General features: G+C 70.7%; 50 protein-coding genes, 1 tRNA gene and 2 pseudogenes (1 of these 53 running past the window's edge). 19 read left to right on the forward strand and 34 right to left on the reverse strand.

Annotation, left to right across the window (positions count from 1 at the left end; translation table 11 throughout):
• Window positions 1-289: 289 nt before the first annotated feature.
• Window positions 290-1,600: a right-handed parallel beta-helix repeat-containing protein gene (locus H0524_RS04835; protein ID WP_180197532.1), complete on the reverse strand. Its 1,311-nt coding sequence runs from the start codon at window positions 1,598-1,600 to the stop codon at window positions 290-292.
• 134 nt (window positions 1,601-1,734) lie between these two features.
• Window positions 1,735-2,853, reverse strand: a complete 1,119-nt coding sequence (locus tag H0524_RS04840; protein ID WP_180197533.1) for a glycosyltransferase 87 family protein — start codon at window positions 2,851-2,853, stop codon at window positions 1,735-1,737.
• Window positions 2,854-3,068: 215 nt separating this feature from the next.
• Between H0524_RS04840 and H0524_RS24455 the strand changes: the two genes are divergently transcribed.
• Window positions 3,069-3,329 (forward strand): hypothetical protein, encoded by a 261-nt coding sequence (locus H0524_RS24455; protein WP_255435768.1) that lies wholly within the window; start codon window positions 3,069-3,071, stop codon window positions 3,327-3,329.
• Here H0524_RS24455 and H0524_RS24460 read toward each other — a convergent pair.
• On the reverse strand, window positions 3,326-3,505 hold the full coding sequence (locus tag H0524_RS24460) for a hypothetical protein (RefSeq protein WP_255435769.1): 180 nt from the start codon (window positions 3,503-3,505) through the stop codon (window positions 3,326-3,328). The genes H0524_RS24455 and H0524_RS24460 overlap by 4 nt on opposite strands.
• 105 nt (window positions 3,506-3,610) lie before the next feature.
• On the opposite strand from H0524_RS24460, the gene H0524_RS24465 reads away from it, so the two are divergent.
• On the forward strand, window positions 3,611-4,375 hold the full coding sequence (locus H0524_RS24465; RefSeq protein ID WP_309225007.1) for a histidine kinase: 765 nt from the start codon (window positions 3,611-3,613) through the stop codon (window positions 4,373-4,375).
• Window positions 4,376-4,414: 39 nt separating this feature from the next.
• Here H0524_RS24465 and H0524_RS04850 read toward each other — a convergent pair.
• A pseudogene (locus tag H0524_RS04850) lies at window positions 4,415-4,966 on the reverse strand (phosphatase PAP2 family protein); the annotation flags it as partial.
• Window positions 4,967-5,093: 127 nt separating this feature from the next.
• Window positions 5,094-6,176, reverse strand: coding sequence for a helix-turn-helix domain-containing protein (locus H0524_RS04855; RefSeq protein ID WP_180197534.1), 1,083 nt, complete (start codon window positions 6,174-6,176; stop codon window positions 5,094-5,096).
• 125 nt (window positions 6,177-6,301) lie between these two features.
• On the opposite strand from H0524_RS04855, the gene H0524_RS04860 reads away from it, so the two are divergent.
• The 6 genes and pseudogenes from H0524_RS04860 to H0524_RS04880 all read left to right on the forward strand — a co-directional run bounded on the left by H0524_RS04860 (window position 6,302) and on the right by H0524_RS04880 (window position 9,046).
• Window positions 6,302-6,484, forward strand: a complete 183-nt coding sequence (locus H0524_RS04860; protein ID WP_180197535.1) for a hypothetical protein — start codon at window positions 6,302-6,304, stop codon at window positions 6,482-6,484.
• Entirely contained in the window at window positions 6,484-6,705 is a 222-nt protein-coding gene (locus H0524_RS04865) for a hypothetical protein (protein ID WP_180197536.1), read from the forward strand. Before H0524_RS04860 ends, H0524_RS04865 begins: the two co-directional genes overlap by 1 nt.
• Window positions 6,702-6,881 (forward strand): hypothetical protein, encoded by a 180-nt coding sequence (locus H0524_RS25345; protein WP_309225008.1) that lies wholly within the window; start codon window positions 6,702-6,704, stop codon window positions 6,879-6,881. The genes H0524_RS04865 and H0524_RS25345 overlap by 4 nt, the downstream gene beginning before the upstream one ends.
• An 89-nt stretch (window positions 6,882-6,970) precedes the next feature.
• Entirely contained in the window at window positions 6,971-7,486 is a 516-nt protein-coding gene (locus H0524_RS04870; RefSeq protein ID WP_180197537.1) for a hypothetical protein, read from the forward strand.
• 156 nt (window positions 7,487-7,642) lie between these two features.
• Window positions 7,643-7,861: pseudogene (locus H0524_RS04875) on the forward strand (hypothetical protein); the annotation flags it as partial.
• 171 nt (window positions 7,862-8,032) lie between these two features.
• Window positions 8,033-9,046, forward strand: a complete 1,014-nt coding sequence (locus H0524_RS04880; RefSeq protein ID WP_218941333.1) for a serine protease — start codon at window positions 8,033-8,035, stop codon at window positions 9,044-9,046.
• Between the two features lie 345 nt (window positions 9,047-9,391).
• Here the strand turns inward: H0524_RS04880 and H0524_RS04885 are convergent.
• Window positions 9,392-9,465: transfer RNA gene (locus tag H0524_RS04885), tRNA-Thr, on the reverse strand.
• A 152-nt stretch (window positions 9,466-9,617) separates the two neighbouring features.
• Here H0524_RS04885 and H0524_RS04890 point away from each other — a divergent pair.
• Window positions 9,618-11,471 (forward strand): metallophosphoesterase, encoded by a 1,854-nt coding sequence (locus H0524_RS04890; protein ID WP_180197539.1) that lies wholly within the window; start codon window positions 9,618-9,620, stop codon window positions 11,469-11,471.
• 106 nt (window positions 11,472-11,577) lie between these two features.
• On the opposite strand, the gene H0524_RS04895 is transcribed toward H0524_RS04890, so the two are convergent.
• The 6 genes from H0524_RS04895 to tmk form a co-directional block, all read right to left on the reverse strand.
• Window positions 11,578-12,411, reverse strand: coding sequence for a regulatory iron-sulfur-containing complex subunit RicT (locus tag H0524_RS04895; RefSeq protein WP_180197540.1), 834 nt, complete (start codon window positions 12,409-12,411; stop codon window positions 11,578-11,580).
• 64 nt (window positions 12,412-12,475) lie between these two features.
• A complete protein-coding gene (locus H0524_RS04900; protein WP_180197541.1) occupies window positions 12,476-13,171 on the reverse strand; it encodes a hypothetical protein in 696 nt (231 codons plus the stop codon).
• Window positions 13,171-13,476, reverse strand: a complete 306-nt coding sequence (locus H0524_RS04905; protein WP_180197542.1) for a hypothetical protein — start codon at window positions 13,474-13,476, stop codon at window positions 13,171-13,173. The genes H0524_RS04900 and H0524_RS04905 overlap by 1 nt, the downstream gene beginning before the upstream one ends.
• A complete protein-coding gene (locus tag H0524_RS04910; RefSeq protein WP_018727563.1) occupies window positions 13,477-13,806 on the reverse strand; it encodes a YbaB/EbfC family nucleoid-associated protein in 330 nt (109 codons plus the stop codon).
• Window positions 13,807-13,936: 130 nt separating this feature from the next.
• A complete protein-coding gene (locus H0524_RS04915) occupies window positions 13,937-15,145 on the reverse strand; it encodes a DNA polymerase III subunit delta' (RefSeq protein ID WP_180197543.1) in 1,209 nt (402 codons plus the stop codon).
• The gene (gene tmk / locus H0524_RS04920; RefSeq protein WP_180197620.1) at window positions 15,145-17,313 is read right to left on the reverse strand and encodes a dTMP kinase; all 2,169 of its coding nucleotides are present in this window, start codon (window positions 17,311-17,313) and stop codon (window positions 15,145-15,147) included. Before tmk ends, H0524_RS04915 begins: the two co-directional genes overlap by 1 nt.
• Window positions 17,314-17,622: 309 nt before the next feature.
• Here tmk and H0524_RS04925 point away from each other — a divergent pair, with 309 nt between their 5' ends.
• Window positions 17,623-18,840 carry an amino acid deaminase/aldolase gene (locus H0524_RS04925; RefSeq protein ID WP_375371991.1) on the forward strand — a complete coding sequence of 406 codons (1,218 nt, stop codon included), beginning with the start codon at window positions 17,623-17,625 and terminating at the stop codon, window positions 18,838-18,840.
• A 74-nt stretch (window positions 18,841-18,914) separates the two neighbouring features.
• On the opposite strand, the gene H0524_RS04930 is transcribed toward H0524_RS04925, so the two are convergent.
• Window positions 18,915-19,508 (reverse strand): TetR family transcriptional regulator, encoded by a 594-nt coding sequence (locus H0524_RS04930; RefSeq protein WP_018727567.1) that lies wholly within the window; start codon window positions 19,506-19,508, stop codon window positions 18,915-18,917.
• A gap of 222 nt (window positions 19,509-19,730) precedes the next feature.
• Between H0524_RS04930 and H0524_RS04935 the strand changes: the two genes are divergently transcribed.
• A complete protein-coding gene (locus H0524_RS04935; RefSeq protein WP_180197545.1) occupies window positions 19,731-21,044 on the forward strand; it encodes a D-arabinono-1,4-lactone oxidase in 1,314 nt (437 codons plus the stop codon).
• A 19-nt stretch (window positions 21,045-21,063) separates the two neighbouring features.
• Here the strand turns inward: H0524_RS04935 and topA are convergent, their stop codons facing one another.
• From topA to H0524_RS04965, 6 genes are all read right to left on the reverse strand, one after another.
• Window positions 21,064-23,892: a type I DNA topoisomerase gene (gene topA, locus H0524_RS04940; RefSeq protein WP_180197621.1), complete on the reverse strand. Its 2,829-nt coding sequence runs from the start codon at window positions 23,890-23,892 to the stop codon at window positions 21,064-21,066.
• A gap of 298 nt (window positions 23,893-24,190) precedes the next feature.
• Window positions 24,191-24,922, reverse strand: coding sequence for a hypothetical protein (locus tag H0524_RS04945; protein WP_180197546.1), 732 nt, complete (start codon window positions 24,920-24,922; stop codon window positions 24,191-24,193).
• Complete coding sequence (locus H0524_RS04950) at window positions 24,913-25,449, reverse strand: hypothetical protein (protein ID WP_180197547.1); 537 nt, start codon at window positions 25,447-25,449, stop codon at window positions 24,913-24,915. The genes H0524_RS04945 and H0524_RS04950 overlap by 10 nt, the downstream gene beginning before the upstream one ends.
• Window positions 25,450-25,561: 112 nt before the next feature.
• A complete protein-coding gene (locus H0524_RS04955; protein WP_180197548.1) occupies window positions 25,562-27,910 on the reverse strand; it encodes a sodium-translocating pyrophosphatase in 2,349 nt (782 codons plus the stop codon).
• A gap of 329 nt (window positions 27,911-28,239) precedes the next feature.
• Complete coding sequence (locus H0524_RS04960) at window positions 28,240-28,674, reverse strand: ATP-binding protein (protein WP_180197549.1); 435 nt, start codon at window positions 28,672-28,674, stop codon at window positions 28,240-28,242.
• A complete protein-coding gene (locus H0524_RS04965; protein WP_180197550.1) occupies window positions 28,674-29,009 on the reverse strand; it encodes an STAS domain-containing protein in 336 nt (111 codons plus the stop codon). The genes H0524_RS04960 and H0524_RS04965 overlap by 1 nt, the downstream gene beginning before the upstream one ends.
• 151 nt (window positions 29,010-29,160) lie before the next feature.
• Between H0524_RS04965 and H0524_RS04970 the strand changes: the two genes are divergently transcribed.
• Together H0524_RS04970 and H0524_RS04975 are read left to right on the forward strand one after the other, a co-directional pair.
• Window positions 29,161-31,569 carry a DEAD/DEAH box helicase gene (locus H0524_RS04970; RefSeq protein ID WP_180197551.1) on the forward strand — a complete coding sequence of 803 codons (2,409 nt, stop codon included), beginning with the start codon at window positions 29,161-29,163 and terminating at the stop codon, window positions 31,567-31,569.
• Window positions 31,570-31,663: 94 nt separating this feature from the next.
• Window positions 31,664-32,242 carry a hypothetical protein gene (locus H0524_RS04975; RefSeq protein ID WP_180197552.1) on the forward strand — a complete coding sequence of 193 codons (579 nt, stop codon included), beginning with the start codon at window positions 31,664-31,666 and terminating at the stop codon, window positions 32,240-32,242.
• A gap of 127 nt (window positions 32,243-32,369) precedes the next feature.
• Here H0524_RS04975 and H0524_RS04980 read toward each other — a convergent pair whose 3' ends face one another.
• Genes H0524_RS04980 through ssd form a run of 7 tightly spaced genes read right to left on the reverse strand, consistent with a single transcriptional unit; the run spans window position 32,370 to window position 37,405 of the window.
• The gene (locus tag H0524_RS04980; RefSeq protein ID WP_180197553.1) at window positions 32,370-32,816 is read right to left on the reverse strand and encodes an Rv3654c family TadE-like protein; all 447 of its coding nucleotides are present in this window, start codon (window positions 32,814-32,816) and stop codon (window positions 32,370-32,372) included.
• Window positions 32,813-33,211, reverse strand: a complete 399-nt coding sequence (locus H0524_RS04985) for a TadE family type IV pilus minor pilin (RefSeq protein ID WP_180197554.1) — start codon at window positions 33,209-33,211, stop codon at window positions 32,813-32,815. Before H0524_RS04985 ends, H0524_RS04980 begins: the two co-directional genes overlap by 4 nt.
• Complete coding sequence (locus tag H0524_RS04990) at window positions 33,208-33,375, reverse strand: DUF4244 domain-containing protein (protein ID WP_180197555.1); 168 nt, start codon at window positions 33,373-33,375, stop codon at window positions 33,208-33,210. The genes H0524_RS04985 and H0524_RS04990 overlap by 4 nt, the downstream gene beginning before the upstream one ends.
• Window positions 33,376-33,400: 25 nt before the next feature.
• Entirely contained in the window at window positions 33,401-34,162 is a 762-nt protein-coding gene (locus tag H0524_RS04995) for a type II secretion system F family protein (protein ID WP_180197556.1), read from the reverse strand.
• The gene (locus tag H0524_RS05000; RefSeq protein WP_180197557.1) at window positions 34,159-35,154 is read right to left on the reverse strand and encodes a hypothetical protein; all 996 of its coding nucleotides are present in this window, start codon (window positions 35,152-35,154) and stop codon (window positions 34,159-34,161) included. Before H0524_RS05000 ends, H0524_RS04995 begins: the two co-directional genes overlap by 4 nt.
• The gene (locus tag H0524_RS05005) at window positions 35,151-36,356 is read right to left on the reverse strand and encodes a TadA family conjugal transfer-associated ATPase (protein ID WP_180197558.1); all 1,206 of its coding nucleotides are present in this window, start codon (window positions 36,354-36,356) and stop codon (window positions 35,151-35,153) included. The genes H0524_RS05000 and H0524_RS05005 overlap by 4 nt, the downstream gene beginning before the upstream one ends.
• Entirely contained in the window at window positions 36,353-37,405 is a 1,053-nt protein-coding gene (gene ssd, locus H0524_RS05010; RefSeq protein WP_180197622.1) for a septum site-determining protein Ssd, read from the reverse strand. Before ssd ends, H0524_RS05005 begins: the two co-directional genes overlap by 4 nt.
• A 629-nt stretch (window positions 37,406-38,034) precedes the next feature.
• Between ssd and H0524_RS05015 the strand changes: the two genes are divergently transcribed.
• Window positions 38,035-38,838: an HAD family phosphatase gene (locus tag H0524_RS05015; protein ID WP_180197559.1), complete on the forward strand. Its 804-nt coding sequence runs from the start codon at window positions 38,035-38,037 to the stop codon at window positions 38,836-38,838.
• Window positions 38,839-38,891: 53 nt separating this feature from the next.
• Here H0524_RS05015 and H0524_RS05020 read toward each other — a convergent pair whose 3' ends face one another.
• The gene (locus tag H0524_RS05020; RefSeq protein ID WP_180197560.1) at window positions 38,892-39,641 is read right to left on the reverse strand and encodes an oxidoreductase; all 750 of its coding nucleotides are present in this window, start codon (window positions 39,639-39,641) and stop codon (window positions 38,892-38,894) included.
• Window positions 39,642-39,840: 199 nt separating this feature from the next.
• Between H0524_RS05020 and acs the strand changes: the two genes are divergently transcribed.
• The 3 genes from acs to H0524_RS05035 all read left to right on the forward strand — a co-directional run bounded on the left by acs (window position 39,841) and on the right by H0524_RS05035 (window position 45,615).
• The gene (gene acs / locus H0524_RS05025) at window positions 39,841-41,826 is read left to right on the forward strand and encodes an acetate--CoA ligase (protein ID WP_180197561.1); all 1,986 of its coding nucleotides are present in this window, start codon (window positions 39,841-39,843) and stop codon (window positions 41,824-41,826) included.
• 238 nt (window positions 41,827-42,064) lie between these two features.
• The gene (locus tag H0524_RS05030) at window positions 42,065-44,473 is read left to right on the forward strand and encodes an immune inhibitor A domain-containing protein (RefSeq protein WP_180197623.1); all 2,409 of its coding nucleotides are present in this window, start codon (window positions 42,065-42,067) and stop codon (window positions 44,471-44,473) included.
• A 209-nt stretch (window positions 44,474-44,682) separates the two neighbouring features.
• Entirely contained in the window at window positions 44,683-45,615 is a 933-nt protein-coding gene (locus H0524_RS05035) for an alpha/beta fold hydrolase (protein WP_180197562.1), read from the forward strand.
• A gap of 10 nt (window positions 45,616-45,625) precedes the next feature.
• Here the strand turns inward: H0524_RS05035 and H0524_RS05040 are convergent, their stop codons facing one another.
• On the reverse strand, window positions 45,626-45,991 hold the full coding sequence (locus H0524_RS05040) for a hypothetical protein (protein WP_180197563.1): 366 nt from the start codon (window positions 45,989-45,991) through the stop codon (window positions 45,626-45,628).
• Entirely contained in the window at window positions 45,988-48,453 is a 2,466-nt protein-coding gene (locus H0524_RS05045) for an SseB family protein (protein ID WP_180197564.1), read from the reverse strand. Before H0524_RS05045 ends, H0524_RS05040 begins: the two co-directional genes overlap by 4 nt.
• Window positions 48,454-48,762: 309 nt before the next feature.
• Here H0524_RS05045 and H0524_RS05050 point away from each other — a divergent pair, with 309 nt between their 5' ends.
• Together H0524_RS05050 and H0524_RS05055 are read left to right on the forward strand one after the other, a co-directional pair.
• A complete protein-coding gene (locus H0524_RS05050) occupies window positions 48,763-49,149 on the forward strand; it encodes a phage holin family protein (protein WP_180197624.1) in 387 nt (128 codons plus the stop codon).
• Window positions 49,150-49,415: 266 nt separating this feature from the next.
• Entirely contained in the window at window positions 49,416-51,530 is a 2,115-nt protein-coding gene (locus H0524_RS05055) for a PhoX family phosphatase (RefSeq protein ID WP_180197565.1), read from the forward strand.
• Between the two features lie 99 nt (window positions 51,531-51,629).
• On the opposite strand, the gene H0524_RS05060 is transcribed toward H0524_RS05055, so the two are convergent.
• From H0524_RS05060 to nuoL, 5 genes are all read right to left on the reverse strand, one after another.
• Complete coding sequence (locus H0524_RS05060; protein WP_180197566.1) at window positions 51,630-52,412, reverse strand: helix-turn-helix domain-containing protein; 783 nt, start codon at window positions 52,410-52,412, stop codon at window positions 51,630-51,632.
• 200 nt (window positions 52,413-52,612) lie between these two features.
• Complete coding sequence (locus H0524_RS05065) at window positions 52,613-53,698, reverse strand: polyprenyl synthetase family protein (RefSeq protein WP_180197567.1); 1,086 nt, start codon at window positions 53,696-53,698, stop codon at window positions 52,613-52,615.
• A 126-nt stretch (window positions 53,699-53,824) separates the two neighbouring features.
• Window positions 53,825-55,378 carry an NADH-quinone oxidoreductase subunit NuoN gene (nuoN, locus tag H0524_RS05070; RefSeq protein WP_180197568.1) on the reverse strand — a complete coding sequence of 518 codons (1,554 nt, stop codon included), beginning with the start codon at window positions 55,376-55,378 and terminating at the stop codon, window positions 53,825-53,827.
• Entirely contained in the window at window positions 55,375-56,907 is a 1,533-nt protein-coding gene (locus H0524_RS05075) for an NADH-quinone oxidoreductase subunit M (protein ID WP_180197569.1), read from the reverse strand. The genes nuoN and H0524_RS05075 overlap by 4 nt, the downstream gene beginning before the upstream one ends.
• 82 nt (window positions 56,908-56,989) lie before the next feature.
• A protein-coding gene (gene nuoL, locus H0524_RS05080; RefSeq protein WP_180197625.1) for an NADH-quinone oxidoreductase subunit L crosses the window boundary here: on the reverse strand, window positions 56,990-57,671 show its end. Its footprint extends 1,277 nt past the window's final position; the window shows 682 of its 1,959 coding nt (coding positions 1,278-1,959); its start codon lies beyond the right edge, outside the window — the gene reads right to left on this strand; its stop codon occupies window positions 56,990-56,992.

A 57,671-nucleotide genomic window follows, 5' to 3' on the forward strand; every position in this document is an offset into this window, starting at 1 on the left:
CGATGTCCTTCCCCCGCGAACGACAAGGAACCCGCCACCCGCAGCCACGGGGTGGTTCCTCGGCTACCGGACGGCGGTAGCAGCCACCCGCCACCTAAACCGACATTACGCCCAAACGAACATGAACCCGAATAGAACCCTGAAATAGGTGCCGGCGTCCGGCCTGTGGCCCGACACCGGGGGTCGACCCAGCAGCCCTCCGAACGGCCCGGCGACACCAACGGACCCAGCGGCAGGCCAGTCCCTCCGGGGTCCTTCCCACCCACTGGCCAGCGGTGCACGGTGGAGGTCACCCGGAGCAGTCAGGAACGTTCACGCAGTTGTCTGGTCGATTCTTGGCAACAGTGGTGCCGGTAGCAGTGGAGAGATCGACCGTGCCGCCCACCTCGTTGAAGATGCCGCCGCCGTCGATGCCGGCGACGTTCTCGGTGACCTTCGCGCGCAGCAGGGTGAGCGAGCCGCTCGCACCGTTGTAGATTCCGCCACCCGACTCGGTAGCCTGATTACCGGTGACCTTCGTACGCAGTAGCGTCAACGTGCCAAAGTTGTGCACGCCGCCACCGTCAACTCCGACATTGTCCTCTAGGGCGCTGTCCTCGACGAGGAGGGCTCCACCTTGCAGAAAGACCGCGCCCTGGCCACCGCCGGTTGCGGTGTTGTTGGAAATAGTGACCCGGGAAACCGTGAGCTGGAGAGGCACACCAGCGATGGCGGAGCCGCCCGCACCCGTTGTCGTGTTCCTCACAAAGCGCGTGTCGGCAATGATGCCGGTCACCCCACCAAGGACGAAGATGGCGCCGCCCTCGGCGGCCTGATGACCGACCAGCTCGCTCCGGGTGACCGTCAGGTGCCCACTGACGGTAAGCGCTCCGCCAGTGAGCGCGGTGTTCGCCTCGAACCGTGACTTGTCGATGGAGATCGCGCCGATACTGAAGATGCCGCCACCGATGTTCGCCGCGGCATTCCTACTGACGACCGAGTGTTCGATATGGAGAGAGCCGCCAATATTCCCAATTCCGCCGGCATCGCCCTCACTGGATACATTTTCGACAATCTTGCTATTTTTGATAGTGGCACCGCCACCCGGATTGATGAGGATCCCGCCGCCGTCGGTGTCGCCGGATATCTTCCCACCGGTGACGGTAAGGTGGTTCAGGGTGAGTCGACCGTTGGCCTCGACGCTGAGGATTCTGAATTCGTCGGCCGCGGCGGAGCGTTTGAGGGTGGTGTTTCTACCGCCGTTGAGGGTGATCGGAGTGGTGATCGCGGGCAGGCCGGCACCGTCGAGGTCAGCGGTGAGCAGATAGGTGCAGCCCGCGGCGAGGTCGAGCACCGCACCACCCTGAGCGTTGGCTCGGGTGATTTCGGCGATCAGCCGACCCGTGTCACAGCGCACCGGCGTACCCTTCGACTTTCCGAGCCGGTCATCGGCGGCGGCGCGGCCGACAGCGTCCCCGCCGGGGACGGTGATGCCGGCGGCGACGGCGGCGAGCGCCAGGCCGGCCGCTCCAGCCAGCCCGGCAGCCCGCCACCGTGACCTCGCCCGACCTTCGCCGGGTTGCTCCGAACTGACTCTGGTCGCGTGGCGCTGATGGTTCATCGCGGCGTTGACACCCTTCCCCATGAACGACGAGGAGCCCGAAGGCCGGGTGTTCCTCGGCTACCAGACCGGTGGTAGCAGCCATCCGCACGCTAGGCCGACACTGGTCTCGATCAGCCACGATCCTGAGAAATCTACTCAATTCGGGTATAACGACCGAAACAGGGCGCAGTGCTGCCGCGCACCCGCGCAGAGCCGGGATGCAGGCGGAACCACACAGCGATGGTCAACGGCATCAGGAAATAGCCGAACCGGGTGGCGGGGGCCAGACAGATGGCCACCGCGAGGGCGAAGGCGAGCCGGTCAGCGGCGGCGACCAGCGTCCGCGGCGGTCTCGTCACCAGTGCGACGGCGACAGCCACCGCGGCCGAGGCGAGCAGTACCAGGGCGAGCAGGCGCCCGCCCGGCAGCAGCGTGGCGACAAGATGCCCGGGCAACGGACTCGCGGCAGGCGAGGCAACCTGACCCGCTCCCAGCGGATAGCGCAGCACATGTTCGACGAAGGCTCCCGGCGAGACGAGGAAGCTCGGAACCGTCAGGACGGCGAGGACCACGGCGGCCACGACGCCCGCACCCGACGCGGCCCGCCCGCCCCGACGCACCGCGAGCAGGACCAGCACCACCACCAGCACGGGCCAGGCCGTCCACTTCATCGCTGCCGCCGCGCCGGCGGCCAGCCCGGTCGCCGCGGGGCGACCCGCGGCGGCGGTCGCGAGGGCGAGGCACATCAGCGCCGTGACCGGCAGGTCGATGCCCCCGGTTGCCAGCGGCAGGGCCAGCAGCGGAAAAGCGGCCAGGAGCGCGAGGGCCCGGGGCAGGCAGTGGCCGAGGGCGACCCGGGCGGCCACCGCCAGGGCGAGCCCGAAGACCAACGCGAATCCCCAGCGGGCATCGGTCATCGGGCTGTCGCCGACCAGCGCGTACGGCAGCCCGAACAGCGCCATCGCCGGCAGGTACGGGTTGTGGTCCTCGAGCTGGGATGGCTCGGGCAGGTACGGGCTGCCGGTGTGCAGCAGCAGCACGCCCGACTGGTGCACGACATCGACCTCGAGCTGCCCCTGCCGGTGCGCGACCAGCCACATCATGGGTACGAGGGCCGCTCCCACCGCCGCGACGTACGGCGCAGCCCGGCGCAGTCCCCTCGAACCGCCGACGGCCAGGGCCCCGGCCACGGCGTAGCCGATGGCCGCGCAGCACCCCCAGACCCGGTGCGGCTCCTGGTCGGTGACCGCGGCCAGGAGCAGCGCCGCCACGGCGCACCCCGCCCACAGCAGTAGCCACGGCCCGGGTCCGGCCCGACGGGGTGACCGCCGCCGGGCCGAAGACACCGGAAGCGGTGGAGGTAGTAACGGGGCTTTGATCATTTCCTGCGCCTTCCACATCGGAGTAGCGCAAGTCTCGAAAGATCACGGGTCCGGATCGTCACTCTAAAGTGCGATCTTCGGTGTCAACCTCGGGTTTGACCTCGATGTCACAGGTCAAACCCGACGGTGACGCGTACGGGCCGGTGCTCCGAGAGAATCGGCGAATGCCCCCACTGCGCCGCCCCACCGCGCTACGCCTGGCAGACGTACCGCGGCAGCCCTGGTACCCGACCGTCAGCGCCGCCATGATCGCCGCGGTGGCGGTTGTGGAGATCGCCGTGGCCCGCCTCACCTCGCCCACCGTGTCGTCACGGCAGCCGCCGCGGTCGTACCGCTGGTCTGGCGGCACCGTCGTCCCTGGCTAGCCGCCGCGGCCACCGCCGCCGCGCTGCTCAACTTCCTCGTCCAGCCCGAACTGCTGCTCTGCGCCGGCCTGGCCGGCGCAACCGGTCTCTACGCCACCGCGCGGCACCGCCTGCTTCCCCCGACTATTCTCACCGCCGCCGGGGTCGGCGCGGCGGTCCTGGTCAACCTGGGTCACCTCGCCCTGGGCACCTACGACCTCGGCGGGGCCCGCGCGGAGATTGACGCCGTCCGCCCGGAGCTGGGCGCCGCGGGGTCCCTCTCCTACTTCGCCGAGTCATTCGTGCTGGCCTGCGCCATCACCGCCATCGTGGTGCTCGCGGACTCCGTCCATGGCCGCAAGCAGTACCGCCGGGAACGCGACGCCACCCGGCGACGGCTGGTGGAGTTAGAACGCCGGGAGGCCGCGGCGGCCGAACGCGCCCGGATCGCCCGCGAGCTGCACGACATCGTGGCCCACACCGTCTCCGTGATCGCCGTACAGGCGGAGGCGCGAAGCTACACCATCCCGAACCTCCCCGCCGACGCCCGGGACGGCTTTCAGTCCATCGCCAACTCGGCCCGCGCCTCGCTCGTGGAGTTGCGCAGCCTCGTTGACGTGCTGCGCCAGGAAGACGGGGCCGCCGCCACCGCACCGCAGCCGACCCTGGCGGATCTCACCGCACTGCTGGAGGCCCACCGCGCCGCCGGTGGGACGGTGGACCTGCTCATCACCAGCCCCCGACCCCGCGCCACCGCCGCGGTGGAGTTGGCCGCCTACCGCATCATCCAGGAGGCGCTGACCAACGTTCGCCGGCACGCTCCCGGCGCCCACGCCACCTGCCGGATCGACCACACCCGACAGCACATCCGGGTGTACGTCGCCAACACCACCCCCAGCGACCCAACACCGGCCCACCTGACCGGGGTCAGCCACGGCTACGGCCTCGACGGCATGCACGAACGGGCCACCCTGCTCGGCGGCCGCCTGGACTGGCACCCGACGTCCGACGGGGGCTTCGCCGTGACCGCGCTCCTACCGGTCACCGCCGCTGACCGGAGCCCGTAGCCGCCCACGCCTGCATCTCCGCAGCCCTGCACCTCGCTGTCACCGACCACGGCGACCAGCCGGCCGGGTGACGGCAGGTGCGGCTCTCCGAGCGGCGAGCAACCGACCCAGACCGGGCTTCTCCCGTAGGGAGTCGACCAGCCCGGTCGCTGGGCGGGCCAGCAGGGCCGCCACGATCAGGGTCACCGCCGCTCCAATCAGAAGCCCGGCCAGTACGTCGTGTGGATAGTGCACGCCGACGAAGACCCGGGAGAAGCCGGCCAGCACGGCGAGCGGCAGCACGAGCAAGCCCACCCGCCAGGAGGCCAGGAAGATCGCTACCACCAACCCGAAAGCGATGGTGCTGTGGTTGCTGGGAAACGACCAGTCACCGGGGGGTGGGCACGTCTGCGCGATGATCGGCAAGCCCGAGAACGTCCGGCAGGGGCGCTCCGCGTCCAGGTAGGTCTTGGCCCACTCGCTGATTCCGTAGGCGAGCACCACAGCGAACCCACTGACCAGCGCCATCGCCATCAGCCGGGACGGTCCTCGACGAGCGTGCCGGAAGACCAACCACCAGGTCACCGCCAGGAGAACGATGCCGAGATCGGACGAAATCCGCCAGCTCCAACTCGAGAAGTGGGGTGTATGGGAATTCGTACGGTGCAGGTGACGGCGTGACGTGCGGGCAGGGAGTACCGTCGATGGCGGCAGGGCGCCGGGGTTGAGGCCGGCGGTGTTACGTCCCTCGCCGCGCGGCCTGCTCCACTTCCCGCAGCATGAGTGCCAGGCTCTGCGATCGGCGGTCGGCCGGTAGGGCATCCATTGCCCGCTGGGCGTAGGCGACCCCGCCCGCGCTGTCACCGGCTTTGACCATCGTGAGTCCACGATGCAGCTCGATATGAGTAGCGAAACGCGGCAGATCACCGGGTCGTGTGCGGTCGGCTTCCTCTTGGGCCTCGGACCCGGGGCCGGGCGTCCCGAGGCGGGCATACAACATGCTCCGGAAGGTGGCCATCCGCCACGGCGGAACGGCGGTATCAGACACCTCGCCATCCGCCGATGCCACATGGTCGAACACCCGTCGAGCATCGGTATCGAGCGCGACAGCTCCGCTCCGGTCCCCACGTCCCGCCGCCACGTGCGCCTGCGCCATCAATGCCTGGACGCGCCCGAGTGACGGCCGGTCCGACAGCGCGACAGCCTGATCGGCGTACCGCCGCGCCGTGGTCAGCGCCGCCCCCTCGTAGGCCAACGCGATTGCGGCCCGGCCCCGGACCCAGACCCGCACGGCGAGATCGTGGCACCGGTCGGCGGCCACCCCAGCTAGGTCATACCAACGGATAGCCTCAGTGGGGTTGGGAGTGGTCTTGCCGTAGGTCACCAACGCCCTCGCGGCGTGTGACCACATGGCCGGCGTATCCAAGTGCTGTTGCAGGACCACGAGATCACTGGCGAGGCGGGACTGCAGCGCCGCAGCTCCCACCGCCATGTAGTCCCGACCGTACTGGTCGACCCGCTCCCGCCAGTCCTCCTCAGCAGTCCGGCCGCGTAGCGCAGCGCTGAACCCGGCCCGGATCAGTTCGCCGGCCACGACCGGGCCGACGGCACCGGCCGCCAGGCCGAACATCTGTCGACGCCTCATCTCATCCTCCCCGAGGAGCCGCGCGTAGGCGAGCACGATGTCGGGCGTTGCTGTCCTCCGCCCAGCCTCAACATTGCTCAGGTGCGACACCGAATACGAGGTACGAGCGGCCATTGAGGCCAACGTAACCCCGGCCTCGGTACGAGTCTGCCGGAGCTGGGCGCCGAGATCGTCCACACGTCCCCCTGCTGAAAAGCCTGAAAACATCGACCTCCTTCCGAGCGTAGTCCCGTAGTCGCACGCTGAAATCACACGACGCGGCCGGATGGATGTCCGAGGCGCCAGGGTGAGGGAGCACGCGCATGATCCGGCTATTCCGCCAACTCCGCCGCCGCCGGCCCGCACGGTTGGACGCGGTCGGCCCCGCCACCCGGTACGCCGCGCGGGCCGGCGCCTACTCCCCGCTGCACAACCAGCCGACGGTCATCTTCGACAACCGTCCGTTGCTGACCCCGCTTGCCCGGCAACGGGCGAACCGCCGGTGATGGCCACGCACGCCCGGCCCAGCCTGTCGACGGTCCAGCTACGTAACCGGATGATCGTGTCCGCCCGGCGGATCATCACCGGGCACTGGCCGCGGGTGGACCGGTGCCCGGTCTGCGGTTCCGCATGGCCGTGCCCGCCTACCGAAACCGCCTACGGCTACCTCGCCACGGTCGGGCAGGGCAACTGGGCGCCATCGCCGCGCGCCGGGAGTAGGCGTTGACACCGGCCGAGGCTACTGTCCGCCGGTGGTGGCGGGACCTGGCCGAGCATCACCAGGTTGACGGCCGCTGCCCCGTGTGCGGCACCCCGCGGCGGTGCTGGCCGTGGGCGGAGGCATACGCCGGGCTACTCACCCATGGCCTGCTCGGCCCACCCCTATCTCCGGAGGCGACGTGATGCGCTGGAGCCGCGCCCCGCCCACCCCGCCGGTACACTGGCCCGGCCCGTGAGCAGCCACGATCCCCGGATAGATCAGGAGAGCGCCCGTGCAGGTAACCCAGGCCCTGGACGTGATGACTGCCATCTTCCGGGCAGCCGAGCACCCCGACATCGTCGAGGTCACCCGCTACGGCGCCGATGCCCAGCCGGGCGGACAGTCGCCCGCGGGGATCAAGGTCAGACACCAGTCCGGGACAGCCGCCATGCTGTGGGCCGGCGTACCACCGCGCGACGCCACACCGGTACCGCTGCCCACCGGGCCGCTGCCACCGAAGCAGCGCGCCGCCCGAATCCTCGTGCTCGCCCAGCAACTCCTCGATGTTGCCCGGCCCGAGGTGTTCACCTCGTGGGAGCTGTGCCGCCAGCCCGGTGTTGAGGTGCCGGTCGCCGCCGCGATCCGCATCACTGCCAGCGACCGTTCGGTGATCTACCTCCGAGCTACCGCGGCATCCGGAGGCACGTCCGAGCCCGAGACCGACCCGTATCCGGACTACCAAATCCCCCAGGGAGTCCAGTCATGGCATCGTCTCAATGCTCCGCATGCGGAGCCCGCGTCAGTGTGAGCCCCGGCCGGTCCTGCCCACCGCATCAGGCGATGGGTAATCGGGCCCGCTGCCCGGGCTCCGGACAGCCCACCATGTAACAGCAGAGGCCCTGCCCTCCCGGCCTGGGAGGGCAGGGCCTCTGCTGTGTCGTGGTCCCGACTGGTGCCATCACAGGCACCCGCGGCCTCCGCAGAGCCAGCCGCGGACACGGTCGATCCGTACGAGGTGTACCTAGACCTGGCCCCGGAAGACGCGGTGGAGCTGTCACGGGAGGACGCGCAGACCCGCGCCTACCTCGGGTGCGGTCAGCCGTGGGCGCCGAAAACAGTTGACGCGGCGCTGGCCGAGGCATACGGCGAGCTGTGCGCGAAGCTCGAAGAGCGCACGGGATAGCCCCGGACACGACGAAGCGCCCTGCCCGGCCGTGAGGCCAGGCGGGGCGTTGTCGTTGAGCGGCGTGGTCGTACCGAAAAGGGATCTAACTAGCACTCGCACCAATGCCTTCCACTATGGACGATGGTTCGATATGGTGCGCTGGCGATTGTATGTGATGAATGAGAGGACGTGACGTTGAAGTCTGCCCTGCGCTGGTCCATCATGGCCGGCCTGACGCTCGCGCTGGTCGCGACCGGACCCGTGAACGCCGAACCAACCACGAGCACGACCGACCCTGGCAGCATCGTGAGTGACGTCAGCCGCACCAGCGGGGGTCGGGAACTCACCAACGAGGAAGCCCTTAACGAGCTCCGCGAATACTGGACACCCGAGCGGATGGCTAACGCCATCCCCATGGACCGCGTGGAGGTGAAGGGCGCGCCCGCGGTGCCGCAGCAGGCGCCCAAGGCGGACGGACCGCCGATCACAATCAGCGAACCGGCACCGCCGAGCATCACCCGCAGCCCCAACGCCACAGCCAGCGTCGACTCAGTTGCTACTGGGAAAGTCTTCTTTACTAAGTCCAGCGGCGGCGATTACGTCTGCTCGGCGAGTGTGGTGAACAGCCCCTCGGGGCAGCTGGTCTCCACCGCCGGGCACTGTGTGCATGATGGAGGCAAAGACAGCGATGGCTGGCACAAAAATTGGATTTTCCTGCCAGCCTATGACGATGGTCCGGATTTAACGACCGGGATATGGGCTAGTGTAGCAAAATTCACCTTCGTGGGGTGGTCGCAAAACGAGAAGCGCCAGTATGACGTGGGTTTCGTCGTAACAGGCACCGCACCCGGGGCGGGGGCAATCAGGGATGTTGTTGGTGCTCACGGTCTAATATTGGACTTTCCGTACGGCAAAGTCACGGAAATCAGCTATCCGGTCAACTTCCACAACGGCGAACGGCCTTTCTTCAACGTGGATGACTCGGCCGAGCTGCGAGATGATGTATTCGTTGGGATTGACACCCCATCGGAGGGCGGCGCCAGCGGGTCTCCCTTCCTGACCGATTACAACGGTGGCGTGGGTTATATTAACAGCATACATACTCACGGTTATTCGTCTATCCCTGGGAAAGGTTGGGGGCCGTTATTCGGCGCTCATGTCGGGGACCTTTATGACGACGCGGAAGAATACGCCGCTTCTTGAGTTCAGGGTCAACCGTAGTTGGCCGCCGGCCAAGAAACGCGTGGGCTGACCCGGACATGACGGGACGCCCGTCCGGCTTCGCGTCGGGCGGCGCAATCCGGGGCGCCGGGCGTCACCTCCTCGGCCCGGCCGACACCCCATATCGGGGCGCGGCCGGCGTGCCGAGCAGCACCCCAACCACGGCCACCGCACCTCTCCGATCTTGCTGAGCATCGGGCTCGGAAGAGCGCCGGGTAGCTGTGTGTCCTCAGATAGTGATCACACGATGCACTTGATCGCCACCGGTCGACCCCTGACACGACGAAGGGCCTGGTCAGCGATGTGACCAGGCCCTTCGTTGCCCCGAGCCGCCTGACGGAATCGAACCGTCGACCTACGCATTACGAGTGCGTCGCTCTAGCCGACTGAGCTAAGGCGGCAACGATCAGCAAGTGTACGCCACCCGGCCGGACCCGCCGATCGGGATCCCCACCGGGACCGGGCGGCCGAACGCGGCACCCTCCCGGACCGGGCGCCGTAACCTGACGTTCTCCAGATAGCGCCGCCGACCCGACCGCACTACGCTGCGCAGATGACGGACGACCATGCTGCTGGCCTCCCGGACCAGCACCCCACTCCGCACGGGTCGGACGGCAACGGTGACCAGGACGAGCGGGGCCCCGGCCACCCGGGCGCCGGTCCGGGATCGACGGCCCAACGGCCCGGGCCGCCGCCGAGTGGCCCACACGCCAGCGAGGCGGCCGGCGGGCAGCCGGCGCACCGCCCCCGCAGCACCGACCCGCTCGAACTGGGCTTCACCCCACGCAAGCCGGTGCCGTGGCTGGCGCCGCTCCTGCTGATCAGCACCGGTATCCGGACGCTGCTCGCGCTGCTGTTCGGCGCCTACCTGGACAAACGGGAGCTACAGCACACCTTCGACGCGACGGTGACCCGGCAGGTCGGGCCGGACGGTGGGCTCTGGCTGGACTACGTCGCCGACCTTGGCGATGGCTTCGACGCCACGTACTCGGTGGCGTACCTGCTGGCCCAGCGGGAGCTGACGGTGGACGGGCACCGGCTGCCCCGGGCGCAGGTGCTGGTGCTGGGGGGTGATCAGGTCTACCCATCGGCGGCCTTCGACACGTATGAGGACCGGTGCAAGGGCCCGTACCAGGCGGCACTGCCGGTCACCCCGCCCGAACAGCCGACGCTCTTCGCGATCCCCGGCAACCACGACTGGTACGACGGCCTCACCGCGTTCCTGCGCCTCTTCGTCCGGTCCCGGGACCGGCACTTCGGCGGCTGGAACACCGCGCAGACCCGGTCGTACTTCGCGGTGGAGTTGCCGGCGGACTGGTGGTTGTTCGGCCTGGATGACCAGTCCGGCTCATACCTGGACGACCCGCAGCTCAGCTACTTCGACTCGGTGGCGGAGCGGCTGGGGCCGCAGAGCCGGGTGATCCTGGCCGTCCCGATGCCGACCTGGACCAAGGCCACCACCAAAGACCCCTCGGCGTACGACTCGATCGACTATTTCATTCGCACCATCGTCGCGCCGACCGGCGCCCAGGTACGCCTGCTCATCTCCGGCGACCACCACCACTACGCCCGCTACGTGGGGCCGGGCCGCCAGCTGATCACCTGTGGCGGCGGCGGCGCGTACCTCTATCCGACGCACCTGTTGCCCCAGCGCATCGAGGTCCCGCCGAAGGAGACGCGGGCGCGGCGGGCGAGTGCCCCGCACTCCTACGAGCTGGCCGGATGCTACCCGGACGCGGCGCGGTCCCGACGGTACGCCTGGGGCATCTTCCCGCGGCTGCCGTGGCGCAACCCGGGCTTCACCACGCTGCTCGGCGCCCTGTACACGCTGCTGATCCTGTCGATGGTCGGCGTCTACACGAACCACAACGGCACCCAGCTACGGCTGTTCAGCGTTCCGTTGGTGGCGATGCTGTTGGTGACCCTTACCGCGACGGTCCTCTTCGCCGAGGCACCCGGTGCCGTGCAGCGACGGCTCCGGCACTGGCTGCTCGGCCTGGGGCACGGCCTGGCCCATCTGGGATTGGCGGCCGCCGGCACCTGGGTGTGGCTGGCGCTGCCGTTCCACGACTGGCCGTGGCCGCTGTCGGTGGTCGCCGCGGTTGTCTTCTTCGGCTCGGTGGGCGGGCTGGTTGCCAGCCAGCTGGTGGCGGCGTACCTCCTGGTCGCCAGCGCCTTCGGGGTCAACGGCAACGAGCTCTTCGCCGGGCAGGGGATCGAGGACTCGAAGGGTTTTGTCCGCATGCGCATCGCCCCGGACGGGACGTTGACGATCTACCCGATCGGGGTGGATCGGGTGGGCCGCCACTGGCAGGTCAACCCCGACCAGTCGGCCGAATCGTCGTGGCTGGTCCCGCGGACCCCGCTGGAGCCCCGCCTGGCCGAGCCCCCGGTGGTCCTCCGCTGAACCACCGGCCGCCGCTCGCGGGGCGGCCGTGATCGCCGCGGTCGTGGTCGCCGCGGTCGTGGTCGCGCCGCAGTCATAGTCGCGCCGCGGTCGCGGTCAGCTGCGGTCAGTCGCGGTCACGTGACTCGTACGCCTGGCGTGACCCGCAGACGTCGGAGAGCGCGCACCGTCGAATGGATCCGTCGGCGATCTGCCGGACGGTGACCGTCTCGCTCGGTGGATGCCGGGACACCACCTTCGCTGTTCCCGCTGGTGTCTCGACTCGCTGACCCGCGGCGGGGTATGCACCGCTGCCGGAGTACAGCGGATGCTCGAACTTGAGGCAGCACATCAGCCGACCGCACGCGCCGGAGATGCGCAGCGGGTTGAGGGGCAGATCCTGGTCCTTGGCCATTCGGATGGTCACCGGCTCGAAGTCGGTGAGGAAGGTGGCGCAGCACAGGTCCCGCCCGCAGGAGCCGATGCCGCCCTGCACCCGGGCCGAGTCACGGGCGGAGAGCTGACGCAGCTCGACCCGGCAGTGCAGGGTCGCGCCGAGGTCCCGGACCAGTGACCGGAAGTCCACCCGGTGCGGGGCGGTGAAGTAGATCGTGCTTCGCTCGTCGCCCTCCGCCGCACCGCGCACGTGGTCCACGGCGACCACCTTCATCGGCAGATCGTGCTCCCGGATCAGGCGTTTCGCCGCGACCTTCGCCTCGGCTCTGCGGCGGCGCAGCAGCTCGTCGCGGCGCAGATCCTCCGCCTGGGCCAGCCCGGCCAGGCGGGGGAACCCCTCCGTGTCGTCGGAGGTCCACTGGGCGGCCCAGACGCACTCGGCCACCTCGGGCCCCTCGTCGGTGGGGACCAGCACCTTGTCGCCGACCTGGGGCCGAAACTCGCCGGGATCGAAGTAGTACAGGCGCCCGTACCGGTGGAAACTGACCGCGCAGAGCATGCCCATACTCTCACCCTACGTCGCTGTCGGGCCCGTCCTGGACCACTACTCTCGGCCGGGGCACGGGTGCTCACCATCCGACGTGGGTCGGGGTGTCGTAGCGGGGCGTTCCGATGACCGGCGCCCGCCAGGGGGACTCGGCCAGGTTGGGCCCCCAGTGCCGCAGAAGTGTCTCCGCCCCGTCGTAGGCGGCGGAGAGCACCGCCAGCACCCGCGCGGCGATCTCGGCCGCCTCGACCTCCGCCGCGGGATGTGGCACCGACACCGCGAACCGCACCGGGGCCGCAGCGGGCGCCGACGTCGCGGCGACCACGGCCACCGCCTCGGCCGAGCCCAACGCGCCGGCCAGGGTTCGGGCGAGCGTACGCCGACTGCCCTCGATCCACTCGGCGATGGCGTCGGCGTAACCGGCGGTCGACTCCAACCGCCCCACCAGGCTCTCCGGCCCCTCGTCGAGGTGGCGTAGCAGCGCGGCCCGGTTCTCCCCGAAGGCGGTCCCGGCGGCGCCGGACCAGGGCACCGGTTCGGTGAGCGCGGCGGAGACCTCGTCATACCCCCGGACCAGCTGGCGCACGGACCGACCGGCATCGGAGAAGGCCGCGGCGGGTAACTCCAGGAAGCTGCGCACCGCCGCACCGGGGAGCACCTGCATGCGGCGCAGCAACGGCCAGACCCGGTGCCCCTCCGGTGCGCCGGTGGCGAGCAGGGCGTCGACCCGACGCAGCAGGTCAAGACCGGGCTCGGCGAGTCGGTCCAGTGGGTCCATCACGTCTCCCCCAGGAACTGCCGACGCGCGTCCTGGTCGGTCTCGACGTAGTTGTCGGCGGCGGACCGGACGGCGGCTGCCACCGCGGCCAGCCGCTGGGCGGCCAGGTGAGCCTCGCGGGCCCGATCACCGGTGGCGGCCGTCCACTGCCGGTGCAGGGCCCGGCCAATCTCGCCGGGGCGTCCCACCGCATCTCCGCCGAAGGCGACTCCCGGCGGATCGGTGGCCGGCGCAGCGTAGGAGAGGTCGGTCAGCGTGTCACTCGCCGCCTCCAGCCGACCGGCGAGGGAGCGCAACGTCTCCATTCACGCCCCCGTGAGCGGACGGTAGGCGGCGAAGGTCTCGTTGTGTAGCTTTTCCCGCGCCCACTGCGCGGCGTCGGCTGCGGCGGCCACCGCCGCCTGCACGGACCCGGCGACGTCGCCGGGCCGGCGGTTCTGCAACGTGCCGAGGAACCGCACGCCGGTGATCCGCCCCGCCGCGGTGACCGCCACCTCGACCAGCCCGTCCGGCGAACGGACCGTGACCTCGACCGTCGTCACCGCCTGGTCGAACTCGGACTGCAGGGACTCGATCCGGCGGTAGCGCCGCACCGCCTCCTCGATCCAGGTTTCGTCGATCTCCCCCCGCGGCATCGGCGTCCTCCCACACTGGAATAACTCAGCGTCGCCCCCGCGTCACTGTGGCACCCGGACCGTACCGCACCGAAGTGGAGTGTGTCGATGCCGCGAAAGTGCCCAGCCGGTGGGGCAACAGGCGGTCTGGTCAGCCCTTCCAGAGGGTGAGCATCATCGCCTCGACGGCGATCCGGGGCTTGACGTTCGCCTCGATCGCGGCCCGGCAGGCCAGGACCGCCTCCAGGCGACGCAGTGCGCCGTCGGCGTCCCACCTGCGCGCCCCCGCCTCGGCGACCGAGGCGATGTCGGTGTGTACCGGTTCGACCGGGGCGCCCAGCGCCATCGTGAGCGCATCCCGGTAGAAGCCGGCGAGGTCCACCAGCGCCCGGTCCAGGGCGTCCCGCTGCGCCCGGGTGGCCCGGGACTTCTGCCGCCGCTCCAGCTCCTTGACCTGCCCAGCGGCGCCCCGGAACGCGCTGGCCGCCCGCCGGCCGGTGCCGCCCGCGCCGAGGGCCGTCTCCAGGGCGGCCCGTTCGGCGGCGTCGGTGTCCGCCACCAACGCCGCGGCCTCCGCCTCGGCGGCTCCGATCAGGGCGGCGGCAGCATCGATCGCCGCGCCCACGCCGGTGAGCTGGCGGGGCACCGCGAGCACCGCCTCCCGGCGGGTACGCGCCTGCGGGTCACGGGCGAGCCGCCGAGCCCGCCCGACGTGCCCCTGGGCCGCGGCAGCCGCCCAGCTCGCCACGTCGGGTTCGACGCCGTCCCGCCGAACGAGCACCTCGCCGACCGCCGCCGTTGCCGGCTGCCGCAGGGGTACGACCCGGCAGCGCGACCGGATGGTCACCGAGATGTCGTCGGGGTGGATGGACGGCGCGCAGAGCAGGAAGACCGTTCGCGGGGGTGGCTCCTCCACCGCCTTCAACAGGGCGTTGCCGGCGGCTTCGGTGAGGCGGTCCGCGTCCTCGATGACCACCACCTGCCACCTCCCGCCGGAGGGGGTGCTGGCGGCGCGAAGCACCAGGGCGCGCATCTCGGTGACGCCGATGGAGAGCCCCTCCGGTACGACCAGCCGGACATCGGCGTGCGTGCCGGCCATCGTGGTGTGGCAGCCGGGGCAGGTGCCGCATCCGCTGCCGTCCCCGCACTGGAGGGCGGCGGCGAAGGCTCGTGCGGCGACCGACCGGCCCGACCCGGGCGGCCCGGTGAAGATCCAGGCGTGCGTCATCCCCGCCCCCGGTTCGCGCTCCGCCGGGCCGGGCGGCCCGGCACGGAGCACGGCGGCGGCGTCCGCTGCGGCCCGCCGCAGCACGTCCACCGCCTCGTCCTGGCCGACCAGGTCGGCGAAGACGTCCGACATCAGCTCCGACGCTCCATCGTCACCAGCTTCGGGTCGGATAACTCGGAGTGGACCGCGGTGTCCGGCCCGCTCCCCGCCGGCGGATGCGGCCCGCCCGCCTTGGGTGCGTTCGCCGCCGGCCCACCACTCGCCGGCGGGCCACCACTCGCCGCCGGCGGGGGCGGCCCGCCGGCCTGAGCGCCGAGCAGCTCGCCGACCCGCCGAGCCACCTCGTCGGCGATCTCGTCGGTTGACCGGGCGGCGTCCAGCACCAGGTAGCGCTTCGGATCGGTGGCGGCGAGGTCGAGGAACGCGTACCGGACCCGTTCGTGGAAGCTGACCGACTCGGCCTCCAGGTGGTCGGGGGCCCCGCTCCGGGCAGCCACCCGGGACAGCCCGGCACTCGGATCAATGTCCAGGAGCACCACCAGGTCGGGCTTGAGCCCGCCGGTGGCCCAGGAGGAGAGCCAGGAGACCTCGTCAACGGGGAGCGTCCGCCCCGCGCCCTGGTAGGCCAGGGATGAGTCGATGTAACGGTCGCTGGCCACGACGGCGCCCCGGCGCAGCGCCGGCCGCACCACGGTGGCCACGTGGTGGGCCCGGTCGGCGGCGTAGAGCAGCGCCTCGGCGCGGGGGGAGGGCACGTCGGAACCCGGCTGGCCGAGCAGTAGGGACCGGATTCGTTCGCCGACTCCGGTGGCGCCGGGCTCGCGGGTGACCACCACGTCCCGCCCCTGGTCCCGCAGCCGGTCGGCGAGCAGGGCGAGCTGGGTGGACTTGCCGGCCCCCTCGCCCCCCTCGAAGACCACGAACAGCCCGGCGGAGGCGAACGGCTCGGCTGGCGTCAGCGGTCGCCCGCGCATCGAACCCCACAGGTCGGCCAGGACGGGAACGCCCTTCTTGTCGTCCATCTGCCCGAACGCGCTGATTCCAGCGAAGATGCCCGCCAACCCCGCGGCGAGCAGCAGCAGCCGGGTGGACGAGATCGAGATCCCCAGGTTGGCGACCTCGAAGCGGCGGGAGCCACCAACCCCGGCGAGCAGGCTACTCAACGCGATGGCCAGGATCAGCACCATCCGGGTACCGATCTGCACCACCGCGAAGACCCGCCCCCGCACCTCGTCGGCGATCTCACCACCGAGCAGCGTGGTGCCGGCGAGGAAGGCCATGCCGGCACCCGCGCCGACCAGGACCGCACCGACCATCGCCATGGAGAGGTGGATGGCGAAGGCCAGGGTCATCACCGCGGCGCTGGCGAGCACGATGCTCATGCCGAACCAGCGCCGTCGGGACATCTCCTTGACGATCATCGGGCCGAGCCCGATGCCGATCGACAGGCCGATGAAGATGGCCCCGAACAACAGGAAGAACGCAGCGTCGCCGGCACCGAGCGAGTTGGCGAAGAAGCGGGCCGTGCCGATCACCATGCCACCGCCGGCGAAAGCACCGAAGATGCCCAGCACCAGACCCCGGACCAGCGGGGTCTGGCCGATGAACCGCCAGCCGTCCTTGAACTCGCCCAGCATGCTCCGCTCGGTCTGGTCCCGCTTGGCGGCGGGGCCCCGGCTGATCTCCCGGATGCCGTACGCGACCACCAAGGCGGTGGCCAGCCTTGAGAAAGCGTTGACCCAGAGCGCGAGCTGGGCCGGCTCCGCCCAGCCGAGGTCGCCACCGGCGATGGCTCGGACGCTGCGGTCGAGCGCCGCGGCCACCAGCGCCGCGAGGACCGGGGTGAGGCCGTACGTGGTGATCAGCGTGAGCTGGTTGGCCGCTTCGAGCCGGGCCCGCGGGATCAGGTTCGGGACCGCGGCCTCCTTGGCCGGAATCCAGAGCAGGGTGATCGACTCGATCAGGAACGTGGCGATCGTGGCCCACCCGACCACTACCGCGCCACTGGCGCCCAGGACGGCGACCAGTGGGATCGAGGCGAAGAGCAGGAACCGCAGCACGTCGCAGATGACCATCGTCCAGCGGCGGTCGAACCGGTCGGCGAAGACGCCGGCGATCGGCCCGAGGACCAGCGCCGGCAGCAGCCGGATCGCGATGACCGTGCCGAAGGCCGCGCCCTTGGCCGTGTCCCCCTCCACCTGGGAGGCGGCGAAGACGGAGGTGGCGAGCAGGCCGAACCAGTCACCGAAGGAGGCGGCGCCGAGCACGATCCAGAGCCGCCGGAACGGGCGGATGCGCAGGACTGAGCGGATCGCGGCATAGCCCGAGTGGTCGGGTTGGCTGGCCGGCGCCGCGGTACCGGACGGGCCCGCCGGTCCGGACTGAGCGGCGGGTGACGAGCCGTTGGCCGACTCGCCGTTCTGCTGGCTTTCGATGGCCGTACCTCCACATGGCGACCCGTTACCGGGCGGTCTCGGTGCAACACTCTAGCCCCGGCCCGATGGCATCCCGCTATGACATTCCCCTGCTCGCCGAGCCTAGGCGGGGTGTCCACCGCCCGCAGCCCGCCCGAGGCGAGATGCTTGGGCATCGACCCCGGTACGGCTAGCGTGCACCACGTGGCCCCCGACACCGCGGAACTGCGCGCCCGACTCGACCGCGCGACCGCCCACCTCGACCCGCCGTACGCGGTGGTCGACCTCCGGGCGTTCGACGCCAACGCCACCGCCCTCGCCGAGCGCGCCCGCGGTAAGCCGGTCCGCCTGGCCAGCAAGTCGGTACGCTGCCGGACGCTGATCTCCCGGGCCCTGGCCACTCCCGGCTGGGCGGGGGTGCTGGCGTTCACCCTCGCCGAGGCGCTCTGGCTGGTCCGCTGCGGGATCACCGACGACGTGGTGGTGGCATACCCCGCGACCGACCGGGCCGCGCTCGCTGAACTGGCCGGTGAGCCGACGCTCGCCGCCGCGGTGACCCTGATGATCGACGATCCCGCCCAGCTCGATCTGGTGGACGCCGTTCGCGCCCCAGGTCGCCGGCCCGAGCTGCGGGTCTGCCTGGACCTGGATGCCTCGTGGCGACCGCTGGGCGGGCGGCTGCACCTCGGGGTGCGCCGCTCGCCGGTACATGATCCACGGGCGGCCGGTGCGCTCGCCGCCGCCGTCGCCGCCCGACCCGGGTTCCGGCTGGTCGGACTGATGGCGTACGAGGCGCAGATCGCCGGGATGGGCGACGCGCCGCCGGGGCGGGCGCTGCTCGGCGCGGCGATCCGACTGGTTCAGCGCGGGTCGTACCGGGAGTTGCTGGCCCGCCGGAGTGCGGCGGTGGCGGCGGTCCGCGAGCACGCCGAGCTGGAGTTCGTCAACGGTGGTGGCACCGGCAGCCTGGCCGCCACCAGCGCCGACCCCGCGGTCACCGAGGTCGCCGCGGGTTCCGGGCTGTACGGGCCGACGCTCTTCGACACCTACCGGGCCTGGCGCCCGGCCCCCGCCGCCTTCTTCGCCTGCGCGGTGGCGCGCCGGCCAGCGCCGGGCTACGCCACCGTGCTCGGCGGCGGCTGGATCGCCTCCGGGCCGGCCGAACCCAGTCGCCTCCCCCGCCCGGTCCTCCCGGCCGACCTCCGGTTGGTCGGCGCGGAGGGAGCCGGTGAGGTGCAGACTCCGCTGACCGGCCGGGCTGCCGACACGCTTCGGATCGGCGACCGGGTCTGGTTCCGGCACGCCAAGGCCGGCGAGCTCGCCGAGCACGTCAACGAGCTCCACCTGGTGGAGGCGGAGACCGTCGCCGCGTCCGCCGCCACCTACCGCGGTGAGGGGTGGGCCTTCCTCTGAGGACCCACCCCGGACGCCGGGGCCGGAGCCCGCCGCCCGGACCGGTTTGGGACGCCCGGGCGGGTGGACACCGATCAGGCCGGCTGGACGACCTCCACCGGCCGGTCCACGCCCCCCCGAGCGTCAAGCTGGCGGTACAGGTACTCCCGAATCAACGCCTTCGCCTCGACGAGCACCCGGTCGTCGCCCTCCTGCCGCCGGCGGAACGCCAGCTGGATGAGCGCATCAGCACCCTCGACCGCGATCTCGAGGTGGAACTGGAGCTCCGGGACGTCGGTGAGTCCGAAGCGCTCGGTGAGAACGCGGGCGAGTTGATCCGCGATCACCCCGTTGTTGTCCCGCTGCTCATCGAGCAGGTGCAGGTCGACCACGTCGCCGAAGTGCAGGGTACGGAACCCGGGAACGGTGCGGTGCATCGTGATGTACTCGTCGATTGCCGCGTCAACCCCATCCCACCAGTGGGTCAGGTCGTTCGAGGCGAACCTCTCGTCGAGCCGCTGGAGATAGGACTCCATCGTGCGCAGGGTCAACGCCTGCACGATTGCCCGCTTGTCCGGGAAGAACTGATAGACCGACCCAATCGCCACCTCGGCGCGCTCGGCGAGCAGCGTCGTGGTCAGCCCCTCGTACCCCACCTCGTCGACGAGCTCCGCACAGGCGTCCAGCATGCGCTGGACCCGAGCGACACTTCGACCCTGCACCGGTACGCGGCGCAGCGGCCCGGTCGTGGCGGCTGGTGTGGACACTCGCCACCCCCCTTCGACGGATGAACATATCTACACGTCACGAGTCCGTGACTACCGGTACAACGAGCGGAACTCGATTACGGTATTTACCAGGCACAACGTTCCTGATATGAAGTCACTTCACATTCATTTCGAGGAGCGTCCATGGCCGCTACCGCAAGCTCCGTCAGCACCTGGTCCAACTGGGCCGGCAATCAGCGTGACACCGCCACCAGCGTGCTCCGCCCCACCTCAAGCGCCGACATCGCGGCGGCGGTACGGGCCGCCGTAGCAGCCGGAGAGCGGATCCGCCCGGTCGGCAGCGGACACTCCTTCACCCCGGTCGCCCGGACCGAAGGTCATCGAATGGAGCTGACGGGCCTGGCCAACGAGGTGCGGGTCGACCTCGATCGCCGGCTGGTCACGGTCCCCGCCGGCACCACGCTGCGCGCCCTCAACCGACTGCTCGCCGGCTACGGACTGGCCCTGCCCAACCTCGGTGACATCGATGCGCAGACGGTAGCCGGCGCGATCTCGACCGGCACCCACGGTACCGGCGCCCAGCATGGCTGCCTGTCCACCTTCGTCACCGCACTCACCCTGGTCACCGGCGTCGGCGAGGTGCTGCACTGCTCCGCCGACGAGCACCCGGATGTCTTCGCCGCCGCCCGGGTCTCGCTCGGCGCGCTCGGCGTCCTGGTCGACGTCACCCTGAGCTGCGTGGACGCGTTCGTACTGCACGCACACGAGCGGCCCGCGCCGCTGGCCACGGTGCTGGCCGAGTTACCCGAGCTGGTCGAGCGACACGACCACGTCGAGTTCTACTGGTTCCCCTACACCGATCGGGTCCAGGTCAAGAGCAACGACCGGGTACCCGTCAACGACCGTCCGCTGCCGCGCTGGCACCGCTGGCTCAACGACGAGCTCCTCTCCAACACCCTGCTCGGCGGGGCCTGCCGGCTCGGCCGGGCCGTACCGGCACTCGCTCCCGGCCTCAGCTCCGTCGCCGCGCGGGTGCTCACCGAGCGCCGCTACACCGGCCCCTCCGACGCGGTTTTCTGCAGCCCACGTCGGGTCCGCTTCGTCGAGATGGAGTACGCGCTGCCCCGCGCGGCCCTCGCCCCGGCCCTGGCCGACCTGCGCCGGATCGTGGACCGGCTGCCGGTCAAAGTCCTCTTCCCGGTCGAGGTCCGGTTCAGCGCCGCCGACGAGGTCTGGCTCTCGCACGGCTACGGCCGGGACTCCGCGTACCTCGCCGTCCACCAGTACGTGGGGATGCCGTACGAGCCGTACTTCCGCGCCGTCGAAGAGCTGGCCGAAGGGCTTGGCGGCCGGCCGCACTGGGGCAAACTGCACTGGCGCGACGCGGCCTCCCTGGCCCCCGCCTATCCCAGGTGGGACAGCTTCCAGGCCGTCCGAGACCGGCTCGACCCGCACCGGGTGTTCGCCAGCGAACACCTGTCCCGGGTCCTCGGCTGACCGCGCCCCGGCGGAGTCGTTACTCCGCCGCGCTGCCGGCCCGCTTCGGCGGCTTGGCCGCGGCGCTCTTCGCCGCCGTCGTCTTGGCCGCCGCGGCGGTCTCCTTCGCCGTCGTCTTCTTCGCCGTCGTCTTCTTCGCCGTCGTCTTCTTCGCGGGCGCGGCCTTCTTCGCGGGCGCGGCCTTCTTGGCCGCCTTCTTCCGCGGCGCCGGGCCCTTCGCCCGCTTCTCGGCGAGCATCTCCGACGCCTGCTCCAGGCTCAGCGCCTCCGGCGTCTGCCCCCGCCGCAACGACGCGTTGGTCTCCCCGTCGGTCACGTACGGCCCGAACCTGCCATCCTTGATGACCAGCGGCTTCTCGGTCAGCGGGTCGGCACCCAACTCCCGCAGCGGAGGTGCGGGAGCCCGACGCTGCCGGGTCTTCGGGGCGGCCAGCAGTGCCAGCGCCTCGTCCAGCGTGACCGTGAACATCTGCTCTTCGGACTCCAGCGACCGGAACTCCTCGCCCCGCTTCACGTACGGGCCGTAGCGGCCGTTGTTCGCGAGGACCTCGTTGCCCTCCGGGTCAACACCGACCAGCCGCGGCAGGGTCAGCAGCCGCAGCGCCTCGTCGAGGGTGAGGGCGTCCGGCGACTGGGAGCGCAGCAGGGACGACTTACGCTCCCCGCTGGCCACGTAGGGGCCGAACCGGCCCGCCTTGAGCAGAATCGGCTCGCCGGTGGCCGGGTCCTCCCCGAGCTTGCGCTCACCGCCGCCACCGAGGAAGAGCTCGTGCACCTTCTCCGGGGTCAACTCATCCGGGGCCAGCCCCTCCGGAATCGGAGCCCGGTCGCCCTGACCACCGCCCTCCTCACCGTCGGCGGCGGCCGCCTCCCCGGGCAACTCCCGCTGCAGGTACGGCCCGTAACGGCCCACCCGGACCACGACCGGCCGCCCCTGGTCGTCGCTGAAGAGCGGAATCGAGTTGACGCTCCGCGCGTCGATCTCACTCAGGTTCTCGGTGACCAGCTTCTTCAGCCCACCGGAGCGGGCGATGTCCTGGTCACCGGCGCCGTTGGTGGTGCCGAAGTAGAACGCGGTGAGGAAGTCCACCGCCGCGTGGTCGCCACCGGCGATCTCGTCCAGCTCGTTCTCCATGCTGGCGGTGAAGCCATAGTCGATCAGGCGTGGGTAGTGCCGCTCCATCAGCCCGACCACGGCGAAGGCCAGGAACGACGGGATCATCGCCTGACCACGCTTGACGACGTACCCCCGGTCCTGGATGGTCTGCATGATCGACGCGTAGGTGGAGGGGCGGCCGATGCCCAGCTCCTCCAGCGCCTTGACCAGGGACGCCTCGGTGTAACGGGCGGGCGGCTGGGTGTGGTGCTCCTGCGCGGCGAGCTGCTCGGCGGTGAGCGGCTGGTCCTTCGCCAGCGTCGGTAGGCGCCGCTCGGCATCCTCCGCCTCGGCGTTCTCGTCGTCGCTGGACTCCACGTAGGCGCGGAGGAAGCCCGGGTCGGTGATGGTCTTGCCGGTGGCGCCGAAGTCCGCCTCCTCACCGGCGGCCGTGACGGCGCGGATCCGCACCGAGACGCTGGAGCCCACGGCGTCGGTCATCTGGGAGGCGACGGTGCGCCGCCAGATCAGCTCGTAGAGCTTGTACTCCTCAACCGACAGCTCGTTGCGCAGCTCACCCGGGGTGCGGAAGGTGTCGCCCGCGGGGCGGATCGCCTCATGCGCCTCCTGCGCGTTCTTCACCTTGCCGGTGTAGCGACGCGGCTCCGGCGGGACGCAACGTTCCCCGTACAGCTCGGCGATCTGCTGACGGGCCGCGGCGATGGCGGTCTCCGACAGGTTCACCGAGTCGGTACGCATATAGGTGATGTAGCCGTTCTCATAGAGCCGCTGCGCGGTGCGCATCGTCTGCTGCGAGGAGAAACGCAGCTTACGGGCCGACTCCTGCTGCAGCGTCGAGGTGATGAACGGCGCGTACGGGCGGCGACGGTACGGCTTCTCCTCGACCCGGGTAACCGTGAACGGCCGATCCGCCAGCCGGGCGGCCAGCCCCTGGGCCCCGCCCTCGTCCAGGTGCACCACACCGGCGCCGGGACGGACCCGCCCGGTGGTCGGCTCGAAGTCCTTGCCGGTGGCGATCCGGTCACCGTTGAGCGCGACCAGGGTGGCGGTGATGGTGCGGGGTCCCGCGTCGGGCTGTCCGGCGGCGAGCGTGGCGAGGATGTCCCAGTACTCGGCGCTGCGGAACGCCATCCGCTGCCGCTCCCGCTCGACCACGATGCGGGTCGCCACCGACTGCACCCGGCCCGCCGAGAGCTTCGGCATGACCTTCTTCCACAGCACCGGGGACACCTCGTAGCCGTACAACCGGTCGAGGATGCGGCGGGCCTCCTGGGCGTCAACCAAATCACGGTCGATCTCCCGCGGGTTCGCCACGGCGGCCCGGATCGCCGCTTTGGTGATCTCGTGGAAGACCATCCGCTTGACCGGAACCTTCGGCTTGAGGGTCTCCACCAGGTGCCAGGCGATCGCCTCGCCCTCCCGGTCCTCATCCGTGGCCAGGAGGATCTCGTCAACCTCCCGGGCCAGCTTGGTCAACTTGCTGATCTGCTGCCGGCGGTCGGCGGAGACGACGTAGAGGGCGTGGAAGCCGTTGTCGACATCGACGCCGAGCCGGGCCCACGCCTCGCCCTTGTACTTCGCCGGCACATCGGCGGCGTTCCGCGGCAGGTCGCGGACGTGCCCGAAACTGGCCTCCACGACGTACCCCGGGCCGAGGTAGCCCGAGATCGTCTTGGCCTTCGCCGGGGACTCGACGATGACCAGACGGGTGGTTCCAGCATTGCTCGGCACGTCTCTCTCCGACCTCACTCCCGCATCGTGACCGCCGTGGTGTCCGGTACGGGGCGCATTGACCCCACCGGCGCCCCAACAGTCCGGATGTCCAACGTAACGCGTCGTCCGGGATTCCGGTTTCGTGGGCGACAAACACCGGAGGGACCCGACCCGGCGTCACCGTACACTGCCCGTAGGCCTGACCACCGCTTCCCGTGACGAACGGGACCCAACGCACCCGCTCGGGGCGGGGTGCCGGCAACGGAGCTGCCACACCGCCCGCTCGCGACGGCCACGGCGTCGAGCGCACCGCCGCTCAACCGCGGTACGGCCAGGCCACCGGGGGCACGGCGGGGGGCGGGTCGCCGACCAGTTCGGCGAAGCGGTTCAGCAGTCGACGTCCGGTGATCCGGTAGGCCAGGCCGTCCGGGCCCGACTCCGGCACCGCGGGCAACCCCACCGCGGCGAGCGCCGCCCCCACCCGCTGGTGGGCGGCCAGCCCGAGACGGAGCAGAACCTCGGAGTCCGCCATCGAACCGGCCGCGACGAACCACAGCCGCAGCCCTCGCCCATCCAGGTGGAAGGCGTCGGGCGGATGCTTCACCGAGCCGCGCAGCCACGCCGCCACGAGCGGTTTCAGCACCCTCGTGTACGCCGTCCGCACGCAATGCCGGCCACCGCCCGCCGCCGCCCAGCTCGTGGGGAGGTGTCGCGCCGCCAACTCGGCGACCAGCACGTGGACCCGCCAGGCATCGTCGACCACCACGGCCAGCCGGGCGGTGCCCCCCATCACGGACCCCTCGGCCGGTCCGGCGAGCAGGCCGGCCAGGTCGGCGACGGCGGGTTCGGTGGCCTCGGCGCCGAAGAAGGCGAGCTGGCGATCCGCGTCCAGACCTCGCTGCCGACGATCGGCCGGGTCGACCCGGGCGGCGGCCACACCCGGACGCGCGGCCCGGTCGGTGCGGCCCCGGGCAGCGGGCGGGTCCAGCTCGGGCGCCGGGAAGAGCCCCGGCGCCGGCTCCCCGTCCAACGGCCCGGTCAACGGCACTCGGGGACCTCGGTGAAGGCGCGGGTCAGCTCCTTCGAGTTCAGGTTACTGGCATCCAGGGCGCTGGCCTCGTACTCCTGGTTCAGGGTCTGAACCGCATCCCGCACCCCGTCGTAGAAGGCGGTGGACTGGCTCGTGCTGAGGCTGTCGATGGAGTCCCGGGCCTTGGCGTACGCGTCCCGCATCTGCGCCAGCGCTGCACGGATCCGCGCGGACACCTCGGCGCCCTGCTCCGCGTCGGGGACGCCGGCCTGCTCCACCCGGCGCCGCGCCGTCTCGCTGGCCCGCGCCGCCCCGTCGAAGAGCCGCACGAGATTCTCCTTGGCCTGAGCCGGACTGGTCTGGGCGGTCATCTGCTGGTCGGTGCTACTGGTGAGCTTCCTGATCTCGGCTCGCCAGGGGGTCAGGGCGGAGCAGACCGAGGTCGCCCACGCCCCAGGGCTCGGCCCACCACCGCATCCGGCGATCAGGACAACCGCAGCCAGCATCGCCGCCAGCCTTCCGGCTGTCGCCCGGCACACACGCATGCGTTGCAGCGTACGGTGTCGCGCCGTCCCGTACCGCGGTCAGGTTCGTCGGGCATCCGCACCTCCGCCCGGCCGACGCGGGCCGGGCGGACGGCGGTGCGGGGTGTACAGGTCAGGCCCGGACCGCCTCCGGACGTTGTTCCGGGTTGCCCGTGCCCGCGCCGGGATCCGACATCGACACACCCTGCCGCTTACTGAACAGTACGGCGGCCACAATGATCAGGGTCGCGACAACGGCGATCGAGATCCGCAGCCCGGTGTTGCGGTCGTCGCCCACGCTCCAGGCCACCACGGCCGGCGCGATCAGCAGCGAGACCAGGTTCATCACCTTGAGCAGCGGGTTGATCGCCGGGCCGGCGGTGTCCTTGAAGGGGTCCCCGACGGTGTCGCCGATAACAGTCGCGGAGTGCGCCTCGGAGCCCTTGCCGCCGTACGCGCCATCCTCGACCATCTTCTTGCTGTTGTCCCAGGCGCCGCCGGAGTTACTCAGGAAGACGGCCATCAGGGTGCCGGCCCCGATCGCCCCGGCCAGGTACGACGCGAGCGCGCCCGGCCCGAGCCCGAAGCCGACCGCGATCGGCGCCATGATCGCCAGCAGGCCGGGGGTCATCAGCTCCCGCTGCGCGTCCCGGGTGCAGATGTCGACGACCTTGCCGTACTCGGGGCGCTGGGTGCGGTCCATGATCCCGGGTAGTTCCCGGAACTGCCGGCGAACCTCCATCACCACCGCCCCCGCCGAGCGGGACACGGCGTTGATGGCCAACCCGGAGAAGAGGAAGACCACCGCAGCGCCGATGATCAGACCGACCAGGTTCCGCGGGTTCGCCACGTTCAGCGAGTTGAGAATCTCGCCGCCGACATCGGTGATGCCCGCGTCGGCGTACGCGATGCGCAGCGTGTCGGTGTACGAGCCGAAGAGCGCGGTCGCGGCCAGTACCGCGGTGGCGATCGCGATGCCCTTGGTGATCGCCTTGGTGGTGTTACCGACCGCGTCCAGCTCGGTCAGCGTGCGGGCGCCGTCCGCGTCGATGTCGCCGGACATCTCCGCCACGCCCTGGGCGTTGTCGGAGATCGGACCGAAGGTGTCCATCGCGACGATGACGCCGACCGTGGTGAGCAGTCCCGTACCGGCCAGCGCGACCGCGAACAGCGACAGCGTGATGGAGCTGCCGCCGAGCAGGAAGGCGCCGAAGACGCCCGCCCCGATCAGCAGCGCCGAGTAGACCGCGGACTCCAGACCGACGCCGATGCCGGCGAGGATGACGGTGGCCGGGCCGGTCTGTGAGCTGCGGCCGATGTCCTGCACCGGGCGGCGTTCGGTCTCGGTGAAGTAGCCGGTCAGCGCCTGGATCGCGGCGGCCAGCACGATACCGATGACGACCGCGCCGATGGCCACCACGCGCGGGTTCTGGTCAACGTCGGCCAGTCCCTGGGTCAACTCGGCGAAGCTGGCCGGCAGGTACGCCCAGGCGGCGATGGCAACCAGCACCGCGGAGATGAGCGCGGAGGCGTAGAAGGCCCGGTTGATAGCGGTCAGCCCGGAGCGGTCCGAGGTGCGCAGCCGGGTGATGAAGACGCCGATGATCGCGACGATCACCCCGATGCCGGAGACGATCAGCGGGAAGACCAGCCCCTGCTCACCGAAGGCGGCCCGGCCGAGGATCAGCGCGGCGACCAGGGTCACCGCGTACGACTCGAACAGGTCGGCGGCCATGCCGGCGCAGTCGCCCACGTTGTCGCCCACGTTGTCGGCGATGGTGGCGGCGTTGCGCGGATCGTCCTCGGGGATTCCCTGTTCCACCTTGCCGACCAGGTCGGCGCCGACATCGGCGGCCTTGGTGAAGATGCCGCCACCGACCCGCATGAACATGGCGAGCAGCGCGGCACCGAAGCCGAAGCCCTCCAGTACGGTCGGGGCGTCGCTCCGGTAGAAGAGGACGACCAACGCCGCGCCGAGGAGACCGAGGCCGACGGTGAGGAAGCCGACGACGCCGCCGGTGCGGAACGCGATCCGCATGGCGGCCTCCCGGCCACCCACCCGTTCCCGGGCTGCGGCGGCGACCCGCAGGTTGGCCCGGGTCGCCAGCCACATGCCGGCGCCGCCGATGAACGCGCTGAAGAGTGCGCCGATGACGAAGAAGGCCGATCGACCGATCTTCACCGCGGTCTCGCTGCCGTCGGTCTCGTGCACCGGCAGCAGGAAGAGCAGCAGCACGGCAACGACCACGAAGATCGCCAGGGTACGGAACTGCCGGAACAGGTACGCCGAGGCGCCCTCCTGCACCGCGCCCGAGATTTCCTGCATATTGGTGGTGCCCCTGCCGGCGGCCAGCACGGTCCGCGTCAACGCGGCGGCGAACGCCAGCGCCACGGCCGCGATCACGGCGGCGAGAACCACCCACGTGACATTGTTCCCGGTGAGGGAGATCCCGCCGCCCTCGGCGGCCAAGGTGTCGGACATCTGTGTCCTCCTGTACCGAACGCTCGCGCCGACCCGTGGAGACGCAGGGCCGGCGCCTGGATGCGGTGTCGCAAGCACGCGCCAACCCACCGAGCGGACCAGCGATGGAGCACCGTTCCCGCTGGCTGCGGAAGGGTTCACTTGCTGACAACCCGGGTACTGTAGCCCTCTGCAGTGTCTGAGGTCACACCTGGTGGTCATCGTGTCGGAATGATCTTCGTCGCTGTGCTATGAGCGAAACTCTGATATAGCGAAGCACCAATCGAGATCAAGAGGACAGCCGAGGTCCGTTCGGTGGCGGTAGAGCCGGGGGCGGTGCTCCAGCGCGCTCAGCGGTCGAGCGGCCACACCATCTGCACCTCGGTGCCAATGCCCCCGTCCGCCGGACGTACCAGGAGGTCATCGACGAAGCCGGCGAGCAGCGCGAACCCCACGCCGGTGGCCAACGCGTCCTCGCTGAGCGGCTCCCGGGCCAATTCGTACGGCGGCAACGCGGCAAGATCGGCGCCAGCCTCGATCGGCGCCCGGTCCACCACCCGGACGGCATAGGTCCCGTCATCGGACATCTCCACCCGGACTGGGTCAGACAGGTTGTGCTGCTGGTGCAGCGCCACCGCCCGGGTGCACGCCTCACCGATCGCCAGGCGCACCTCGTCCAGCAGGTCCTGCCGGACCCCCGCGCGCCGCGCCACCGCGACACCGACCAACCGCGCCGTGCGAACGTGCACCGGTGCGGGCGAGAAGGAGAGACGGACCACTGCCATCACACGCCGGTCGCCGCGTCAACCGTCGGATACAGCGGGAAGACCTGGTCGAGCGCGGTGATCCGGAAGATCTTCAGCAGCGGCTCCCGGTCACAGACCAACGCGAAGGAGCCACCGGTGGTCCGCAGCCGTTTGAGGACACCCACCAGCACGCCAAGCCCGGTGGAGTCGAGGAAGTCGACCCGACCCAGGTCAACCACGATGCGCTCAACCCCGGCATCGATCAACTCGAACAGGCATTCCCGGAGCTGCGGGGCGGTGTAGACATCCACCTCACCGCCGACCACGACCACCGCAAACTCCCCCACGGTGCGCGTCGCCAGCGACAGCTCCATCAGACCCTCCTCGCAAGAGCCGTAAACTCTCCCCGGGCATTCAACCATCACCACCGGTAATACTGGCTACCAGCAGCGCCCCGGCAAGGCAGGCACCTCAGCCCCAGGCCCAACGCTACCCATCCCCGAACACCCGTGCGAGTGTGCAGACGTGACCTCTGACAGCCCGGCGCCCCGGCCGCGGCGCCCCGGCCGGCCGGGGTCACCCGCGGCCGCCCGTGCCGCAGCCCCCGGGCCGTCCCCGGCAGAGCTGCTGGGTCAGCTCCGCTCCCGGCACGACACCAACCCGGTAACCCACGTCGAACGGGTACCCGCCCGCGCCGGCGAGCCCGCGCCCTGGCCCAGCTGGGTCCCGACGGACCTGCGCGTGGCCCTCACCCGGCAGGGTGTGGACGCACCGTGGCAGCACCAGGCCGAAGCCGCCAACCTCGCCCACGCCGGCAGCCACGTCGTCGTCGCCACCGGCACCGCGTCCGGCAAGTCCCTGGCCTACCAGCTACCGGCGCTGTCGACACTGCTCACCGACCCCCGCGCCACCGTGCTCTACCTCGCTCCCACCAAGGCACTCGCCGTTGACCAGCTCCGGGCCGTCACCGAGCTGGAGCTGGACGGAGTGCGCCCCGCCTGCTACGACGGAGACACCCCCCGAGCCGAACGGGAGTGGATCCGGCAGCATGCGCGGTTCGTGCTGACCAACCCCGACATGCTGCACCACGGCATCCTGCCCGGTCACGCCCAGTGGCAGCGGTTCCTCCGCCGGCTCGCGTACGTGGTGGTGGACGAGTGCCACAGCTACCGGGGCGTCTTCGGCTCGCAGGTCGCACACGTGCTGCGCCGGCTGCGCCGACGGTGCACCCGGATCGGCCGTACGCCGGTCTTCGTGCTGGCCTCCGCCACCTCGGGTGACCCAGCCGCGACAGCCGAACGGCTCACCGGCCTGCCTGCGGCGGCCGTCACCGCAGACACCTCGCCCCACGGCGGAGTGACCTTCGCGCTGTGGGAGCCGCCGACGCTGCCCGCCCCGACCAACTCCCCCGACGACACCGACCTCGCGCCGGTACGACGATCCGCGCTGCGCGAAACCGCCGACCTGCTCGCCGACGCGGTCGCCGCCGGGGTCCGCACACTCGCCTTCGTCCGGTCCCGACGGGGGGCCGAGGCGGTGGCGGCCAACGCCCGGCGGGCCCTGGACGAGGCGTTCCCCGGGCTGGGTGACCAGGTGGCCGCCTACCGCGCCGGCTACCTGCGGGAGGAGCGACGCGAGCTGGAACGGTCCCTGCTCAGCGGTGAACTGCGCGGACTGGCCTCGACCAACGCCCTCGAGCTCGGCGTCGACCTGGTCGGGCTGGACGCGGTGCTGATCTGCGGCTACCCCGGCACCCGCGCCTCGCTCTGGCAGCAGGCGGGGCGGGCCGGCCGCTCCGGCCAGGAGGCGCTGGCGGTACTGGTGGCCCGGGACGACCCGCTCGACAGCTACCTCGTCCACCACCCCGAGGCGGTCTTCGGGACTCCGGTCGAGGCGACGGTGCTCGACCCCACCAACCCGTACGTGCTCCGGCCGCAGCTCGCCTGCGCCGCAGCCGAGGCGCCACTCACCCCGGCCGACCTGGACCTGTTCGGAGAAGGCGCGAAAGAGGCGGTGGACGCCCTGGTCGAGGCCGGTGCGCTCCGGCAGCGCCCCACCGGGTGGTACTGGCGCCACCGGGAGCGCCCCCAGGTGGAGCTCCGTGGTGGAGACGGCGCCCCGATCTGCGTGGTGGAGACCGCGACCGGGCGACTCCTCGGCACGGTCGACGGCGGGTCGTCGCACTTCCTGCTGCACCCCGGGGCGGTCTACCTGCACCAGGGCATCTCGTACGTGGTCGACACCCTCGACCTCGCCGACGGGTGCGCACTGGTGCATCCCGAGGAGCCGGACTGGTCCACCCACGCCCGTGATGTCACGTCGCTGTCGGTGGTGGCGGTCCGGTCGTACCTGGACGCCGGGCCGGTCGGGCTCTTCCTCGGTGAGGTCGACGTGACCAGCCAGGTGGTGTCCTACCAGCGACGCCGGATCACCACCGGCGAGATCATCGACACCCGCCCCCTGGACCTGCCGGCCCGGGAGCTGCGGACCGTGGCGGTGTGGTTCACGCTCTCGCCGGAGTCCCTCACCGCGGGCGGAGTCGACCCGGCCGACGTACCCGGCGCGCTGCACGCCGCCGAGCACGCCGCGATCGGGTTGCTGCCACTGACCGCCACCTGCGACCGGTGGGACATCGGCGGGTTGTCCACCGCGGCACACCCCGACACCGGGGCACCGACTGTCTTCGTCTACGACGGCCACTCCGGCGGGGCCGGCTTCGCCGAGCGGGCGTACGGGACGGCGGCGACGTGGCTGCGGGCGACCCGGGACGTGGTCGCGGAGTGTGGCTGCGAGTCCGGCTGCCCGTCCTGCGTCCAGTCCCCGAAGTGCGGTAATGGCAACAACCCGCTGTCCAAGACGGACGCGGTCCGGGTCCTCGACATCGTGCTGGCCAACCTGCCAGCCGGAGCGGCTCGGGCCAGCCGGGCATCCTGAGCGTCAACGGGCCCGGCGCCCCGCGCACCGGCGGCGCGCGGAGCGCCGACCACCCCGGCACCCGGTCCAGCCCGATTGCACCGAAAGGAATGTCATGCACCCCGACGCCCTTCAGGCTCACCAGCAGTTCCACATCCGCCAGCGAATCCGGATGGTCGTCAACCAGTACCAGGTTCACGCCGTCGCACCGGACGGCTCGGAGGGGGGTCTGCTGGCGTTCGCCCAGCAGAAACGGCTCGCCTTCAAGGAACAGGTGACCATCTACACCGACGACACACAGCAGCAGCCGTTGCTCGGATTCAAGGCACGGCAGCGCCTCGACCTGGGTGCCACCTACGACGTCACTGATCATGCCGGAAATCCAATCGGCCTGTTCCGCAAAGACTTCGCCCAGTCCCTGCTGCGCTCCACGTGGCATCTCGAGCAGGGCGGGTTGCCCCAGGTCACCGGGGCGGAACGGTCCCTACCGATCGCTCTGCTCCGCCGCTTCGTCGACGCGCTGTCCTGGCTGCCCTACCACTTCGATTTCGGCGCCGACGGCAAGCCGGCCTTCTCGGTCGTGAAGAAGTGGGGTCTCCGCGACCGCTATGTCGTGCAGATCCACAACCCACAGCTCGACCGCCGGCTGGTCATCGCCATGGCGATCGGACTGGACGCGCTCCAGTCCCGCTGATCCGTTGGCGCGACCGGTCCCCGAAGGGCCACGCTCAGCCACGGGGCGGGCCGGCCCGGGCACACGTGCGTGGGCGGGCCGGCCCGGGCACACGTGCGTGGGCGGGCCGGCCCGGGCACACGTGCGCTCACCCACGTGGCGGGCCGGCCCGGGCCCGACCGGTCGCGGCCCGGACCAGACCCGGCAACACGGTGGCGGTTACCTCCACGGTGACCAGCAGATCCAGCCCGTCGAGCCGGCAGTGAACGAGCCGGCCGCCATTTGCTGTCACGATCGCCCGGGCCGACTCACACGCGGTGGTGACTCCGAGCACGGCGTCTGCCGCCCCGGCGAGTGCACCCAGGTCCGCCGCGACACCTGCCTGCTGTCGGGCCACCCGAGCCACCCCAACCGCCATGCCCGCCACCCCGAAGACGACGAATGCGACCCCGACCGCGAGCAGCAGGACCGTGGCACCGCCCCGGTCCCCACCAGCGGACACCCGCCACCATTCTTCGCCGGTCGCCCGCGGTCCCCACCGAGCCCTCCTGTCCCGACCGGCGGGGCGACGGCCCCCGCTTCCACTGCCGGTCACCCTCCTGCTCCACCGACGACAGCTTCGACCGGCGGGAACGGCTCAGGGCCGGGTTCGACCGCGGCCACGGTCGTCGCGGTGACCGTCAGTCGGGGAATCCGTGTCCCGAGGCCCCGGACCGGGGCACGAACAGTGACGCGTACCCGCTGCCCGTCTTTGTCGATCGACACCCTGGCTCCGGGTGGGGCGAGCGCGCGGACCACGGCCCACCCATCTGCACCCCGGGATACCGCGACCGCCACCTCCCGTGCCGCATGCAGAGCGGTGCCCTTGGTGCCCACCGCGTCAACCGCCGTCAGACCAACCAACAGGAGCAAGAGCAATGCCGGCAGGCCGGCCGCCAGTTCAGCGGTAAAGGAGCCCCGGTCTCGGCCGGCCCACCGGCACCGCCTCACTGAAGTGCCCGGTCAATGATGGCGGTCAACGCCGCCTGCACACTGTCAGAGGTAAGTACCCTGAGTAGGAGCCCGGCGAAGGCGACTGCAGCGAGCGTGCCGACGGCGTATTCGGCGGTGTTCATCCCGGCGTCGCCTCGAAGTCGGGCGGTGATTCTGCGCATGTCCGTGGTCCTTTCTCGAGATCGGTCAGAGCACGTCACCGAGAACGGCGACGATCACCGGCACCAGGCCGGCGAGAATGAAGGCCGGTAGGAAGCAGAGCCCCAACGGCAGCACAATCAGCACCCCGGCCCGGCGGGCTGTCGCCTCGGCCGCCGCAGCCCGGTCGGCCCGCAGATCCTCGGCGAGACGGGTCAACGCGCCCGCTAAGGAGGCACCGCTGGTTGCCGAGCGGAGCGCCGCACCGACCAGGCGCTCGGCGCCGGGCACCGCCGCAAGCGACGACCATGCCTCCGCGGGCTCCGCTCCGAGGCGAAGAAGGCGCCCGACCCGGGCGAGTCGCTCGGCGAGGGGCCCGTCGAGCGCCTCCGCCACCGCCAGTACCGACCGGTCGACCGGGGCGCCGGCACGCATCGCCGACGCGAGCAGGTCGGCGGCGAGCGGCAGGGCCGCCTTCTCCCGTCGGCGCCGCTCCCGGACAGCCGGTGACTCGACCCGACGAAGCAGGCGATCGAGCAGCACTGCGGCGGGCGGGGCCCCGAGCAGGCCCGGTACTCCACCGGCCAGCACAGCGAGCGTCACAGCCGCGAGTACAGCGACGAGCCGAATCGCGCACCGCCGGTGGCGGGACTCCCCCGGGGTCACACCCGCCGGTCTGATCAGTGGCGGACCGGGCGGGACCCGGTCGAGGTCGCGCAGCCGACGGACCGGACGACGCCTCCGCCATCCGAGTCTGCCCAGCAGGGCTGGCACGGCCCAACGTTCGGCAGTCAGCACCGGCGGGGTCATCCGACCTCCCCGCCGCGGACCACGGTGAGCCGCTCCGTCCAGAACAACCCGGCGACCTGGAGCACGACAGCGAGGAACGCGCAGCTACCGCCGACCGTCGAGTGCAGTAGCACCGCGACCGGGTCGACACCGATGCCGTACCCCAGGCCGATGCCACCGATCGGAAGCGCCGCGAGCAGCCAGGCGGTCGCCCGCGCCCCGGCCGCCTGCGCTGCTGCTGTGGCCCGGCCCCGGTCAGCGGCGCGGGCGTCCACGTCGATCCGATCCAGCAAATCGGCGAGGGGCGCACCGGTACGCTCAGCGAGCCGGACAGCCGCCCGGATCAGGGTGCCGCCCGAACCCCCGGCCGTCGACAGCGCCGTGGAATGGCCCACCGACAGACCGGCGCGCAGGTCAGCAGCGAGATCACAGAGCTGGTCGAGGTGACGGCGGCGGAGCTGGTCGGCCTGCCGGTTCGCCCGTCGTCGCAGCAGCGCCCGGACTCCCAGGGTGCCGTACGCGCCGGTGACCACGGCTGCGACCGGACCGCCCAGCAGGGCGCCCACGGCAGCGGCCAGGACCCCCGAGAGCAGCAGCGTGCGCCGGGGTGCCGCCGCCAGGGGGTGATACCAGGCAGCACGTGGCGGGGATCCCGCACTCCACGCACCGGAGACCGAACCATCCTGGCGGGCACCAGACATCGGATGAGCCATCCTGCTCGGACGCCTCGAGTCACGCCGGGATGGCGGCCCTGCCGAACGGTCCCGCCCGCGCTGCTGGGGCCGCGTCACAGCCGGCTTCGACCGCGCCACATCCCGCTCCACCCCGCGCCCAGGTCCGGGCGGTGGGGTGCTGGGCCGCAGACTGGCCACCCAGGTCACCAGTGGGTCGTCGGCGGCGCCCGCGCCGCTGCTGGTCTGGACCCGTTGCCGGGCGAGCCGGGTCAACAACCACGCCGCGACCACCGTTAGGGCGGCCAGGATCAGCGGTAGCAGGAGCTGAGCCGGGGTCATCCCACACCTGCCGGACCGGGCCGAGACTCCCGCAGGATCGGTGGCACCGGCACCTTCCGCTCGCCCAACAGCTCGGCCAGCGTCCGGGCCGCTGGCCCGGGCCCAGCAGCGCGGCCCCAGGCCGGGACCGCCCTGACCAGCCGATCAGGGCCATCCGGCAGGAGCAGGCAGATGGAATCCAGCACCCGCCCCCGATCCGCGCGGCGTACCTGCAGCACCACCTGGAGTGCCGCCGCAACCTGGGCGTGCAGTGCGGGCCGGGGCAATCCACCGAGGAGACCAAGTGCCTCGAGTCGAGCGGGCACATCGGAGGGGGTGTTGGCATGCAGCGTTCCGGCGCCTCCCTCGTGACCGGTATTCATCGCCACCAACAGGTCCACCACCTCCCGGCCCCGGCACTCGCCGACGACGAGGCGATCCGGTCGCATCCGCAGCGCCTGCCGGACCAGGTCGGTCAGTCCCACCACGCCGGTTCCCTCCACATTCGCTGTGCGCGCCTGCAGCCCGACGACGTGCGGATGTGCCGGGTGCAGCTCAGCCGCGTCCTCCACCAGCACGATCCGTTCCGTGTCGGGAACGAGGCCGAGTAGCGTGTTGAGCAATGTGGTCTTGCCAGAACCGGTGCCGCCGACCACGAGGTACGCGAGCCGGGCCGCCACCACTGCGGCCAGTACCGGGACGACTGCCCGCGGCACGGCCCCCTGACTGGCCAGCTCGTCGAGCGTGAACGGTCGCTGCCGGAAGGTCCGCAGGGACAGATACGGACCGTCGGTGGCCACCGGTGGCAGTACCGCATGTAGCCGGGTGCCGTCGGCGAGTCGCGCGTCAACGTACGGTGAGCCGTCGTCCAGCCGCCGGCCGGCGCTGGCGGCGAGTCGCTGTGCGAGCCGGCGGACGTCGTCCACCGAGCCCACCGGCACCGCGACCTCTGTCAGGCCCTCCCCCCGGTCGACCCAGACGTGGACGTTGTTCACGAGAACATCGGTGACCCTCGGGTCGGCCAACAGTGGTGCCAGCGGGCCGGCGCCCACCAGGTCGTCGTGCACCCGGTCGGCGAGGCGGAGCAGCGTGGTGTCGCCGAGCACCGCGGCGGCCGGCTCGGCGCGTACGGCGGAGACAATCGCCGCCGGGGTGACCGGGGTTGAGGAGGACGCGATTCGCCGTCGGACTCGCGCGGCGAGGCCATCGTCCGTCGTGGTCATGCCGCACCCGACGCGGTACCGGTCAGTTCGTTGAGGAGCCGTTGGCACAGGGCGGCCAGTGGGCCCCGCCCGTCCGCCGCCGGCGCTTCACCCCGTTCCAGGCCACGGCCGAGCGCCGGCTCCAGACGCACCGTGCCGGCCAACGGCAACCCAAGCGTCCGCGCGAGTTCGGTGGCCTTGAGCCGGCCGGGGGCGGGGCCACGGACGATCAGGGAGAGGTCGGCGCAGTGTGGTGCGGCGGCGCTGACCACCCGAGCAGCAGCAGCGGTGGCGCGGAGTTCGGCGGGTACCACGACGAAGGCCCGGTCGACTGACTGCAGGGCGGTTACCGCCGCGTCATCCAGGTGCCGGGGCAGGTCAACGACGACCACGTCGCGAGCCCGCCGGGCCGCGTCAAGGGTCGCCGCCATCGCCACGGTCGGCAACGATCGAAGATCACCTCGGTCCCACGAGAGGACCACCAGGTCGCCCCGGCTGGGCAGGGCCCGTACCAGCGACGCGGCGTCCACCCGACCGTCGGCGTCGGTCAGCGCGGGCCAGCGCAATCCGCCCAGTTGTTCCCAGCCGAGTACCAGGTCCAGCCCACCCCCGAGCGGGTCTGCGTCAACCAGCAGCGTCCGCAGGCGGGAGCGGGCGGCCGTGACAGCGAGCCCGCCAGCGAGGACACTGGCGCCGGCGCCGCCCCGTCCGCCGAGGACGGCGACGGCTCGGGCCGCTACCGGTTCAGGTTGCTCCGGGCCGCACTCGACGAACCGGTCGACCAGCCAGGGCTCGGCTGCGGGCAGGACGGCCACGAACTCGGCACCCATCAGGTCGGCCACATCCCGGCCGGGGTCAAGGTGCCCGGCGTGGCCGACCAGCACCAACCGCCGCCGGTGCGGCAGCCGCGCCCGGAGGCATGGCTGTGCCTGGTCGCTGCCGACCAGGACCAACGGCGCGGGGGACCAGCGGGACCGGGCGGCCACCGGATCCGGTGCGAGGTCGACGTCAACGCCACCGGCCGCGGCGAGCCGCAGCAGGTCGTCGAGGAGCACGTTGTCGGAGGTCACGAGAAGGGGCAGGCGGCGCGGGGGTGGTACGGCGGGGCGAGGTGGCATCACGGCCTCCAGCAGTCGGCTCGGGCTTCGCTGGTCTGGAAGCCTGCGCCGCCCGACTGACCCGGGGGCGATACCGACTGCCGGCCTGTGGATGAGCACGGCACCTGTGGACAGATTCCACCGGAATAGTTGATCTGCTACGTCGCAGCGGCGGCCGAAGTCACTCGCGACTATGTCGTCGGCCTAACTCTCCGCCCGGTCCCAGTACCGGTCGGTCTCGGCGCCGTGCCGCCCCGTGGGTGCCATCACCCCCATAAAGGGACGACCCCCGTCGGGGGGAAGACGGGGGTCGTCGGGTCCGGCTCCGGGGGGGGCGAGCCGAACCGCTCAGCGGTCACAGGGGCGCAACCGCCGAGGGTCTGCCGGTTGTCCGAAAGATGAACGCCTGTTGTGTCGACAGTCTGCCTGAATGAACCTGGTTACGTCGAGTGGTGCCGCCTCCACTCACTGCTAAATTCCGCCCAAAGGTGTGATTGCGGCCGCTCAGAACAGCCCAACAATCGATCACATCGCACCCATCCGAGGGGTTGACGGACCCGGGCCCCCGCAGACGATAGACCATCGGGCTAGACTTGCGCGCCGTGGGCCAAAGCGCCGCTTTTTTCGATCTGGATAAGACCGTCATCGCCAAGTCAAGTGCACTGGCGTTCGGTCGGCCGTTCTATCGAGACGGGCTGATAACCCGACGAGACGTGGTCAAGTCGGCGTACGCGCAGCTGATGTTCCGGCTGGGCGGCTCCGACGAGCAGACCATGGCCCGGACCCGGGACTACCTCGCCGCGCTGTGCAAGGGCTGGCAGGTGGAACAGGTCCGACAGATCGTCGCGGAGACCCTCCACGAGCTGATCAACCCCTACGTGTACGCCGAAGCCGCTGTCCTGATCGAGGAGCACCAGGCTGCCGGCCGGGATGTCGTGCTGGTCTCGGCCTCCGGAGAGGAGATGGTCCGGCCGATCGGGGCGCTACTCGGGGTGACCGACGTGATCGCCACCCGGATGGCCGTGGTGGACGGCCACTACAGCGGGGAGATCGAGTTTTACGCGGCCGGCCCGGCCAAGGTGGACGCGGTGGGCGAGCTGGCGCTCACGCGGGGCTACGACCTCAGCGGCTCATACGCCTACTCGGACTCGTACACGGACCGCCCGCTGTTGGAGTGCGTCGGCCATCCGACCGCAGTCAACCCGGACCGCCAGCTACGCAAGCTCGCCGCCGAGAACTCCTGGCCGGTGCTGGAGTTCCGGCACCCGATTCCACTGGGGCGGCGGTTGCGGGATCGCCCCGCCGTTCCGGTCGCCGCCGCCGCGCTCGGCGTCGGGGTTGGCGTGGCGATCGGCATCGCCTGGTACGGCCGGTACCGTCGGGCCCGGACTGCCCCGACGACCTGACCACCGCAGCCGGCTGCGCCGGATCGGGCGCGGGGTAGGTCGGACGGGGAAGGTTACGGGGTCGCGGCGAGCACCTCATCGCCGATCGCGGTGAGCTGGTCGGCGCCCACCTCGACGGCGCTCAGACAGTGCCGCAGCCACGAACGGAGCCCATCCGGGGTTCCGGTGGCGAAGGCCCCGGCCGACCCGACGTACTCCGGCTCCCGCTCCCGGTGCCCGACGTCCACGGCGAGCAGGCCCCGCGGGTCAACGCCCCGGGACATCAGCACCAGCCGGGCGGCAGCACGGGCGACCACCCCGGACGGGCCGGCAAAGGGCCGCAGGTTCAACAGCTCGCCGTGGACAACCGCGGCGAGCACCAGTGGCGGCGCCGCGGTTCCCCCGGCCACCAGGGCGGCCAGCCCGTCCAGCCGGGCCGCCACCACCGCATCGGGCACCGGGCGTCCCAGGTCGGTCTCCGGCACCAACTCCCGCGCGGCGAGTACGTGCAGCTTCGCGAGCGCCTGCCGGGGCGCCTTCGGCCAGAGGTCGGTCAGCCCGGGTAGCGCCCCGGCGACCCGCAGCGCGCCCTGTAGCACCGGCTCGGTGACGGTGCCGGCGCGAACCTCCTCGCGATCATGGGTATGCCCCTCGAGGGCAGCGCTGGCCACCGCGCAGCGGAGGCTGACCTCCGCGGCCACCCGACCGCCGTGCCGGCGCAGGGCCCGGTGCCGCTGCGCCTGGTCGAAGCGCTCGCGGGCCCGCTCCACGGCAGCGGCGACATCGGCGAGGGCGAGCAGCGGGGCGAGCGGGTCATCGGTCACCCCGCCACGTTAACGGGACCGCTCACACTGCCCGCCGGGTGCCATGCCACCGGCGCGCCACCGGCCGGGGTGCCATGCCACCCGGCGCGGGGGAGGCTCCGTTCGGCGCGATCCGTCGCTCTCGACTGTCGCCTGCGCCCGGCCGGCGGGCTAACCTCTGCACCGAGACGCAGGTCACCCCGAGCGACGAGGGAGCAGCATGAGCGAGGCGTTGGCCAACCTGTTGCACGAGACGCGCCAGTTCCCGCCGCCGGCCGAGCTCGCCGCGAGCGCCAATGTCACCAGTGCGGCGTACGCCGCGGCGGGCGCCGACCGGCTGGCCTTCTGGGAACGGCAGGCCCAGCGACTGACCTGGACGAAGCCGTGGGACCGGGTACTCGACTGGTCGAAGCCGCCGTTCGCGAAGTGGTTCGTCGGCGGTCAGCTGAACGTGGCGTACAACTGCCTGGACCGGCACGTCGAGGCCGGCCGGGGTGACCGGGTCGCGATCCACTGGGAGGGCGAGCCGGGTGACACCCGGACGATCACCTACGCGGAGCTGACGAAGCTGACCTGCCAGGCCGCGAACGTGCTGACCGAGCTCGGGGTGACGGCCGGCGACCGGGTGGCGATCTACCTGCCGATGGTGCCGGAGGCCGTGGTGGCGATGCTGGCCTGCGCCCGGATCGGCGCCACCCACAGTGTGGTCTTCGGCGGCTTCTCCGCCGACGCGTTGGCAAATCGGATTCAGGACGCCACGGCGAAGGTGGTGGTCACCGCCGACGGCGGCTACCGCCGGGGTCGGCCCTCCGCGCTCAAACCGACCGTTGACGAGGCGGTGTCGAACTGCCCGTCGGTGGAGCACGTGCTGGTGGTCCGGCGTACCGGCGAGGAATGCGCCTGGTCGGCGAAGGACCGTTGGTGGCACGAGACGGTCGGGCGGGCGTCGACCGAGCACCAGGCCGCCGCTTTCGACGCCGAGCACCCGCTGTTCATCCTGTACACCAGCGGCACCACCGCCCGGCCGAAGGGGATCCTGCACACCAGCGGCGGCTACCTGACCCAGGCCTCGTACACGATGCACGGGGTCTTCGACCTCAAACCGGAGCGCGATGTCTTCTGGTGCACCGCCGACGTCGGCTGGGTCACCGGCCATTCGTACATCGTGTACGGACCGCTCTCCAACGGCGCCACCCAGGTCATGTACGAGGGCACGCCGGACACCCCGCACCGGGGCCGGTTCTGGGAGCTGGTCGACAAGTACCGGGTGACGATCCTCTACACCGCCCCAACTCTCATTCGTACGATGATGAAGTGGGGTGAGGAGATCCCCGCCGGGTTCGAGTTGTCCTCCCTGCGCCTGCTGGGCAGCGTCGGCGAGCCGATCAACCCGGAGGCCTGGATGTGGTACCGGCAGCACGTCGGCGGGGGAAAGCTACCGATTGTGGATACCTGGTGGCAGACCGAGACCGGTGCCATCATGATCTCTCCGCTGCCCGGGGTGACCCACGCCAAGCCGGGGTCGGCGATGACCCCGCTACCGGGGATCAGCGGCGACGTGGTGGACGACCAGGGTCAGCCGGTGCCCAACGGCGGCGGTGGCTACCTGGTGCTTCGGGACCCGTGGCCGTCGATGCTGCGGACCATCTGGGGCGACGACAACCGGTTCGTGGAGACGTACTGGTCGCGCTTCGGTGCCGGTGCGGGTGTCGGCGACGACTGGGTGTACTTCGCCGGGGACGGTGCCAAGAAGGACGACGACGGCCACATCTGGCTGCTCGGCCGGGTGGACGACGTGATGCTGGTGTCCGGGCACAACATCTCCACCACCGAGGTGGAGTCGGCCCTGGTGTCGCACCCGTCGGTGGCGGAGGCGGCGGTGGTCGGCGCGACGGATCCGACCACGGGGCAGGCGATCGTTGCTTTCGCCATCCCCCGAGCCAGCGCCGAGACCGAGGGGGCGGCGGGAGCTCAGCTCATCGCGGACCTGCGCACCCATGTCGCACGCACGTTGGGCCCGATCGCGAAGCCGCGGCAGATCATGCTCGTGCCGGAGCTTCCGAAGACCCGGTCCGGCAAGATCATGCGACGGTTGCTGCGGGATGTGGCGGAGAACCGGTCGCTGGGCGACGTGACCACGCTGCAGGACTCCTCGGTGATGGAGCTCATCGCCACCGGCATGGGCGCTGGCAGGGGCGAGGACTGAGCCGGAGCGCACCGGCGGTGCCGGCCGGTTGCGGGGGGCTCAACTGGCCGGCAGGTGTATGACGCCGGAACGCCGTGCAAACAACTTCTTGCAACAAAGTGTTCGGACAGTCTTCCCCTCATCAGCAACGATGTCTATCTTCACCAGTGGTCCCATCCGTGGGATCGTCGCGCCGGCCCATGCCCCCGCTAGGCCGGTTTTCCTTCACACCCGGAGGTACCGCGTGCGCAAAGTCGCAGTGGGTCTACTCGGGCTCTCGCTGACGGCAACGGGACTGGCGGTCGGACCATCCGCCAGCGCCGCGCCGAAGCACCAGCAGCCGACATCGGCTCCCTCAGCCGCAGAGCCTGCCCACGTTGACCACGATCTGCCCAACCCGCTCGAGGAGAAGCGACGGGCCCTGCGCCAGGAGGGCCTGAGCAGCGTCCTCTCCGGCGAGGCGACCTCGCAGCGAGTCAACGGCAGCACTGTCGTCAAGGTCGGTGAGACGGACGGCGGTTCCCCGACCGCCCGTGGTCACCGTGGCAAGAAGGACCAGTACGTCGAACTCTCCCGGGAGAACACGGACCGGATCTTCGTGATCCTGGCCGAGTTCGGCAACGAGCGGCACCCGGCCTATCCCGACCAGGACACCGCCCCCACCTGGCCGGGCCCGGCACGGTTCGACGGCCCGCTGCACAACGAGATCCCGGAGCCCAACCGGGCGCTGGACAACTCCACGAGCTGGCAGGCGGACTACAGCGCCGACCACTTCCGGACGTTGTACTTCGGCGAGGCGGACGGCGACGAGTCGGTCAAGCAGTACTTCGAGGCCCAGTCCTCGGGCCGGTACAGCGTGGAGGGTACGGTCACCGACTGGGTCAAGGTCCAGTACAACGCGGCCCGCTACGGCCGTTCCCTGGACGACCCGACCGACGCCAACGGTGACGATCCGGCGGTCTGCGGCGGCAGAGTCTGCACCAACGTCTGGACCCTGGTGCGGGACGCCGCGAACCAGTGGGTCGCCGACCAGAAGGCCGCTGGCCGTACCGACGCGGAGATCGCCGATGATCTCCAGGCGATGGACCGGTGGGACCGGTACGACCACGACTCCGACGGCGACTTCAACGAGCCCGACGGCTACATCGACCACTTCCAGATCGTCCACTCCGGTGGCGACATGGCCAACAGCGACCCGCACCAGGGCGAGGACGCGATCTGGAGCCACCGGTGGTACGCGTTCGCGTCCGACCAGGGCCGCACCGGCCCGCCGAACTTCCCGGCGGGTGGCGCCCAGATCGGCGACACCGGCATCTGGATCGGTGACTACACGATCCAGCCGGAAAACGGCGGACGCAGCGTCTTCTACCACGAGTACGCCCACGACCTCGGCCTGCCGGACGACTACAACGTGGTCAGTGGCGGCGACAACAACAACGAGCACTGGACGCTGATGGCCCAGAGCCGGCTCGGTGCCGAGGGCGACGGTGGCATCGGCGAGCGCGGCGGCGACCTGGGTGCCTGGAACAAGCTCCAGCTCGGCTGGCTCGACTACGAGGTGGTCGTCGCGGGGCAGAAGCGCACCATGACCCTCGGCCCACAGGCATACAACTCCAAGAAGCCGCAGGCCGCCGTGGTCGTGCTCCCGAAGCGCGAGTACGAGTTCGACAACGGCGCACCGTTCGCCGGCACGAAGCAGTTCTTCTCCGGCAACGAGGACGGCCTCAACAACACGATGACCCGGACGCTCGACCTCACCGGGAAGTCGTCGGCCGCGTTGACGATGAAGGGCCGCTACAGCATCGAGGCCGACTACGACTACCTCTTCTTCGAGGTGTCGGAGGATGGTGGGGACACCTGGACGCCGCTGCCCGGTACCGCCGACGGCACGCCGTTCAAGGAGATCTCCCCCGGTCGGTTCGCCCTCGACGGCAGTAGCAACGACGAGTGGGTCGACGTCAACCTTCCGATGGATGCCCAGGCTGGGAAGTCAGTCCAGTTCCGGCTGCGCTACCAGACCGACGGCGGGGTCTCCGAGGGCGGCTTCTTCGGCGACGAGATCACGGTCACCGCCGACGGCGAGACGATCCTCAACGACGGTGGGGAGACCGGTGCCGGCGACTGGAACCTCGCCGGCTGGAGCATCGCCGAGGAGCAGTACACCCAGCTCTTCGACAACTACTACATCGCCGGCCACCGGTCGTACGTCTCGTACGACAAGTACCTGAAGACCGGGCCGTACTACTTCGGGTACGCGAACACCCGCCCGGACTGGGTGGACCACTACGCGTACCAGGAGGGTCTGCTGATCTCCTACTGGAACACCCGCTGGGCGGACAACGACACGTTCGCGCACCCGGGTGAGGGGCGCAACCTCTACATCGACTCGCGCCCGCGGCCGATCTACAACCTGACCGGCGAACCATGGCGGGCCCGGGTCCAGGTGTACGACGCGCCGTTCAGCCTCCAGAAGGCGGACTCGTTCACGCTGCACATCGACAGCCAGCCGCAGTACATCCGCGGCCAGGCCGCGCAGCCGCTCTTCGACGACACCCAGAAGTACTGGTACGAGGAGCTGCCCAACCACGGGGTGAAGCTCCCCGCGACCGGCACGAAGATCGAGGTGCTGAAGCAGAAGGGCACGTCGATCAAGGTCCGCTTCAAGTAACGAGAACCACACGAGGGCGATGCCCGGGCCGGTGACCGGCTCGGGCATCGCCTTTCCCTGGCGCCGACACCGACACCGGCACGGGTTCGGCTCGGGCTCGGGCTCGGGCTCGGGCTCGGCTCCAGGCTCGGGCTCCAGGCTCGGCTCGGCTCCAGGCTCGTCCGCCACGCGTCCGGACCGGTTATGACCCGGGCCTTAGGCTGTGGCACATGACCGAGCAGCACCACAGGGCCCTTGACGAGTCCTGCGTCCTCGCCGAGGGGCCGTGGACGCACCGGTTCGTCGGCGCCAACGGCAGCCGGTTCCACGTGGTCGAGGCCGGGACCGGCCCGATGGTGCTCTTCCTGCACAGCTTTCCGGAGCACTGGTGGGCGTGGCACAACCTGCTACCGGCGGTCGCCGACGCCGGCTTCCGGGCAGTCGCGGTCGACCTACGCGGCTACGGCGCGAGTGACAAGCCACCCCGGGGGTACGACGGATACACCCTGGCCGGCGATGTCGCCGGGCTGATCCGGGCGCTGGGTGAGCGCTCCGCCACCGTGGTGGGCTCCGGCGCCGGCGGGCTACTGGGCTGGACAGCGGCGTCGTTCCACCCGACGCTGGTCCGCCGACTGGTGGTGCTCGGCGCCCCGCACCCGCTCCGGCTACGGGCCGCGATCTTCGCTGATCCACGTGGCCAGTTCGCCGCCTCCACCCCGACGCTGCTGTTCCAACTGCCACGCTACGAGCACGTGCTGACCCGCGACGACGGGGCGGCGGTAGCGGAGATCCTGCGCCGCTGGGCCGGGCCACGCTGGGTGCACAGCCCCGAGTTCGAGCCGTACGCGGCACGGTGCCGGACGGCGATGCAGATCCCGCAGGCGGCGTTCTGCGCCCTGGAGGGCTACCGGTGGGCTTTCCGGTCAGCGCTACGGCTGCACGGCTACCGCTTCGTTCGGCTCATGCAGAAGCCTCTCGTCACGCCGACCCTCCAGTTACACGGCGCCCTCGACCGGGCGATCCTGCCGCGTACCGCCCAAGGCTCCGGCCGGTACGTGGTGGCCCCGTACGAGTGGCGCCTGCTCGACCAGGTCGGGCACTTCCCACACCTCGAGGCCCCGGAGATCGTGCTCGGCGAGATCCTGCGCTGGGCGAAGTCGTAGCTGACCGGCGCTAGACGCGAAGCTCCCGCAGGTCGCGGACGTCGGCGGCCGGTGCCCAGCCCTGGTAGACGCCGTAGTCGAACGCCTCGAGACCCATCGCCTCGGCGACTGGCCAGCGCCCACCCGTGTACTCGACCCGCAGCCAGCCGTCGTGCTCGCCCAACACGATGAACGGCTGTCCCTGCCAGGTGCAGGTGGTGCGGATGTACGTCAGCTCGTCGACCTCGACGGCCGGCACGACGCGGAGGTGGCGGCCGGCGCGTAGCGGGGTGAAGCCCGCATCCGGCTCGTGCTGATAGAGCCGGATGTCGTCACCGTCCGGGCTGGCCTGGTATTCGCGGTCCCGCCAGCGAGCCACGTACCCGTCCCGTCTCACCCGTCACCCGCCTGTCGCCACCGCAGTGCGTCCACATCCAACGTGGCGACGAGCCGCTCGGCGCCGTCCGCGCCGATCCGCCACAGCTGTGCGCCGTGCGGCAGCCGGGCACTGTCGACCTTGAACTCCGCCACGACATCGCTACTCTCGCTCGGGGCGAAGCCGTTGCCACGGAACGGCGGCCGCTCGATCACCCAACCCTCCATGGCCCGCATCGCGGCTTCACTCTGCCCGCCGTACGGGATGCGGTAGAGGTTAGGTCGGAACGCCGGCCACCGCAGTACGTAGATCTTCTCGGCGCTCCGCTCGAAGGGAGAACCGGGGTAGCCCAGGCCGAGCGCGTCGTAAAGCTGAGCCGGGGTGGTCAGGTGTGCCAGCTCAGCCGCCCGGTGCACGAAACCGGAGACACGGTCGTACCCCCGGTCCAGATAGTAGGCGAGCTGGCTGGAAGCCACCGCCTTCTGCATCAGGACGGGAGTCGTGGAGTCGGGGCTCGGCGGCCGGTAACGCGGCCGGTCGGCAGTTGCTGGTGAGTCGGCCGGCGCCGACGCGGCCGGCGCCGCTGGCTCTGGCTCTGGTTCCAACCCTGGCTCCGGCTCCGGCTCCGGCCGATCCGCACCCAGGCCCACCTCCGCCGCCCAGTTGGCCAGCCCGACGATCTGCTCACCGGGCATCGTCGTACCGATCGGAGTTCCCGGGTTGACGGCGAACGACCACGACCGGTCGGGCCAACGCTGAATGAGCTGCACGAAGCGGACTCGGATGGTCTCGACTGTCCCGGCGGTGTGGTCGGCGAGCCGCTCCGGGGAGGTGTAGACGACCACGGACGCCGTTCCATCCTGCTCCTCGGTCCGCCAGACGAACCCCGTGCCGCCGGGCCGGCTGTCCGGTGCCGAGTCGGCTGCCACCGGAAGCAGCACCTGGGCAAGCAGCAGCGTCGACAGGAATGTGTCGGTGTTGCCGCTGATGGCTGCCGTGACGAGGTCCGCCTCGACCTCATTGGCCGGTTCGAAATCCGGGGGCACAACTGCCGTGGGCGTGGGCGTGGGCGAGGGCGTGGAAAGGTCATCCGCTCTCGCCACGCCGATCCGGAGCGTGGCTTCGGCCCCTACGTCGGCGTCGGCGTCGGGCAGCGTCGGGTCACCGGCGGCCGGTACCGCCGAGTCGCCGCGGTCGGGGGCCACGCCCGTCATCGTCGACATCGGTACGGTCGTTGAGACGTCGGCCGTACCGGCAGCGATCAGGTTCCGGGAATCAACGACCGTCCCCTCGATCACGGTCGGCGGAGCCGTTCGCCGGGGTAGCGGACTGGACGCCGGCTCAGTGATCGGGCCGGGCTCCGCCTCCGCCGAGTTGGGGCGCGGTTGGAGGGCTCTCTCCTCCTCGGCGGTACGGCGGGCGTACCGCCGAAGTGTCGCCGGGTCGGGCACCGGGAAACGGACGGTCCGGGTCTCCTCGGTCGGCGTCTGCTGCCGCACCAGCCCGGGTGCTGTCTCGCCGGACGGGGCAGCGGCGTCCTGGTCAACCTGGGTCGTGGCTCGGGCCGAGAACATCGGCGACGCGACCGGCGGCGGTTCACCGGCCGGTCGCCGGCGCGGGAACTGTTGGGCGCCCCGAGCCAGGCGTGACGGTCGGACGCCCTGCTCATCCCGGTCGCCACGGCCCGCGGCCGGTTCGAAGAAGGAGCGGCGACTGGGGGGTGGTCCGGAGCGGCCCCGGGGTTGCTCCCGCGGGGATGCGGCTCCACTGACGGGCTGGTGGCCGAGGCCTGGCCCGGGCGGGCGAGCTCCGGGAGTCACCGGCTCACCGCCGGCGACACGACCAGCGTCCATCGTCGGCCGCCGGAGGGTAGCCGCACGCAGGTCGGCTGGGGTACGCAGCGGCGCGGCCGGAGACGACGCAGGTGGTGACGGGCGCAGGGGGGTGACGCCCTCGGGCGTCTGGCCAGCCCGCGGAGCGCGGTCCGGCTCCTTCGCCCCGGCGGCCGGCTCCCCTTCCCCGCGCCCGAAGGGACGGGTTCGGGAGTAGGCCTCGTCGCGCTCCAGCCGGGCCCGCGTCCCCATCGTGCGGCCGGGCAGGCGGACGTCGCCACGGGAGAGCTGGGCGACATACCAAGCGGGCAGGTAGCCCTCGATGGGCAGGCCCGGGTTGACCGCCAGCCACCACTCGTGATTGGGCCAATGGTCGGCAAGCTCAGCGTAGGGAGCTCGGCGGTTCGCGCCCGCATGCTCACCGAGGCAGGCGCGTAGCGCGGCAACCGAGGTGAACGCCAGCACGTGGGTTCGACCACCGGTGGTCCAGGTGCCCCAGTTCATCGGCGCCTGACCGGCCAGCGCCTGCGCGGAGACGGGTAGCAACAGCTCCGTGCGGGCCAGGACGCGGAAGTATCGTTGCTGATCCTTGGCAAGCAACGCGTCACGCAGCGTCACCTCCGCCTCGGTGGCCGGCTCCCATGTGGTCAAGGCCAGCTCCTCCCGGCGACAGCGCACCCGTTTCGGGTACAACCTACAAGGTGGCTACAAGATCATGACGGCGCGACCGTACCGACTCATCGCGGGCGATAACACCCCGCTCCAGTACAGATACGATACGGAGTCAATCGACGTAATGGAACCTGTCGCACCCTGCTCGCCGCCTGTTCGGCGGCCCTGCTCGCGATGCTCGCGCCGGAGGCGCGGGGGACCCAGACCCGCTGGCTCCAGGCCGGTTTTCCACGGCAACCAGGACCCTAGCCTTCCCTGAGGGAACGGTCCGTGGCAGCATTCTCCGCCATGGGTTTCCTGAAAGGGCTCTTGATCCGGTTGGGCACCACCGCGGTTGCCTTCTGGCTGGCCACACTCCTGATCCCGGGCATCACACTAAATGCGGAATCGGCCACTGAGACGGTCACCACGCTGATCCTCGTCGCCGCGATCTTCGGCGTCGTCAACGCGGTGCTCCAGCCGATCATCAGGACCGTGGGCTGCGGCTTCTACCTCCTCACCCTCGGTCTGATCGCACTCGTCGTCAACGGCCTGCTGTTCCTGCTGACCAGCTGGATCGCCGGCGAGGCCGGGCTGCCCTTCCAGGTAGACGGATTCTGGCCGGCCGCCGTGCTCGGCGCACTCTTCGTCGGCGTGGTCACCTGGATCCTCGGAGCTATCTTCGACCGCGACTAGTACACCCGTCCGGCGGTGTCGGGTACACCGAAGGAGGCTCGGCTGCCGAACACCATGTGGTCGGCGTCGGACGTGCCCGCACGCACCGGCATGCACGGCGGTTGCCCCGGCCAGGTGACTGCGGCGTTAGCCGTCCAACCGCGGGAGTTCAACTTTGGTTCACACGGCTGCACACTGGCGGTAATTGTCTCCTCCTAGCCTCCGGCTGGTACGCATGCCATTCGCTGACCTCGGCGTGCGCCATCGAAACCAGGAGGCACCTCCACATGAGCGACCGCCCTCGGCTGCTCCCGCTGCTCGGCTCCATCCGCCACGGCAGTCGTGATGTCATGACCTGTCTCTACCGGTGTGGCAACGCCTGTGACCACCCGGTCCCCAACGCCTCGGACAACACCTACTTCGGCGACCTGGTGGACGCCGAGGTTTCCCGCCGCGGCGTGGTCCGCGCCGGCACTGTCGGTGCGCTGGTCCTAGGCTTCGCCGGCGCCGGGGCGCTCGCTGGCAGCGGTGCCGCTTCCGCCGCCGGCTCCGCTCCGGTGACGCCGGAGGCGACCGAGTTCGCCGCCCCGCCCGGTGGTGTCGGCGACGGGAAGCTGACCTTCAAGCCGGTCCCACCGAACACCCTGGACAGCTTCATCGTTCCGAACGGCTACGACCACTCGGTGGTCATCCGCTGGGGCGACGAGGTGGTGCCGGGCGCGCCCCCGTTCGACCTGCACAAGCAGACGGCCAAGGCGCAGGCCCAGCAGTTCGGCTACAACAACGACTTCGTCGGCGTGCTGCCGCTGGGCCGGAAGAACGCGCTGCTCGTGGTCAACCACGAGTACACCAACGAGAACCTGATTTTCCCCGGCTTCACCGACGTGGACTCGCTCAGCGTCGAGCAGCTGAAGGTCGCGATGGCCGCGCACGGCATGTCCGTGGTGGAGCTGGAGCGGGTCCAGGGCACCGGCGAGTGGCGCCCGGTCAAGTCCGGCAAGCGGCCGTACAACCGCCGGGTGACCGCCTCGAAGACGAAGTTCGAGTTGACCGGCCCGGCCGCCGGCTCGGACTGGCTCAAGACCGCGGCCGACCCGAAGGGGCGCACGGCCATCGGCACGTTGAACAACTGCGCCGGTGGGGTAACCCCCTGGGGTACGGTGCTCTCCGGCGAGGAGAACTTCAACCAGTACTTCATCGGCGGCGACGGCGCCCCGGAGGAGCTGAAGCCGAAGCTGGCCCGGTACGGCTTCAACACCACCGACCGTTACCCGAGCGGGAACCGGAAGTGGGACCGCGCCGACGAGCGCTTCGACCTGACCGCGCACCCGCACGAGGCGCACCGGTTCGGCTGGGTTGTCGAGATCGACCCGTACGACCCGGAGAGCCGGCCGCGCAAGCACACCGCGCTGGGCCGGTTCAAGCACGAGGGCGCGAACGTCATCGTGGCGAAGAGCGGACACGTGGTCGCGTACATGGGCGACGACGAGCGGTTCGACTACCTCTACAAGTTCGTGTCGGAGAAGAAGTTCAAGAAGGGGAGTTCCTGGCGGGACCGGGAGCACAACCTGACCCTGCTGGAGTCGGGCACCCTCTACGTCGCCAAGCTGGACTACACCAGCGCCGACGAGATCGACGGCTCCGGTGAGCTGCCCAGCGACGGTGCGTTCAACGGCGGCGGCCGGTGGATCAAGCTGGTCAGTGGCAACCGCTCGTACATCGAGGGCATGACCGCCGCCGAGGTACTCACCTTCACCCGGCTCGCCGCGGACCAGGTCGGCGCGACCAAGATGGACCGGCCCGAGGATGTCGAGGCGAGCCTGCACACCGGCAAGGTGTATGTGGCGCTCACCAACAACTCCCGGCGTGGGGTGGACAGCAACCCGAAGGCGGACGAGGCGAACCCGCGTAACGCCAACCGCCACGGCCACGTGCTGGAGCTGGTCGAGAAGCACGGGGACAACTCGGCGGAGACGTTCACCTGGTCGCTGCCGATCGTCGCCGGCGACCCGGCGGACTCCTCGACCTACTTCGCCGGGTACGACAAGACGAAGGTCTCCCCGATCTCCTGCCCGGACAACCTGGCCTTCGACGCCACCGGCAACCTCTGGATCTCCACCGACGGCAACGCGCTGGGCAGCAATGACGGCCTCTTCGCCACGCCGATCGAAGGCCCGGAGCGCGGCCACCTGAAGCAGTTCCTCACCGTGCCCGTCGGCGCGGAGACCTGCGGCCCGTTCATCACCGGCGACAACCGCTCGGTCTTCGTGGCCGTGCAGCACCCGGGGGAGATCTCCGGCGCCTCGATCGAGAACCCCGCCTCCACCTGGCCGGACGGCGACTACGCCAAGCCGGGTGTGGTGGTCACCTGGCGCCTGGATGGCGGCCCGATCGGTAGCTGACCGCCCAGCTCCCCTCGGCCCCTCCGGGCGCGAACGGGCCCTCTCCCAGCGTGGGTGAGGGCCCGTTCCCCGTGGCACCCGGCCCGCACCTCGCCTCGGTCACGGGTCTCCGACGAGGCAGTCGGCGATGCTCCGGGCAGTGGTGAGCAGCTTCGCCCGAACGACCCGGGCGGAGGCCATCATCTCGCCGGCCGGCAGGGCACAGGCGAGCGCCACCCGCCGCTCCACATCCTTGTCAGGGCTCACCAACACCGCCGCGCAGGCCACCCCCGGCCGGTACTGCCCCAGCTCCAGCTGCATCCCCCGCCGCTCGCCAGCCGCGAGGTCGACCTCGAACGCCTCAATGGTGGTCAGCGTCCCGGTGGTGAACGGGCGCATGCCGTTCTCCCGCAGGTAGCGCAGCCGCTGTTCGGTGGTGAGGGTCGCGAGCAGCGCCTTTCCGAGTGCGGTGGCGTGCGCCCCCTCGTCGAAGCCGGGAACCAGGTCCTCCAGGTAGGGGGAGCGTGGGCCTTCGGTGGTGGCCGTGATGGCGACCTTGCCCCCGATGAACCGGCCCAGAAAGTGGCTGTAGCCGGTGTCGAGGACGGCCCGGCGCAGGGACTCCCCGACCGTCGGCGGTCCGCGGAAGGCGCTGACCAGCTCACGGTAGCGGTCGGCTATCTCCAGGCCCACGATGTACGTGCCGTCCTCGCGCCGGATCACGTAGCCCTCGTACGCCAGGGTGCGGACGAGGTGGTACGTGGTTGCCACGGTCAGCTCGCACCGTCGGGCGATCTGTTTGACAGTCAACCCTTTCGGGGCACGACCGACGGACTCGAGCACTCGTAGCGCGCGGGACACGCTTCGGATGAGGTCCGAAGGCTCCGCCAGGGGGTCGCGCACAACCACCTCCGCAGCCGGGGACTTACACCATATGAAATTCAGGACCGGTAGGAAACGCCTGTTCGGGCAGAGATCACCAGATCATTATCCACTGCCAGTGATGAGTTGATCACGCTATGGCCACACGGGAGCGCCCGGCCACTGCGGAACCGAGGTGATGTCCGCTGCCGGAGGCACCACCCCCGGTTCGATAGCTGTGGTCAGCTGGTCCGGTCTGCGATCTGGTCGCAGAGGGATTCGAGAGCCTGCCGGGCCGGACCCGACGGCAGCGGCGCAAGCTGCGCGCGCGCCTCCTCAGCATGGCTCCGCACCGTCTCCCGGGCCCGCTTCAACGCCGGGCTCTCCCGGAGCAGTCCGAGCGCCTCGGCGTGCAGGTCATCGTCGGTCAGCGGACCGACCGCCAGGACTTCCCGGAGCCGCACCGACGCGGCGTCAGCATCGTCCGACGCGAGGGCATACAGCACCGGCAGGGTGGGAACACCCTCGCGGAGATCGGTACCGGGCGTCTTGCCGGAGCGCTCCGCCTCGCTGGAGATGTCCAACAGGTCGTCCGAGAGCTGGAAGGCGACCCCGATGGTCTCGCCGTAACCAGCCAGCGCCTCGGTGTGCATCGGGCTGGCCCCGCTGAACATCCCGCCGAACCGGGCCGCGGTAGCGATCAACGAGCCGGTCTTCTCGGCGATCACGTGCAGGTGGTGCGCCACCGGGTCCACCCCGGGACGCGGCCCCACCGTCTCCGCGATCTGGCCGTGCACCAACCGGGCGAAGGTCCGCGCCTGCAGCCGGACAGCTTCGGTGCCCAGGTCGGCGGAGATATCCGCGGCGCGGGCGAAGAGAAAGTCACCGACCAGAATGGCCACCGAGTTCGTCCACCGCGAATTGGCGCTCGGGCCCCCCCGACGCACCGCCGCCTCGTCCATAACATCGTCGTGGTAGAGCGTGGCCAGGTGGGTAAGCTCCACCACCACGGCGGCCGGCACCACCTGCGCCCGGGTCGGATCACCGAACTGGGCGCCGAGCGCCACCAGCAGCGGGCGGAACCGCTTGCCACCGGCGTCGAGGAGGTGCCGGGCGGCCTCGGTGACGAACGGGTCGGCGCTGACGACATCGGCCCGCAGCGCGGCCTCGACCCCCGCCAGCACCTGAAGCGCCGAATCCGGGAGCCCCGCGTCAATCGGATGCAACCCGACGGCACCCAACTGACCCACGCCGCCCCGGCCGGAATGACTGCCCACGCCGGTGGCACCCGAAAGCTTGTCAGCCGGATTCACCACGCCTCCCACCATGCCACACCAGTACCGTCGACCCCGGGGCGGGGATGGCCCAAAGGGCGCCCGCGAATGCGTCCATGACCTCTGAGAACAGCCCCGGGGCCGGCACGGAGGTCACGTGCCGGCCCCGGATTGGCGGTGTCACCGCACGAACTCTGCGGCTCCTGCGGCGAGATCGAGCAGCGGCTGTGGGAACACGCCGAGCACCAGGGTGGCGGCCACACCGATGGTCAGCGCGGCCGAGGTCAGCCAGCCCGGCATGACGACGGCGGGAGTGGACTCACCGGGCTCGGAGAGCCACATCAGCACGACCACCCGCAGGTACGGGAAGGCGAGCACCATGCTGGTGAGCACACCGGCGATCACCAACCAGCCCTGACCGCCGTCGAACGCCGCGCTGAAGACCGCGAACTTGCTCGTGAAGCCGCTGGTCGCCGGGATACCGGCGAAGGCGAGCAGGATGAAGGTGAACAGCCCGGCGTAGAAGGGCGACCGCTGGCCCAGACCTGCCCAGCGGGACAGGTGGGTGGCCTCGCCATCGGCGTCCCGGACCAGGGTGACCACGGCGAACGCGGCCAACACCGAGAAGCCGTAGGCGACCAGGTAGAACATCGTTCCGGAGACCCCGTCGCTGGTCGGCGCGAGTACCCCGACCAGCAGGTACCCCGCGTTGGCGATCGAGGAGTACGCGAGCAGCCGCTTGATGTCGGTCTGGGTAACCGCCAGCACCGCCCCGACGAGCATGGTCAGCACCGCCACCACGCCGAGGACCGGGGTGAAGTCCCAGCGGGCACCCTCGAAAGCGACGTGGAAGACCCGCAGCAGGGCGCCGAAAGCGGCGACCTTCGTGCAGGCGGCCATGAAGCCGGTAATCGGGGTGGGCGCCCCCTGGTACACATCCGGCGTCCAGACGTGGAAGGGCGCGGCGCCGGCCTTGAACAGCAGGCCGATCGCGATCAACGCCATACCGCCGAAGAGCAGCACCGAGCTGGACGAACTTTCCGCGACCGCGGCGTGAATGGTGGCGAAGTCGACCCCCGCCGCCCGATCCGGGGTGCCGGCGGTGAAGCCGTACACCAACGCGACGCCGAAGAGGAAGAAGGCCGAGGCGTACGCGCCGAGCAGGAAGTACTTCATCGCCGCTTCCTGGCTCAGCAGCCGCCGGCGGCGAGCCAGGGCGCAGAGCAGGTAGAGCGGAAGGGAGAGGACCTCGAGCGCGATGAACATGGTCAGCAGGTCGTTCGCCGCCACGAAGATCAGCATGCCGCCGACCGCGAAGCTGATCAGCGGGTACACCTCGGTCAGACCGGGGGCCCCTTCGGCCTGCCGACGGTCGTCCGCCGACTCGGCGGTCACCGCCGCCTGCGCCACGAACGCCCCACCGCGCTCGACCGTACGCTCGCCAATGAGCAGCAAGGCCATCGCGGCCAACACCAGGATCGCGCCCTGCAGGAAGAGCGCCGGCCCGTCGATGGCGATCGCCCCACCGATGGTGACCAGACGATCATTGGCGTTCAACACCACCATGGTCAGCGCACCGAGCACCGCCAGCAGCGCCACCGCGAGCTGCACCACGTGCCGCAGCCGGCGCGGCACGAACGCCTCGACCAGGACACCGACCAGAGCGGCGCCCAACAAGATGAGCGTCGGCGCGAGCGCCGCGTAGTCGATCGACGGAAGCTTCAGCTCGCTCACCGGCTCGCCTCCTGTGGAGTTCCGGCCGACGGGGCCGGGTCAGTCTTGCCGATATCCTGCATGGTCGCCTGGACCGCAGGGTTGATGACATCCGTGACCGGCTTCGGGTAGAAGCCGAGCAGCAGGATCAGCGCGACCAGCGGGGCCACCACGACCTTCTCGCGCAGGTTCAGGTCACGCTTCATCCCCTCGACCTCGGTCAGCGCCGGGTTGAGCGTGCCCTGGGTGGTGCGCTGCACCATCCACAGCACGTACGCGGCGGCCAGGATGACCCCGAGCGTGGCGATCACCGCCACCGGCTTGTTCACCGAGAAGGTGCCGATCAGCACCAGGAACTCGGAGATGAACGGTGCGGTGCCGGGCAGCGCCAGCGAGGCGAGACCGGCGAAGAAGAGCACCCCTGCCAGCAGCGGAACCAGCTTGCCGGCGCCGCCGAAGTCGCTGATCAGCGCGGAACCCCGGCGGGCGACCAGCATCCCGACCACCAGGAAGAGCAGACCGGTGGCGAGCCCGTGGTTGACCATGTAGAGCACCGCGCCGGTGGCCGCCTGGCTGGTGAACGCGAAGATGCCGACCCCGATGAAGCCGAAGTGCGCGATCGAGGTGTACGACACCAGCCGCTTCAGGTCGTTCTGACCGATCGCGAGGAGCGCCGCGTAGATGATGCCGATCACGCCCAGCGCCAGCGCCCACGGCGCGAACCACTTGGCCGCGTCCGGGAACAGCGGCAGGCAGTAGCGCAGCAGACCGAACGTCCCGACCTTGTCGAGCACCCCGACCAGCAGCGCGGCGGCACCCGCGGGGGCGGCACCACCGGCGTCCGGCAGCCAGGTGTGGAACGGGAAGAACGGGGCCTTGATGGCGAAGGCGATGAAGAAGCCGAGGAAGAGCCAACGCTCGGCACCGGTGGAGATGTCCACCTGCGACAGCGCCACCCAGTCGAAGGTCTTTCCGCCAACCACCCAGAGGCCGATCACCGCGGCGAGCATGAACAAGCCGCCGACCAGCGAGTAGAGGAAGAACTTCACGGCCGCGTACTGCCGCTGGTGCCCGCCGTAACTGCCGATGAGGAAGTACATCGGCACGAGCATGACCTCGAAGAACACGTAGAAGAGGAACACGTCGGCGGCGGCGAAGACGCCGATCATCGTGCACTCGAGCACCAGCAACAGCGCGAAGTAGACCGGCACCGACCGCTTGGACGACTCGGCGTCGTGCCAGGACGCCAGAATCACCAGCGGCACCAGCAGCGCGATCAGCATCAGCATGACCAGCGCGATGCCGTCGGCGGCGAGGGTGAAGTTGACGCCCCAGTTCGGAATCCACGGATAGGACTCGCGGAACTGGAACCGGTCACCGCCGGTCTGCCAGGTCACCCACATGACCACCGAGAGCGCCAGCACCAACAGTGACCAGCCGAGCGCCACCTGTTTGGCCAGCTCCGGCCGGCGGCGGGGCAGGACGGCGACCACCAGGGCACCGACCAGCGGTGCCACGGTGAGCACCGAAAGAAACGGGAAGTCGGACATTACGCGGCCTTACCTCCGTCGTCACTGTGCGGTCCGCCGACGGCGGCCACCGCGGGGTTCCCCGACCGCCTCCTGATGTCGATCACACCAGCCACCCCGCCTCGACGGCCAGGAAGGCCGCCACCACCAGCAGGGCACCGGCCAGGATCGTGGTGGCGTACGACCGGACGAAGCCGGTCTGCAGCCGCCGGAGCCGACCCGAGCCACCGCCGACCCCGGCGGCGAGGGCGTTGACCAGTCCGTCAATGCCCCGGTTGTCCAGGTAGACCAGCGCCCGGGTGAGGAAGATGCCCGGCTTCTCGAACACCGTCTCGTTGACGGCGTCGGTGTAGAGGTTCTTCCGGGCGGCGGTGACCAGCACCCCCGCCGGCTGCGGCTCGGTGGCCGTGCCACGCCGGAACAGGAACCAGGCGAGCCCGGCGCCGACCACGGTTACCCCGATCGACAGGATCGTGATGGCGAGGTGCGAGAGCACCGTTTCGTGCGCGGCCTCCGAGCCACCGCCCAGTCCGGCGGTCGCCTCCAGCCATTCGGGGACCGGCCCGACCATCAGGGCACCGGCGCCGATCGAACCGACCGCGAGCAGAATCAGCGGGATCGTCATCAGCTTCGGCGACTCGTGCGGGTGGTCGATCTCCTCGGTCCAGCGAGCCGGGCCGTGGAAGGTGAGCACGAACAGCCGGGTCATGTAGAACGCGGTCAGGCCGGCACCGAGCAGGGCCGCCATACCGAACAGCCAGGCCGTCCAGTCGTCCCGCTCGAAC

The sequence above is a fragment of the Salinispora sp. H7-4 genome, from assembly GCF_013416675.1.
In the GTDB taxonomy this organism is placed as follows: Bacteria; Actinomycetota; Actinomycetes; order Mycobacteriales; family Micromonosporaceae; genus Micromonospora; species Micromonospora vitiensis.

Excerpts from the sequence above, each read along its gene's own strand:
- H0524_RS04835 (WP_180197532.1), bottom strand. The coding sequence starts at position 1,600 with ATGAACCATCAGCGCCACGCGACCAGAGTCAGTTCGGAGCAACCCGGC.
- H0524_RS24455 (WP_255435768.1), top strand. The coding sequence starts at position 3,069 with ATGTCACAGGTCAAACCCGACGGTGACGCGTACGGGCCGGTGCTCCGA.
- H0524_RS04860 (WP_180197535.1), top strand. The coding sequence starts at position 6,302 with ATGATCCGGCTATTCCGCCAACTCCGCCGCCGCCGGCCCGCACGGTTG.
- H0524_RS04865 (WP_180197536.1), top strand. The coding sequence starts at position 6,484 with ATGGCCACGCACGCCCGGCCCAGCCTGTCGACGGTCCAGCTACGTAAC.
- H0524_RS04890 (WP_180197539.1), top strand. The coding sequence starts at position 9,618 with ATGACGGACGACCATGCTGCTGGCCTCCCGGACCAGCACCCCACTCCG.
- H0524_RS04895 (WP_180197540.1), bottom strand. The coding sequence starts at position 12,411 with ATGGGCATGCTCTGCGCGGTCAGTTTCCACCGGTACGGGCGCCTGTAC.
- H0524_RS04900 (WP_180197541.1), bottom strand. The coding sequence starts at position 13,171 with ATGGACCCACTGGACCGACTCGCCGAGCCCGGTCTTGACCTGCTGCGT.
- H0524_RS04905 (WP_180197542.1), bottom strand. The coding sequence starts at position 13,476 with ATGGAGACGTTGCGCTCCCTCGCCGGTCGGCTGGAGGCGGCGAGTGAC.
- H0524_RS04910 (WP_018727563.1), bottom strand. The coding sequence starts at position 13,806 with ATGCCGCGGGGGGAGATCGACGAAACCTGGATCGAGGAGGCGGTGCGG.
- H0524_RS04915 (WP_180197543.1), bottom strand. The coding sequence starts at position 15,145 with ATGTCGGACGTCTTCGCCGACCTGGTCGGCCAGGACGAGGCGGTGGAC.
- H0524_RS04930 (WP_018727567.1), bottom strand. The coding sequence starts at position 19,508 with ATGCTGGACGCCTGTGCGGAGCTCGTCGACGAGGTGGGGTACGAGGGG.
- H0524_RS04935 (WP_180197545.1), top strand. The coding sequence starts at position 19,731 with ATGGCCGCTACCGCAAGCTCCGTCAGCACCTGGTCCAACTGGGCCGGC.
- H0524_RS04950 (WP_180197547.1), bottom strand. The coding sequence starts at position 25,449 with ATGCGTGTGTGCCGGGCGACAGCCGGAAGGCTGGCGGCGATGCTGGCT.
- H0524_RS04955 (WP_180197548.1), bottom strand. The coding sequence starts at position 27,910 with ATGTCCGACACCTTGGCCGCCGAGGGCGGCGGGATCTCCCTCACCGGG.
- H0524_RS04960 (WP_180197549.1), bottom strand. The coding sequence starts at position 28,674 with ATGGCAGTGGTCCGTCTCTCCTTCTCGCCCGCACCGGTGCACGTTCGC.
- H0524_RS04965 (WP_180197550.1), bottom strand. The coding sequence starts at position 29,009 with ATGGAGCTGTCGCTGGCGACGCGCACCGTGGGGGAGTTTGCGGTGGTC.
- H0524_RS04975 (WP_180197552.1), top strand. The coding sequence starts at position 31,664 with ATGCACCCCGACGCCCTTCAGGCTCACCAGCAGTTCCACATCCGCCAG.
- H0524_RS04990 (WP_180197555.1), bottom strand. The coding sequence starts at position 33,375 with ATGCGCAGAATCACCGCCCGACTTCGAGGCGACGCCGGGATGAACACC.
- H0524_RS04995 (WP_180197556.1), bottom strand. The coding sequence starts at position 34,162 with ATGACCCCGCCGGTGCTGACTGCCGAACGTTGGGCCGTGCCAGCCCTG.
- H0524_RS05000 (WP_180197557.1), bottom strand. The coding sequence starts at position 35,154 with ATGACCCCGGCTCAGCTCCTGCTACCGCTGATCCTGGCCGCCCTAACG.
- H0524_RS05005 (WP_180197558.1), bottom strand. The coding sequence starts at position 36,356 with ATGACCACGACGGACGATGGCCTCGCCGCGCGAGTCCGACGGCGAATC.
- acs (WP_180197561.1), top strand. The coding sequence starts at position 39,841 with ATGAGCGAGGCGTTGGCCAACCTGTTGCACGAGACGCGCCAGTTCCCG.
- H0524_RS05035 (WP_180197562.1), top strand. The coding sequence starts at position 44,683 with ATGACCGAGCAGCACCACAGGGCCCTTGACGAGTCCTGCGTCCTCGCC.
- H0524_RS05050 (WP_180197624.1), top strand. The coding sequence starts at position 48,763 with ATGGGTTTCCTGAAAGGGCTCTTGATCCGGTTGGGCACCACCGCGGTT.
- H0524_RS05055 (WP_180197565.1), top strand. The coding sequence starts at position 49,416 with ATGAGCGACCGCCCTCGGCTGCTCCCGCTGCTCGGCTCCATCCGCCAC.
- H0524_RS05065 (WP_180197567.1), bottom strand. The coding sequence starts at position 53,698 with ATGGTGGGAGGCGTGGTGAATCCGGCTGACAAGCTTTCGGGTGCCACC.
- H0524_RS05075 (WP_180197569.1), bottom strand. The coding sequence starts at position 56,907 with ATGTCCGACTTCCCGTTTCTTTCGGTGCTCACCGTGGCACCGCTGGTC.